Source organism: Blastococcus sp. SYSU D00820 (assembly GCF_054050695.1).
Genome location: NZ_JBJGZW010000001.1, coordinates 454136 through 510366, shown reverse-complemented (window position 1 = coordinate 510366; position 56231 = coordinate 454136). Strand labels below are relative to the sequence as shown.

The 56231-nt window shown below is 74.8% G+C and carries 51 protein-coding genes and 4 tRNA genes (2 of these 55 running past the window's edge); 25 read left to right on the top strand and 30 right to left on the bottom strand.

All coding sequences use genetic code 11. The features are described from left to right. On the bottom strand, window positions 1-430 hold the 5' portion of the coding sequence (locus ACI79R_RS02420; RefSeq protein ID WP_456571980.1) for a hemerythrin domain-containing protein. It extends 278 nt beyond the left edge of the window; 430 of the gene's 708 nt are visible here — the first part of the coding sequence; it begins with the start codon at window positions 428-430; the stop codon falls past the left edge of the window. Window positions 431-579: 149 nt separating this feature from the next. On the opposite strand from ACI79R_RS02420, the gene ACI79R_RS02415 reads away from it, so the two are divergent. From ACI79R_RS02415 to phaZ, 3 genes are all read left to right on the top strand, one after another. Then, a complete protein-coding gene (locus ACI79R_RS02415; RefSeq protein WP_456571979.1) occupies window positions 580-1758 on the top strand; it encodes an acyl-CoA dehydrogenase family protein in 1179 nt (392 codons plus the stop codon). 95 nt (window positions 1759-1853) lie between these two features. Further along, window positions 1854-3602, top strand: a complete 1749-nt coding sequence (locus tag ACI79R_RS02410) for a PHA/PHB synthase family protein (RefSeq protein WP_456571978.1) — start codon at window positions 1854-1856, stop codon at window positions 3600-3602. Beyond that, window positions 3599-4429 (top strand): poly(3-hydroxyalkanoate) depolymerase, encoded by an 831-nt coding sequence (gene phaZ, locus ACI79R_RS02405; protein WP_456571977.1) that lies wholly within the window; start codon window positions 3599-3601, stop codon window positions 4427-4429. Before ACI79R_RS02410 ends, phaZ begins: the two co-directional genes overlap by 4 nt. Window positions 4430-4438: 9 nt before the next feature. On the opposite strand, the gene ACI79R_RS02400 is transcribed toward phaZ, so the two are convergent. From ACI79R_RS02400 to ACI79R_RS02390, 3 genes are all read right to left on the bottom strand, one after another. Next, the gene (locus ACI79R_RS02400; RefSeq protein WP_456571976.1) at window positions 4439-5851 is read right to left on the bottom strand and encodes a neutral zinc metallopeptidase; all 1413 of its coding nucleotides are present in this window, start codon (window positions 5849-5851) and stop codon (window positions 4439-4441) included. Window positions 5852-5962: 111 nt separating this feature from the next. Then, window positions 5963-8632 carry a putative bifunctional diguanylate cyclase/phosphodiesterase gene (locus ACI79R_RS02395; RefSeq protein ID WP_456571975.1) on the bottom strand — a complete coding sequence of 890 codons (2670 nt, stop codon included), beginning with the start codon at window positions 8630-8632 and terminating at the stop codon, window positions 5963-5965. 75 nt (window positions 8633-8707) lie between these two features. Beyond that, the gene (locus ACI79R_RS02390) at window positions 8708-9577 is read right to left on the bottom strand and encodes a hypothetical protein (RefSeq protein WP_456571974.1); all 870 of its coding nucleotides are present in this window, start codon (window positions 9575-9577) and stop codon (window positions 8708-8710) included. A 458-nt stretch (window positions 9578-10035) separates the two neighbouring features. On the opposite strand from ACI79R_RS02390, the gene ACI79R_RS02385 reads away from it, so the two are divergent. Beyond that, window positions 10036-12402: an ATP-binding cassette domain-containing protein gene (locus ACI79R_RS02385; RefSeq protein ID WP_456571973.1), complete on the top strand. Its 2367-nt coding sequence runs from the start codon at window positions 10036-10038 to the stop codon at window positions 12400-12402. 15 nt (window positions 12403-12417) lie between these two features. On the opposite strand, the gene ACI79R_RS02380 is transcribed toward ACI79R_RS02385, so the two are convergent. Further along, on the bottom strand, window positions 12418-13317 hold the full coding sequence (locus ACI79R_RS02380; RefSeq protein WP_456571972.1) for a dioxygenase family protein: 900 nt from the start codon (window positions 13315-13317) through the stop codon (window positions 12418-12420). Between the two features lie 189 nt (window positions 13318-13506). On the opposite strand from ACI79R_RS02380, the gene ACI79R_RS02375 reads away from it, so the two are divergent. Genes ACI79R_RS02375 through ACI79R_RS02365 form a run of 3 tightly spaced genes read left to right on the top strand, consistent with a single transcriptional unit; the run spans window position 13507 to window position 15057 of the window. Beyond that, window positions 13507-14052, top strand: a complete 546-nt coding sequence (locus tag ACI79R_RS02375) for a MarR family winged helix-turn-helix transcriptional regulator (RefSeq protein ID WP_456571971.1) — start codon at window positions 13507-13509, stop codon at window positions 14050-14052. Then, the gene (locus tag ACI79R_RS02370) at window positions 14033-14875 is read left to right on the top strand and encodes an MBL fold metallo-hydrolase (protein ID WP_456571970.1); all 843 of its coding nucleotides are present in this window, start codon (window positions 14033-14035) and stop codon (window positions 14873-14875) included. The genes ACI79R_RS02375 and ACI79R_RS02370 overlap by 20 nt, the downstream gene beginning before the upstream one ends. Beyond that, window positions 14872-15057, top strand: coding sequence for a VOC family protein (locus tag ACI79R_RS02365; protein WP_456571969.1), 186 nt, complete (start codon window positions 14872-14874; stop codon window positions 15055-15057). Before ACI79R_RS02370 ends, ACI79R_RS02365 begins: the two co-directional genes overlap by 4 nt. Before the next feature lie 7 nt (window positions 15058-15064). Here ACI79R_RS02365 and ACI79R_RS02360 read toward each other — a convergent pair. The 4 genes from ACI79R_RS02360 to ACI79R_RS02345 form a co-directional block, all read right to left on the bottom strand. Further along, window positions 15065-15137: transfer RNA gene (locus ACI79R_RS02360), tRNA-Lys, on the bottom strand. A 58-nt stretch (window positions 15138-15195) separates the two neighbouring features. After that, window positions 15196-15867, bottom strand: coding sequence for an enoyl-CoA hydratase-related protein (locus ACI79R_RS02355; protein WP_456571968.1), 672 nt, complete (start codon window positions 15865-15867; stop codon window positions 15196-15198). A 7-nt stretch (window positions 15868-15874) separates the two neighbouring features. Further along, entirely contained in the window at window positions 15875-16330 is a 456-nt protein-coding gene (locus ACI79R_RS02350) for a MarR family winged helix-turn-helix transcriptional regulator (RefSeq protein ID WP_456571967.1), read from the bottom strand. Between the two features lie 220 nt (window positions 16331-16550). Then, the gene (locus ACI79R_RS02345) at window positions 16551-17432 is read right to left on the bottom strand and encodes a Rieske 2Fe-2S domain-containing protein (RefSeq protein WP_456571966.1); all 882 of its coding nucleotides are present in this window, start codon (window positions 17430-17432) and stop codon (window positions 16551-16553) included. Between the two features lie 178 nt (window positions 17433-17610). On the opposite strand from ACI79R_RS02345, the gene ACI79R_RS02340 reads away from it, so the two are divergent. The 3 genes from ACI79R_RS02340 to ACI79R_RS02330 are packed head-to-tail and all read left to right on the top strand — an operon-like array spanning window position 17611 to window position 20084. Beyond that, entirely contained in the window at window positions 17611-18087 is a 477-nt protein-coding gene (locus ACI79R_RS02340; protein ID WP_456571965.1) for a GtrA family protein, read from the top strand. A 45-nt stretch (window positions 18088-18132) separates the two neighbouring features. Next, window positions 18133-19731, top strand: a complete 1599-nt coding sequence (locus ACI79R_RS02335) for a metallophosphoesterase family protein (protein WP_456571964.1) — start codon at window positions 18133-18135, stop codon at window positions 19729-19731. A gap of 23 nt (window positions 19732-19754) precedes the next feature. Continuing rightward, window positions 19755-20084: a hypothetical protein gene (locus ACI79R_RS02330; RefSeq protein ID WP_456571963.1), complete on the top strand. Its 330-nt coding sequence runs from the start codon at window positions 19755-19757 to the stop codon at window positions 20082-20084. A 7-nt stretch (window positions 20085-20091) separates the two neighbouring features. Here the strand turns inward: ACI79R_RS02330 and ACI79R_RS02325 are convergent, their stop codons facing one another. Further along, entirely contained in the window at window positions 20092-20757 is a 666-nt protein-coding gene (locus ACI79R_RS02325; protein ID WP_456571962.1) for an AMIN-like domain-containing (lipo)protein, read from the bottom strand. A 63-nt stretch (window positions 20758-20820) separates the two neighbouring features. Beyond that, the gene (locus tag ACI79R_RS02320) at window positions 20821-22266 is read right to left on the bottom strand and encodes a DUF222 domain-containing protein (RefSeq protein ID WP_456571961.1); all 1446 of its coding nucleotides are present in this window, start codon (window positions 22264-22266) and stop codon (window positions 20821-20823) included. Between the two features lie 256 nt (window positions 22267-22522). Here ACI79R_RS02320 and ACI79R_RS02315 point away from each other — a divergent pair. The 3 genes from ACI79R_RS02315 (at window position 22523) to ACI79R_RS02305 (ending at window position 22790) form a co-directional block, all read left to right on the top strand. After that, a tRNA-Glu gene (locus ACI79R_RS02315) sits at window positions 22523-22595 on the top strand. 24 nt (window positions 22596-22619) lie between these two features. After that, window positions 22620-22693, top strand: a tRNA-Asp gene (locus tag ACI79R_RS02310). 23 nt (window positions 22694-22716) lie between these two features. Then, window positions 22717-22790, top strand: a tRNA-Phe gene (locus ACI79R_RS02305). A 50-nt stretch (window positions 22791-22840) separates the two neighbouring features. Here ACI79R_RS02305 and ACI79R_RS02300 read toward each other — a convergent pair. Next, complete coding sequence (locus ACI79R_RS02300) at window positions 22841-23845, bottom strand: hypothetical protein (RefSeq protein ID WP_456571960.1); 1005 nt, start codon at window positions 23843-23845, stop codon at window positions 22841-22843. A 148-nt stretch (window positions 23846-23993) separates the two neighbouring features. Then, window positions 23994-24665 (bottom strand): phosphodiesterase, encoded by a 672-nt coding sequence (locus tag ACI79R_RS02295; RefSeq protein ID WP_456571959.1) that lies wholly within the window; start codon window positions 24663-24665, stop codon window positions 23994-23996. A 185-nt stretch (window positions 24666-24850) separates the two neighbouring features. Here ACI79R_RS02295 and ACI79R_RS02290 point away from each other — a divergent pair, with 185 nt between their 5' ends. Then, on the top strand, window positions 24851-25048 hold the full coding sequence (locus ACI79R_RS02290) for a hypothetical protein (RefSeq protein ID WP_456571958.1): 198 nt from the start codon (window positions 24851-24853) through the stop codon (window positions 25046-25048). 70 nt (window positions 25049-25118) lie between these two features. Here ACI79R_RS02290 and mftG read toward each other — a convergent pair whose 3' ends face one another. From mftG to ACI79R_RS02275, 3 genes are read right to left on the bottom strand one after another with little or no spacing between them, the layout of a single operon-like run. Beyond that, window positions 25119-26621: a mycofactocin dehydrogenase MftG gene (gene mftG, locus ACI79R_RS02285; RefSeq protein WP_456571957.1), complete on the bottom strand. Its 1503-nt coding sequence runs from the start codon at window positions 26619-26621 to the stop codon at window positions 25119-25121. Next, complete coding sequence (locus ACI79R_RS02280) at window positions 26614-27930, bottom strand: class I adenylate-forming enzyme family protein (protein ID WP_456571956.1); 1317 nt, start codon at window positions 27928-27930, stop codon at window positions 26614-26616. The genes mftG and ACI79R_RS02280 overlap by 8 nt, the downstream gene beginning before the upstream one ends. Next, window positions 27927-28796 (bottom strand): MBL fold metallo-hydrolase, encoded by an 870-nt coding sequence (locus tag ACI79R_RS02275; RefSeq protein WP_456571955.1) that lies wholly within the window; start codon window positions 28794-28796, stop codon window positions 27927-27929. The genes ACI79R_RS02280 and ACI79R_RS02275 overlap by 4 nt, the downstream gene beginning before the upstream one ends. A 59-nt stretch (window positions 28797-28855) precedes the next feature. Between ACI79R_RS02275 and ACI79R_RS02270 the strand changes: the two genes are divergently transcribed. Further along, on the top strand, window positions 28856-29389 hold the full coding sequence (locus ACI79R_RS02270) for a hypothetical protein (protein WP_456571954.1): 534 nt from the start codon (window positions 28856-28858) through the stop codon (window positions 29387-29389). Window positions 29390-29458: 69 nt separating this feature from the next. Here ACI79R_RS02270 and ACI79R_RS02265 read toward each other — a convergent pair whose 3' ends face one another. Then, on the bottom strand, window positions 29459-30796 hold the full coding sequence (locus ACI79R_RS02265; protein ID WP_456571953.1) for a M23 family metallopeptidase: 1338 nt from the start codon (window positions 30794-30796) through the stop codon (window positions 29459-29461). Window positions 30797-31011: 215 nt separating this feature from the next. On the opposite strand from ACI79R_RS02265, the gene ACI79R_RS02260 reads away from it, so the two are divergent. Together ACI79R_RS02260 and ACI79R_RS02255 are read left to right on the top strand one after the other, a co-directional pair. Next, window positions 31012-32076: a Glu/Leu/Phe/Val family dehydrogenase gene (locus ACI79R_RS02260; protein WP_456571952.1), complete on the top strand. Its 1065-nt coding sequence runs from the start codon at window positions 31012-31014 to the stop codon at window positions 32074-32076. 195 nt (window positions 32077-32271) lie between these two features. Next, the gene (locus tag ACI79R_RS02255; RefSeq protein ID WP_456571951.1) at window positions 32272-32496 is read left to right on the top strand and encodes a DUF3073 domain-containing protein; all 225 of its coding nucleotides are present in this window, start codon (window positions 32272-32274) and stop codon (window positions 32494-32496) included. A 100-nt stretch (window positions 32497-32596) separates the two neighbouring features. Here ACI79R_RS02255 and purM read toward each other — a convergent pair whose 3' ends face one another. The 4 genes from purM to ACI79R_RS02235 form a co-directional block, all read right to left on the bottom strand. Then, window positions 32597-33685 carry a phosphoribosylformylglycinamidine cyclo-ligase gene (gene purM / locus ACI79R_RS02250; RefSeq protein WP_456571950.1) on the bottom strand — a complete coding sequence of 363 codons (1089 nt, stop codon included), beginning with the start codon at window positions 33683-33685 and terminating at the stop codon, window positions 32597-32599. Continuing rightward, the gene (gene purF / locus ACI79R_RS02245; RefSeq protein WP_456571949.1) at window positions 33682-35262 is read right to left on the bottom strand and encodes an amidophosphoribosyltransferase; all 1581 of its coding nucleotides are present in this window, start codon (window positions 35260-35262) and stop codon (window positions 33682-33684) included. Before purF ends, purM begins: the two co-directional genes overlap by 4 nt. 119 nt (window positions 35263-35381) lie before the next feature. After that, window positions 35382-35990: an MBL fold metallo-hydrolase gene (locus ACI79R_RS02240; protein WP_456571948.1), complete on the bottom strand. Its 609-nt coding sequence runs from the start codon at window positions 35988-35990 to the stop codon at window positions 35382-35384. Further along, window positions 35987-37078: an S-(hydroxymethyl)mycothiol dehydrogenase gene (locus ACI79R_RS02235; RefSeq protein ID WP_456571947.1), complete on the bottom strand. Its 1092-nt coding sequence runs from the start codon at window positions 37076-37078 to the stop codon at window positions 35987-35989. The genes ACI79R_RS02240 and ACI79R_RS02235 overlap by 4 nt, the downstream gene beginning before the upstream one ends. A gap of 179 nt (window positions 37079-37257) precedes the next feature. Here ACI79R_RS02235 and ACI79R_RS02230 point away from each other — a divergent pair, with 179 nt between their 5' ends. Beyond that, window positions 37258-38679, top strand: a complete 1422-nt coding sequence (locus ACI79R_RS02230) for an OFA family MFS transporter (RefSeq protein ID WP_456571946.1) — start codon at window positions 37258-37260, stop codon at window positions 38677-38679. Continuing rightward, entirely contained in the window at window positions 38676-38822 is a 147-nt protein-coding gene (locus tag ACI79R_RS02225) for an MFS transporter small subunit (RefSeq protein WP_456571945.1), read from the top strand. The genes ACI79R_RS02230 and ACI79R_RS02225 overlap by 4 nt, the downstream gene beginning before the upstream one ends. Here ACI79R_RS02225 and ACI79R_RS02220 read toward each other — a convergent pair. The 4 genes from ACI79R_RS02220 to purS all read right to left on the bottom strand — a co-directional run bounded on the left by ACI79R_RS02220 (window position 38812) and on the right by purS (window position 42558). Then, on the bottom strand, window positions 38812-39198 hold the full coding sequence (locus ACI79R_RS02220) for a sterol carrier family protein (RefSeq protein WP_456571944.1): 387 nt from the start codon (window positions 39196-39198) through the stop codon (window positions 38812-38814). The two genes, ACI79R_RS02225 and ACI79R_RS02220, sit on opposite strands and share 11 nt — an antisense overlap. Further along, window positions 39198-41558 (bottom strand): phosphoribosylformylglycinamidine synthase subunit PurL, encoded by a 2361-nt coding sequence (gene purL, locus ACI79R_RS02215; RefSeq protein WP_456571943.1) that lies wholly within the window; start codon window positions 41556-41558, stop codon window positions 39198-39200. The genes ACI79R_RS02220 and purL overlap by 1 nt, the downstream gene beginning before the upstream one ends. 77 nt (window positions 41559-41635) lie before the next feature. Further along, window positions 41636-42307: a phosphoribosylformylglycinamidine synthase subunit PurQ gene (purQ, locus tag ACI79R_RS02210; RefSeq protein WP_456571942.1), complete on the bottom strand. Its 672-nt coding sequence runs from the start codon at window positions 42305-42307 to the stop codon at window positions 41636-41638. 11 nt (window positions 42308-42318) lie between these two features. Next, window positions 42319-42558, bottom strand: a complete 240-nt coding sequence (gene purS / locus ACI79R_RS02205) for a phosphoribosylformylglycinamidine synthase subunit PurS (RefSeq protein WP_456571941.1) — start codon at window positions 42556-42558, stop codon at window positions 42319-42321. Between the two features lie 77 nt (window positions 42559-42635). Between purS and ACI79R_RS02200 the strand changes: the two genes are divergently transcribed. Beyond that, window positions 42636-45266 (top strand): Ig-like domain-containing protein, encoded by a 2631-nt coding sequence (locus ACI79R_RS02200; protein ID WP_456571940.1) that lies wholly within the window; start codon window positions 42636-42638, stop codon window positions 45264-45266. A gap of 17 nt (window positions 45267-45283) precedes the next feature. On the opposite strand, the gene ACI79R_RS02195 is transcribed toward ACI79R_RS02200, so the two are convergent. Both ACI79R_RS02195 and purB read right to left on the bottom strand, forming a co-directional pair. Then, window positions 45284-46150: a phosphoribosylaminoimidazolesuccinocarboxamide synthase gene (locus ACI79R_RS02195; RefSeq protein ID WP_456571939.1), complete on the bottom strand. Its 867-nt coding sequence runs from the start codon at window positions 46148-46150 to the stop codon at window positions 45284-45286. After that, window positions 46147-47454, bottom strand: a complete 1308-nt coding sequence (gene purB / locus ACI79R_RS02190) for an adenylosuccinate lyase (protein WP_456571938.1) — start codon at window positions 47452-47454, stop codon at window positions 46147-46149. The genes ACI79R_RS02195 and purB overlap by 4 nt, the downstream gene beginning before the upstream one ends. Window positions 47455-47558: 104 nt before the next feature. Between purB and ACI79R_RS02185 the strand changes: the two genes are divergently transcribed. After that, entirely contained in the window at window positions 47559-48950 is a 1392-nt protein-coding gene (locus ACI79R_RS02185) for an AI-2E family transporter (RefSeq protein WP_456571937.1), read from the top strand. Window positions 48951-48956: 6 nt separating this feature from the next. On the opposite strand, the gene purD is transcribed toward ACI79R_RS02185, so the two are convergent. Then, window positions 48957-50219, bottom strand: coding sequence for a phosphoribosylamine--glycine ligase (gene purD, locus ACI79R_RS02180; protein WP_456571936.1), 1263 nt, complete (start codon window positions 50217-50219; stop codon window positions 48957-48959). Between the two features lie 15 nt (window positions 50220-50234). Then, on the bottom strand, window positions 50235-51257 hold the full coding sequence (rsgA, locus tag ACI79R_RS02175) for a ribosome small subunit-dependent GTPase A (RefSeq protein ID WP_456571935.1): 1023 nt from the start codon (window positions 51255-51257) through the stop codon (window positions 50235-50237). 167 nt (window positions 51258-51424) lie between these two features. On the opposite strand from rsgA, the gene ACI79R_RS02170 reads away from it, so the two are divergent. Further along, window positions 51425-52396 (top strand): glycerophosphodiester phosphodiesterase family protein, encoded by a 972-nt coding sequence (locus tag ACI79R_RS02170; protein ID WP_456571934.1) that lies wholly within the window; start codon window positions 51425-51427, stop codon window positions 52394-52396. A gap of 78 nt (window positions 52397-52474) precedes the next feature. Here ACI79R_RS02170 and ACI79R_RS02165 read toward each other — a convergent pair whose 3' ends face one another. Continuing rightward, window positions 52475-53764 (bottom strand): adenylosuccinate synthase, encoded by a 1290-nt coding sequence (locus tag ACI79R_RS02165; RefSeq protein WP_456571933.1) that lies wholly within the window; start codon window positions 53762-53764, stop codon window positions 52475-52477. Between the two features lie 67 nt (window positions 53765-53831). Here ACI79R_RS02165 and ACI79R_RS02160 point away from each other — a divergent pair, with 67 nt between their 5' ends. From ACI79R_RS02160 to ACI79R_RS02150, 3 genes are all read left to right on the top strand, one after another. Then, on the top strand, window positions 53832-54458 hold the full coding sequence (locus ACI79R_RS02160; RefSeq protein ID WP_456571932.1) for a hypothetical protein: 627 nt from the start codon (window positions 53832-53834) through the stop codon (window positions 54456-54458). A 137-nt stretch (window positions 54459-54595) separates the two neighbouring features. Further along, window positions 54596-55651, top strand: a complete 1056-nt coding sequence (locus ACI79R_RS02155; RefSeq protein ID WP_456571931.1) for an ABC transporter permease — start codon at window positions 54596-54598, stop codon at window positions 55649-55651. Beyond that, on the top strand, window positions 55648-56231 hold the 5' portion of the coding sequence (locus ACI79R_RS02150; protein ID WP_456571930.1) for an ATP-binding cassette domain-containing protein. Its footprint extends 262 nt past the window's final position; only the first 584 of its 846 coding nucleotides appear in the window; the start codon lies at window positions 55648-55650; its stop codon lies off the right edge, out of view. Before ACI79R_RS02155 ends, ACI79R_RS02150 begins: the two co-directional genes overlap by 4 nt.

The following is a 56231-nucleotide window of genomic DNA, read 5'->3' as shown; positions in this document are numbered from 1 at the left end:
GCTCGTGCGGGTCCAGTCGCTCCTGCAGCCGGGGCAGCAGCACGTCCTCCTCGTCGCGGACGTCCTCGCGGAGCACCTCGACCAGGCGGGCCAGCCGCTCCGGCCGGCGGGGGTCGTCCAGCCCGCCCTCCTCGAGGGCGCTGACCAGCTCGTTGACCTCCTGGTGCTCCTCCTCCACCCGCAGGGTCAGGGCGTCGCCGTCGGGCAGCACCCGGCGGATGGCCGGCCACAGCACGGCCTCCTCGGCGAAGGCGTGGCTGAACACCAGCCGGTCGATGCGGGTGAGCACCTCCTCCTGGGCGCGGCCGGTGGCGCCGTCGAGCTCGTGCAGGAGCCGGTCGAGCTCGATGTGGTCGCGGCGCTGGCGGGCGAGGACGCTGCCGGCGCCGCCGAGCTCCTCCACGGTCTGGTCGGCGATGGATCGGGGCACGGGGTACCTCTCTGGTGCAAGGGGGCAGCGCGCACTGCTGGACGCTGCCCTCCCCGTGCCCGCGCGCGGGGCCGGTCATGCGCGGCGCCGGTTGGCCCGGTGCGGCCCGGGTAGGGGCAGCGGGACCCCGACCCGCCTGGAGGCCGCCCGTGGACGCCCCGCCCGTCACCTCCGACTTCTACGAGCTCGAGGCGCTCCTCGACGAGGAGGACCGCGAGCGCCTGCACCGGGTGCGCGCCTTCATGGACGAGCAGGTGGAGCCGGTCATCAACGAGTACTGGACGCGGGGGGAGTTCCCCCGGCACCTGGTGCCCGGCCTCGCCGAGCTCGGCGTCGCGGGCGCCCAGTACTCGGGGTACGGCTCCCCGGGCCGGTCGGCCCTGTTCGACGGCATGGTGGCCATGGAGTTCTCGCGGGGCGACCCGTCGATCGCCACGTTCATGGGCGTCCACGGCGGGCTGGCCATGGGCACCCTGCACCTGTGCGCCTCCGAGGAGCAGAAGGAGCGCTGGCTGCCCGCGATGGCCCGCATGGAGCTGCTCGGCGCCTTCGGCCTCACCGAGCCCGAGCACGGCTCCGACGTCGCCCGCGGCCTGCAGACCACCGCCCGGCGGGACGGCGACGAGTGGGTCCTGACCGGGCAGAAGAAGTGGATCGGCAACGGCAGCTTCGCCGACCTGGTGGTCGTCTGGGCCCGCGACGAGGAGACCGACCGGGTGCTCGGGTTCGTCGTCGAGAAGGACAGCCCCGGCTACAGCGCGGTCGACCTCCAGGACAAGATCGCCCTGCGGGCGGTGCAGAACGCCCTAATCACGCTGGACGGCGTCCGCGTGCCCGAGGCCAACCGGCTCCAGGGGGCCAACAGCTTCCGCGACACCGCGAACGTGCTGCGCGCGACCCGGGTCAGCGTCGCCTGGTCGGCGGTGGGCTGCTCGCGCGGCGCCTACGAGCACGCGCTGCGCTACGCGCAGGGGCGCACCCAGTTCGGCAAGCCCATCACCGGCTTCCAGCTCGTGCAGGACCTGCTGTTCCGCATGCTCGGCAACATCACCGCTTCGGCGACGCTGTGCGCGCGGGCCTCGCAGCTGCAGGACTGCGGCATGCTGCGCGACGAGCACGCCTCGATGGCCAAGGCCTACAGCACCATGCGGATGCGCGAGACGGTCGGCTGGGCCCGCGAGCTCATGGGCGGCAACGGCATCCTGCTGGAGAACCACGTGGGCCGGTTCGTCGCCGACGCCGAGGCCATCTACTCCTACGAGGGCACCCGCGAGGTCAACAGCCTCATCGTCGGCCGGGCGGTGACCGGGGAGAGCGCCCTGGTCTGAGCACCCGCCGGGTGGCACCCCGGCACCTGTGGTTGAGTGGTCCGCGTCACAGGAGGCAGGTCACAGAACGGCGCCGTACCGCTGGGAGGCCGGGCATGTCGAGCCCCACCACCGCGCCCACCGCGAACCGCACCCGCTCACCCGCGACGGGGCCGGACGAGGCACCGGAGGCCGCCGCCGAGGCCGTCACCGGGCTGGACATGGTGCTGGTGGACGGCGCCCGCGGACCGCTGCGGCGCCTGGTGCCCCCCGCGCGGACGACGGCGCGGTTCGGCGCGGCGCTGGCCCGGCACCCCGACGCGGTGGCCCGCCGGGCCGGCACGCTGGTGCGCGACCTCGCCCGGATCACCGTGGGGCGGTCGGACATCGAGGCCTCGCCCAAGGACAAGCGCTTCGCCGACCCGGCCTGGCGCGGCAACCCCCTGCTGCACCGGGCCATGCAGGCGCACATCGCCGCCGCGCGGGCCGCCGTCGGCCTGGTCGACGACGCCGACCTCGACTGGCGGGACGACGAGCGCGTCCGGTTCACCCTGACCAACCTCGTCGACGCGCTGGCACCGAGCAACCTGCCGCCGCTGAACCCGCTGGCCTGGAAGGCGGTCATCGACACCGGCGGGCGCAACGCGGTGGAGGGCGTGCGCCGGCTGGTCGGCGACCTCACCTCTCCGCCGCGGGTGCCCTCCATGGTCGAGCCCGACGCCTTCACCGTCGGGGAGGACCTCGCCGTCACGCCCGGCGCGGTGGTGCTGCGGACGCCGGTGTTCGAGCTGATCCAGTACCGGCCGTCGACGCCGCGGGTGCGGCAGGTGCCGCTGGTGATCGTGCCGCCGACGATCAACAAGTACTACGTCACCGATCTCGCCCCCGGCCGCAGCATCGTCGAGCACTACGTCGCCGCCGGCCAGCAGGTGTTCATGATCAGCTGGCGGAACCCGACCGCCGAGCACGCCGACTGGGGGCTGGACACCTACGGCCAGGCCGTCCTCGACGCGATGGACGCCGCCGAGCGGATCACCGGCAGCGACCGGACCGCGCTCCAGGCGTTCTGCTCCGGCGGGATCATCACCGCGATGCTGCTGGCCCACCTGGCGGCCACCGGCGGGCTGCAGCGGATCGCCGCAGCCAGCTTCGCGGTCACCGTCCTGGACTGGTCGCGGGCCGGCACGGTGGGCGCGCTGATGGACGAGGAGGCCGTCCGCGAGGCGACGGAGAAGTCGCGCGAGCAGGGCTACCTCGACGGCGCGATGCTGGCCGAGGTCTTCGCCTGGCTGCGCCCCAACGACCTGGTGTGGAACTACTGGGTCAACAACTACCTGCAGGGCAAGCCGCCGCCGGCCTTCGACATCCTCTACTGGAACGCCGACACCACGCGGATGACCGCCGGGCTGCACCGCGACTTCATCGACATCGCGGTGCGCAACGCGCTGACCCGGCCGGGGGCGTCGACCATGCTCGGCACGCCGGTGGACCTCTCGGCGGTCGACGTCGACACCTACGTCACCGCCGGCATCGCCGACCACCTGTGCCCGTGGCAGGCCTGCTACCGGACCACCCAGCTGCTCGGCGGGCGCAGCCGGTTCGTGCTCTCCACGAACGGCCACATCGCCTCGCTGGTCAACCCGCCGGGCAATCCGAAGTCGACCTACCAGATCGCCCCGGAGACCCCGGCCGACCCCGACCGCTGGCTGGCCTCCGCCGAGAAGGTCAAGGGCTCGTGGTGGCCGGACTTCACGGCGTGGCTGGGCGAGCGGTGCGGGGACGAGATGCCCGCGCCGGAGACGCTGGGCTCGGCCGACCTGCCCGTCCTGGGCGACGCGCCGGGCACCTACGTGTTCGAGAAGTGACCGCCACCCGGCCCGGCAGCGGCGAGGACGTCCGCACCGTCAGCGCGGCGGGGCGGTCGCTGCGGGTGTCGGTGCGCGCCGGTGACGACGGCGTGCCGCCTCTGCTGTTGATGAACGGGATCGGGGCCAGTCTCGAGGTGCTGCAGCCCCTCGTCGACGCGCTGGACCCCCGGCGCACGGTGATCCGCTTCGACGTGCCGGGCGTGGGCGGCTCACCCCGCCCCGTGGTCCCCTACGTGCTCGGCACGCTCACCCCGGTGGTCGCCGGGATGCTGTCGCGCCTGGGCTACGACCGGCCGGTCGACGTCCTCGGGCTGTCGTGGGGCGGTGGGCTGGCCCAGCACTTCGCCGTCCAGCACCGCCGGCGGTGCCGGCGGCTCGTGCTCGCCGCGACCGGCACCGGCAGCCTCATGGTGCCCGCCGCCCCGCGGGTGCTCGGCCGGATGCTCACCCCCCGGCGGCACCGCGACCCGGAGTACGCCCGGCGGATCGCCGGTGACATCTACGGCGGCACGATGCGCAGCGACCCCGACCGGGCCGCGCGGGTGCTCCACGCCGCCGCCCGGGTGGGCCCGCGGCGCGGCTACTACTACCAGCTGGCCGCCGGCACCGGCTGGAGCAGCCTGCCGTTCCTGCGGCTGATCCGGCAGCCCACGCTGATCGTCGCGGGGGACGACGACCCGATCGTGCCGGTGGTCAACGCGCGGATGATGGCCCGGCTGCTGCCCGACGCCCGGCTGCACGTCTACCGCGGCGGGCACCTGGCGCTGCTGACCGAGGCGGCCGAGCTGGCGCCGGTGGTCGAGCGCTTCCTCGACGAGGACTGACCGCCGGCGTCACAGGCCGCAGGCGCGGCCGCCCTGGACGAAGCCCTGCCGGAAGGCGTCGACCAGCTCGAAGCCGCTGAACCCGGCGGAGTCGTCGATGACGTCGTCCTCGGTCGCGTACTGGAGCAGGACGACGGCGGCCTCGTCGACGTCACCGGGCGAGAGCTCGATGCCGGCCTCGGCGACCGCGTCGACCTCGCCGAGGTAGAGCTCGCGGGCCATCCACCCGCTGGCGCAGATGGCACTGGAGAAGGCCTCGGCGCCCTCGGTCGACAGCCCCAGCTGGTCGCGGATCGCCAGCGCGTAGGGCACCGCCACCAGCTCGAAGACCGCGTAGTCGCCGACCGCGTCGTAGGCGGGCTCCAGCAGGTCCTCGCCGTCGAACCGGACCGTGCCGTCGTCGGGGCAGTAGGCGATGTCGAGCTCGTCGCCCTCGCCGGTGCACACCGAGCCCGAGCCCTCGCCCTCCTCGATGTCCGGGAAGGTCGGCATCCCCGACAGCGGCGGCGTGCTGGGGAAGCCGGTGGTGAACGCCTGCTCCCAGAAGGCGGCGAGGTCGTGGTCGACGTCCTCGATCGTCTGGTCGTAGGGCAGGTTGCCGCCGGTCTCCTCGTCCTCGGACCGCGGCTCGAACGGCTCCAGGGTGTAGAGCCGGCTCTCGTCGAAGGCCGCGCAGGCCTGCGGGCCGTCGGCGTAGCCCTCCTGGAAGGCCGAGAGCTGGTCGAACAGCGAGCCGTGCGCGCTCGGGTCGTCGGGGTCGCTGCCGGCCGGGTCGCCGAAGTAGAGGTAGCCGAGCAGGTAGGGGTCCAGCTCGGGGGCGCGCACGGTGAAGTGGTCGGAGTTGCCGTCCACGACCCACTTCGTCCAGGCGCCGGCGAAGCACTCGGCCTGGGTCTCGGCGACGATCGAGGGGTCGTCGAGGTCCGCGTGGCCCTGCACGGCGTGGCCCATCTCGTGCGCCATGATCTCGGCGATCACGAACGGCCCGTAGTCGGCGGCCAGCCCCTCCATCCACGCGCGGTCGTAGAAGATCCGGTCGTCGCCGTAGCAGTAGAAGGCGTTGCCTTCCAGCTCCTCCAGCGAGTCGAAGCAGGGGCTGTCGGGCAGGTCGGCCTCGTCGGTCTCGTCCGGGTCGATCGACCAGAACCCGCCCTCGACCTCGCCGAACTCCTCGCCGTAGACGCCCGGGTAGGTCTGCACCCAGTAGTCGAGGACGTCGGCGAGGGCGTTGCGGGCGATCCGATCGGTCTCGTTGCCCTCCTCGGCGAGGTCGACCCGCAGGTCGGCGTCCGTGGCGTCCATCCGCAGCCCGCCCGCGGGGGTCGCGATGCCGTCGACCTGGCCGGTGCACCCGGTCAGGACGGCGGCGGCCGCGAGGGCGGCCGCCAGCCCGGTCGAACGGGTGCGGGGACGGAACGGCACGGGCGCCACCTCGGGTCGGGCGGACGGCGACCGCCGGTCCGGCTCGGGGCCAGAAGGTGCCCGGCCGGGCGGGCCCGCGTCAACAGGGTGCGCGCGCGTGTCGCGCACGGGTCAGCCGACCGGCAGCACCGGGGCCCCGCGCAGCAGGGCGCCGGCGTCGGCGGCCGGCAGCGGCCGGTGCAGCAGGTAGCCCTGGGCGTGGTCGCAGGCGTCGTCGCGCAGCCGGGCCAGCTGGTCGGGTTCCTCCACGCCCTCGGCGACCACCGTCAGCCCGAAGGTGTGCGCCGCCCGGATCATCAGCGCGACCAGCTCGCGGTGCCCGGCATCGTCGGAGGCGACGAAGCTGCGGTCGATCTTGAGCGTGTCGACCGGCATGTGCCGCAGCTGGCCGATCGAGGTGTAGCCGGTGCCGAAGTCGTCGATCGCGATGCCGACGCCCATCTCGCGCAGCGCGGCCAGGTGCCCGATCGCCAGCGGATCGGTGACCAGAACGGTCTCGGTGACCTCCACGACCAGCAGCCGGGACGGCAGGCCGGCGGCGGCCAGCGCGTCGGCGACGTCGGCCACGACCCGGCGGTCGGCGAGGTGCCGGCCGGAGATGTTGACCGCCATCGTCGGCTCGGGCTCGTCGGTGGCGGCCGGCTCGGTGGCCCGCCACTCGGCCAGCTGCCGGGTGGCCTCGCCGAGCACCCAGCGGTCCAGGTCGCAGATGAGCCCGGACCCCTCGGCCACGGGGATGAACTGGTCGGGCGGAACCATCCCGACCCCGGGCCGGTCCCAGCGGATCAGCGCCTCGTAGCCCATCAGCCGGTCGGTGCCGACGTCCATCACCGGCTGGTAGTGCAGGTGCATCTCGCCGTTGGTGAGGGCGGCGGCGATCGCGGCCTCCAGCTCGGCTCGGGAGTCCAGCTGGGCCCGCAGGGTCTCGTCGAAGATCTCCGCCCGGCCGCGGCCGTGGGCCTTGGCCCGGTAGGCGGCGGTGTCGGCCTCGGCGAAGAGCAGGTCGGCGTCGGTGCCGCCGTCCCGCGAGACGGCGACGCCGATGCTGGCGCCCACCCGGACGCCGGCGTCCTCGACGGCCACGGGAGCGCTGATCGCGGTGATCAGCCGCTCGGCGAGGCCCATCAGGTCGTGCTCGTCCTGCACCTGCTCCACGAGGACGACGAACTCGTCGCCGCCCAGCCGGCAGACGACGTCGCCCGGCCGGACCGAGGCGGTCATGCGCGCCGCGACGGTGCGCAGCACCTCGTCGCCGGCGGCGTGGCCGTGCCCGTCGTTGACCGCCTTGAAGCCGTCGAGGTCGATGAACAGCAGGCCGGTCATCTCGCCCGAGCGGGCCCCGCGGTGCAGTGCGGAGGTGACGAGCGTGAGCGCCTGGGCGCGGTTGGGCAGCTCGGTGAGCGGATCGTGCGTGGCCTGGTGGGCGAGGGCGAACTGCAGCTCCTCGCGCTGGCGCACCGAGGTGACGATCTGCTTCACCGAGGCGTGCACGACCTCGCCCAGCGGCCCGGGCAGCGGCTGGTCCAGCAGCGCGTCGTCCAGGTCGCCGCGGGCGACGGCCGCGGCCTGGTCCTGGATGCGGCGCAGGCTGGCCACGGCCGACTCCAGCGCGGTGGACACCGTCTGCACCTCCCGCGGCCCGGCGACCTCGACGGCCACGAGGGACCCCTCGCTCACCCGGCGGGCCTGGTCGGCCAGCTGGCGCAGCGAGCGGGCGACCCGGCGGCCGAGCAGGACCGCCACGAGGAGGGCGACCAGCAGCAGCCCGGCGCAGGTCAGGAGCATCCGCTCCAGGACGTCCTGGGCGTGGGCGCGGTCGGCCGAGGTGAGTGCCTGGGCACTGCCGACCGCCCGCTCGACCAGCGCGTTCAGCTGGGAGTCCCGCGCCGGCGCCTGGGTGAGCAGCGGGATCAGGTCCGGTACCGCCAGCGGGGCCAGGGAGCCGTCGGCCTGCGCGGTGTAGAGCGCGTCCAGCGAGACGGTCAGCGGATCGGTGCGGGTGACCTGCCAGGCGGCGATCAGCTCCGCCTGGGAGAGGTCGGCCATCTGCCGCTGCGCGTCCTGGTAGGCGAGGAAGGCCGACTCCCCGGCCAGTCGCGAGCCCGCGGCGAGCTCGCCGGCGTCGAGCTGCCCGGCGAGGAACAGGGGGAACAGCCGGCTCGCGGTCTGCGACAGCTGGGAGACGATCTCCACGTCGCGGGTGGCCCGCAGGGTGGCCGCCGGCACCTCCTGGGAGCTCGCCGCGGCGGCCGCCTGGCGCTGGGCGTGCATGAGGGTGTTGGAGATGTCGAGGTAGTCGAAGTAGAGGTCCTCGACCGGCACGTTCCCGCCGTCGACGGCGGCGCGCAGGTCGGCCAGCCGGGCGGTCGCGCGCTCGGCGGCCTCGGCCCCGACCGAGCCCGCGGGCACGGCGGCGAGCGCCGCGTCGGTCGCCGCGCGGGACTCCTCCGCCGCGGCGACCAGCTCGTCGTACATGGTGGCCACCAGCAGCGGGGGGATGCCGAGCTGCGCGGCGGCCACCGGGTCCTGCACGAGCAGCTGGCACATCGCGGGCACGATCTCGTGCTCGACGCCGTTGCGGGCGGCGTCCAGCTGCGCCATCGCCCGCACCGCCTCCTCGGCGTCCGCGGCACTGGCGGCCTCCGCCTGCTGGGAGCGGACGATGACGCCGGTCAGCACCACCACTCCCGCCAGCGGGATGAGGACGAGCGCGAGCAGGTGGAGCGACAGCGGGACGCCGCGGGTCGGCGTGCGACGGGACCACCGGGCCGAGAGGTGCATGGGACGGAGATCGGCCGCAGCCGCGGGCACCTGAGCGCGGCTGCGGCCGGTTCCTCCCGTGGAGTGACGTGCGCCTCAGCGCGGCGCCGCGGTCACGATCGCGCAGCCGGTGGCGCCGAACGGCTCCACGGCGAAGCCCATGTCGGCCAGCACGCCGGCGACCGCGCCGGTCATCGACCGCTGCACCGCCGCGTGCACCTCGGCGCCGCGCACCAGCTGCCGGGTCATCCGGTCGTGCTGCTGCCAGCTGACCAGGACGCCGCGCAGCTGGGGGTCGGGGGTGAGGCAGACGCCCCCACCGGTGCCGGCGACGGTGTCCTCCCGGCCGGCGCAGTCGTGCAGGGTGAGCCCCGCCTCGACCAGCGCGGCCGCGACCTCGACCACGAGGGTGGTGAGCGCGTCGTCGTCGGTGAGCAGGTCGTCCCAGTCCTCGCCCAGCCGGTCGAGCTGGTCGCCGAGCGCGGACAGCCAGGCCCGCTCCTGCGGCGTCTGCCGGCGCACCCAGGTGCCGTCGCCCCGCTGCACGCCGTAGACCGGCTGCGCGTCGACGCCCGAGGCCAGCGCGGCCCACTCGGCCTCGACCCGGTCGGCGTAGGGGCCCGCGACGATGGCCACGGCCGTCTCGTCGAGCAGCCACCAGGCGTGCTCGCCCGGGCTCGGATCGCCGGAGCGCTTGCCGGCGGGGTGGGTGGCCAGGCCCACGGCCGACCCCTGCGGCCGCCGCTCGGCCTGCGGGGCGGCGGAGCCGCCCGCCGCGCGCGGCGCTCCGGAGGGCACGGCGGCCGCACCGGCCGCGGCGGGGACGGCCGCCGCGGCCGGCTGCTGCGCCGCCGGCACGCGGTTGCGCTCGAACTCGTAGCGCGCGGTGGACCGCCTGCCGAGGGCGATCACCAGACAGGCCGTGGCGAGGAAGCCCAGGAGGGCGACGGCAGGCCAGAGGAGCATCACGCCACCTCCGCCCCACGCCGGTGGCGGACGGGGCGAGCGGCTGTCCCGGGGGGCGCGGGCGCGTTCACGCAGGGCTCTCCTGATGCGGTACCGCCGCGGCTGGGGAAGCGCCGCGGACAGGACGAAAGGTAGGGCGGCGGCACCCTGCGGCGACACGGTTTGCCGCGCCGCGGACCGGCCCGTCACCCATTCGTTGCGCAGGCCCCGTCCACCGGTCGATGACCCCCCTCACCAGGCGGTTCCTTGTCGACAAGACCCCGCTCCGCGAGCGTGCGGAGCGCCTTCCGGGCCCGCGGTCATCCCGTGGCGGGCGGCGCCGCGGCGTGTCGGATCGTCACCGGGGCGTGGCACGATCCGGCGCGTCAGGACGACCGGTCAGGAATCGAGAAGCGCCGGTCGGCGGGCCGCTCCTAGCGTGGTCCGGCGCCCGGAACCGCCCACCGAACGGAGCCCCGATGAGCACGGCACCCGCGACCCACCGCGCCGACAGCCACGACCTCATCCGGGTGGTGGGCGCGCGGGTGAACAACCTCCGCGACCTCAGCGTCGAGATCCCCAAGCGCCGGCTCACCGTGTTCACCGGCGTCTCCGGCTCGGGCAAGAGCTCGCTGGTGTTCGGCACGATCGCCGCGGAGTCGCAGCGGCTGATCAACGAGACCTACAGCGCCTTCGTGCAGGGCTTCATGCCGACGCTGGCCCGGCCCGAGGTCGACGTCCTCGAGGGCCTGACGACGGCGATCATCGTCGACCAGGAGCGGATGGGCGCCAACCCCCGCTCGACCGTCGGCACCGCCACCGACGCCAACGCGATGCTGCGCATCCTGTTCAGCCGGCTCGGCGAGCCCAACCTCGGCTCCCCCAACGCCTACTCGTTCAACCTGGCCTCGGTGCGGGCCAGCGGCGCCATCACCGTCGAGCGCGGCGACAAGACCAAGACCGAGAAGGCCACGTTCAACCGGCTCGGCGGCATGTGCCCGCGCTGCGAGGGCATGGGGTCGATCAACGACTTCGACCTCACCGCGCTCTACGACGACACCAAGAGCCTCGCCGAGGGCGCGCTCACCGTGCCCGGCTACAGCATGGACGGCTGGTACGGCCGGATCTTCAGCGGCGCCGGCCTGCCCATGGACAAGCCGATCGCGGAGTTCACCGAGAAAGAGCGGCACCAGCTCCTGTACGCCGAGCCCACCAAGATCAAGGTGGAGGGCATCAACCTCACCTACGAAGGCCTGATCCCGAAGATCCAGAAGTCGATGCTGGCCAAGGACGTCGAGGCGATGCAGCCGCACGTCCGCCGGTTCGTGGAGCGCGCGATCACCTTCACGACCTGCCCCGACTGCGGCGGCACGCGGCTGAGCCAGGAGGCGCTGGGCTCGAAGATCCGGGGCAAGAACATCGCCGACCTCTGCGCCATGCAGATCACCGACCTCGCGGCGTGGCTCCGGGAGCTCGACGAGCCGTCGGTGGCGCCGCTGGTGCGCGGGCTGCAGCACCTGCTCGACTCGTTCGCCCAGATCGGGCTGGGCTACCTCTCCCTCGACCGCCCGGCCGGCACGCTGTCGGGCGGCGAGGCCCAGCGCACCAAGATGATCCGGCACCTCGGCTCCTCGCTCACCGACGTCACGTACGTCTTCGACGAGCCCACCGTCGGGCTGCACCCGCACGACATCCAGCGGATGAACGACCTGCTCCTGCAGCTGCGGGACAAGGGCAACACGGTGCTCGTGGTCGAGCACAAGCCCGAGACGATCGCGATCGCCGACCACGTCATCGACCTGGGTCCCGGCGCCGGCACCAACGGCGGCCGGCTGTGCTTCCAGGGCACCGTCGACGGCCTGCGGGCCAGCGACACGGTCACCGGCCGGCACCTGGACGACCGGGCCGCGCTCAAGCCGTCGGTGCGGACGCCCTCCGGCGTGCTGGCCGTGCGCGGCGCGTCGGCGCACAACCTCCAGGACGTCGACGTCGACATCCCCCTCGGCGTGCTGGTGGTGCTCACCGGCGTCGCGGGCTCGGGCAAGAGCTCGCTGATCCAGGGCTCGGTGTCCGGCCGGGAGGGCGTGGTGACGGTCGACCAGAGCGCCATCAAGGGCTCGCGGCGCAGCAACCCGGCCACCTACACCGGGCTGCTCGAGCCGATCCGCAAGGCGTTCGCCAAGGCCAACGGCGTGAAGCCGGCGCTGTTCAGCTCCAACTCCGAGGGCGCCTGTCCCGCCTGCAACGGCGCGGGCGTCATCTACACCGACCTGGGGGTCATGGCCACGGTCGAGACGCCCTGCGAGGAGTGCGAGGGCAAGCGCTTCCAGGCCTCGGTGCTCGAGTACCGGCTGGGCGGCCGGGACATCAGCGAGGTGCTGGGGATGTCGGTGGCCGAGGCCGAGGAGTTCTTCGGCAGCGGCGAGGCGCGCACGCCGGCCGCGCACGCGATCCTCGCCCGGCTGGCCGACGTCGGGCTCGGCTACCTCACCCTCGGCCAGCCGCTCACGACGCTGTCCGGCGGCGAGCGCCAGCGGGTGAAGCTGGCCACGCAGATGGCGGAGAAGGGCGGGGTCTACGTGCTCGACGAGCCGACCACCGGCCTGCACCTCGCCGACGTCGAGAACCTGCTGGGGCTGCTCGACCGGCTGGTCGACTCGGGCAAGTCGGTGATCGTGATCGAGCACCACCAAGCGGTCATGGCGCACGCCGACTGGATCATCGACCTGGGCCCCGGCGCCGGCCACGACGGCGGCCGGATCGTGTTCGAGGGGCCGCCCGCCGACCTCGTCGCCGCCCGCTCGACGCTGACCGGGCAGCACCTCGCGGAGTACGTGGGCGCCTGATCCGCGCCACCCGGCTCAGGCGACCTGGAAGGACCGCCGGGAGAGCCCGACGCCGTAGCCGTCGATCGTCGTGCGCACCGGCGCCGAGGGGTCGGTGGCCGCGCCGAGGGTGACGAACAGCGGGGTGAAGTGCTCGACGGTCGGGTGCGCGTAGGGCATGCCCGGTGCGGCGGTGCGGAAGCGGGCGAGCTCGGCGACGTCGCCGCGGGCCAGGGCGTCGGCGGCCCAGGCGTCGAAGTCGGCCGACCAGCCGGGCACCCGGTTCTCGGTGAACATCTCGCGGGTCAGGAAGGGCAGGCCGTGGGTCATGTGCCCGGAGCCGACGACCAGCACCCCCTGCTCGCGCAGCGGGCGCAGCCGCGCGCCGAGCGCGAGCAACCGGTCGGGGTCCTCGGTGGGCAGGCTCAGCTGCAGCACCGGGACGTCGGCGGCCGGGTACATGATCTTCAGGGGCACCCAGGCGCCGTGGTCCAGCCCGCGGCGGGCGTGCTGGTGCGGCCGCTCGGCGGCGGGCAGCAGGGCGGTGACCTGCCGCGCCAGCTCGCCGGCGTCAGGGGTGTCGTACCGGAACGTGTAGTAGAGCGGGTCGAAGCCGCCGAAGTCGTAGACCAGCTCGCCGGGCCGGGCGGCGCTGAGCGACAGCGGCGCGGACTCCCAGTGCGCCGAGACCACGAGGACCGCCCGCGGCCTGGGCAGCGAGCGGGCCCAGTCGTGCAGCGGATCCAGCCAGCTCCGGTCCCCGAAGGGCAGCGGCCCGCCGCCGTGGGAGAGGTAGAGGCTGGGCAGGGGGCCGTCCTCCGGCGTCCAGGCGCGGTGCGGCTGCGCGGCCTCCCGGGCGGCGACCTCCCGCAGGTGGGCGGCGAATGGATGGGCGGCCGGGATACGGGCGTCGGCGACGGCGGTCGTCGTGGTCATCGGAGCTCCTCGGGGCGGGCGGGGGTCGGTCGAGGACGGCGCAGCCGCCGGTCCACGGGACTGCTCACGGGCGGCCGGCGCCGATCATGCTCACGTGGGCCATGCCGATCCTCCCCGTTGGTTGTCGGTTGAACTATCCTCTCGGGCAAGTGGGTTTCAGCGACAACCATTCCGGAGCACGCTGTGACGGTGGACACACCCTGGCTCGACCGGCGGCAGCTGCGCGCCTGGATCCGGCTGCGCGGCGTCCTGGAGCTGCTGCCCGGGGCACTGGACTCGCAGCTGCGGCGCGACGCGGGGCTCACCGAGTTCGACTACCAGGTGCTGGCCACGCTGTCGGAGTCCCCCGCCCGCACGCTGCGGATGACCGAGCTGGCCCGGCTGTCCAACGCCACGCTGCCGCGGCTGTCGAACGTGGTGCACCGCCTGGAGGACCGCGGGCTGGTGCGGCGCTCGCCCTGCCCGGGGGACCGGCGGGCGACCAACGCGCAGCTCACCGAGGCCGGCTGGGCCACGGTGCAGGAGGCGGCTCCGGGTCACGTCATGACCGTGCGGCACCTCGTCGTCGACGCGCTCACCGACGAGCAGCTCGACCAGCTCGCGGAGATCGGCGAGGCTCTCCTCGCGCGACTGGACCCGTCAGGGGCGATGGCCGCGACGTACAGGCGGTACGACGACGGGGCACCGGCGGACACCACGAGCGGAGGGAGTTCCCGTGCTGACGCAGGTGGCTGAGGGTGTACTGGTCCACCAGAGCGCGCTGCTCCGGAACAACGCCGTCGTCGTGCAGGGCCGGGCGGGCGTGTTGCTCGTCGACCCCGGCATCACCGACGACGAGATGACCTGCCTCGCGGACGACCTGTCCGCCGCGGGCGAGCAGGTGGCGGTCGGCTTCGCGACGCATCCGGACTGGGACCACGTGCTCTGGCATCCCGCGTTCGGCGAGGTGCCCCGTTACGGCACCGCCCGCTGCGCGGACGTCATGCGGGACCTGCGGTCGGAGGCCGACTGGCGGGCCCGCGCCGCCGAGGCGCTGCCTCCTGAGCTCGCCGGGGAGGTGCCGCTGGACCCGTTCGGCCTCGTGACCGGTCTGCCCGCCGGCACCGCGGAGATCCCGTGGAGCGGCCCCCGGGTGCGGATCATCGAGCACCCGGCGCACGCCCCGGGGCACGCGGCGCTCCTCGTCCCCGAGCGCCGGGTCCTCGTCGCCGGCGACATGCTGTCCGACGTCCTGATCCCGATGCTCGGCGATCCGGACCCCGAGGGTGGGGCCGACCCGATCGCCGACTACCTCGCCGGACTCGCGGTGCTCGAGGACCTGGCGGCCGACGTCGACGTCGTCGTCCCCGGCCACGGATCCGTCGGGGGCGCCGGACAGGTGCACGCCCGGATCGCGCTGGACCGGGCGTACGTGGAGGCGCTGCGGGACGGCCGCGCTCCCGACGACCCACGCATCGGCCCGTCGGCCGAGCCCGGCTGGGAGTGGGTCGCCGACATCCACGACTGGCAGGCCCGGAGCATCGCCCGCGTGGTCGATCCCTCGGAGGAGCCGGCATGACGGTCCAGCGGCTGGACCACGTCTGCGTCGTCGTCGACGACCTCGGGGAGGCCCTCGCCGGCCTGCGCGCCCACGGCGCGGAACCGGTCGTCGAGGTGGTGCAGTACGGGGACAGCCACCGGCGCTGCTACGTCCGCGGCCCCGGCGGGATCATCGTCGCGTCGGCCCAGCAGCTCGGCTGATCCCGGGTGGGCCCCGTGGGGATCGAACCCACAACCCGCGGATTAAAAGTCCGCTGCTCTGCCAGTTGAGCTAGAGGCCCGGGCGGCGCAGGCACCCGCAGCCCGCGACGAGGCTACCGCCGCGACCCGCGCGCCGGCTCAGCCGCGAGGAGCCGCCGGGTCGCGCAGCAGGTCGAGCGCCGGCGCGTACAGCCGCGCCTTGATGGTGCCCAGCGTCGGGCCTGCCTTGCCGGCGAGGGCGGCGGCCGTCTCCAGGGCGGTCGTGCGGACGTCGTCCTCCCCGACCGCACGGTCGACGATCGCGGCCGCCAGCGCGTCCGCCCCGCCGTACCGGCGCGCGGTGGTCATCGCCTCGTGCGCCACCTGCGGAGTCAGTCGCGACTGGATGAGCGCCGACATCCCGGGCGTGAACGGGATGTCGATGTCGGCCTCGGGCAGGCACCAGAAGCCCCGGTCCGCGCGCATGACGCGGAAGTCGTGCGCGAGGGAGAGCATCGCCCCGGCCGCGAAGGTGTGACCCTGCAGCGCCGCGACGGTGGGCACCGGCAGCGCGAGGAACCGCGCGAGCAGCTGGTGCACCCGGAACACGTAGTCCCGGTGCTCCTCGGGGTGCGCGAACAGCCACTCCAGGTCCAGGCCGTTGGAGAAGAACTTGCCGGTCGCCGCGGTGACCAGCGCCCGCGGCCCCTCGGCCCGCTCGACCTCGTCGAGGGCGGTCTCGACGGCGGTCAGCCAGTCGGGCGAGAAGCGGTTCTCGGTGTCGCCGAGGTCGAGGACGAAGACGTCGTCCGTGCGGTCGAGGGTCGGCATGACTGGGCTACCTCCGGGTCGGGGTCGGGGCGAGCGAGGACATCGTGGCGGCGAGCCACCGGCCGACGGTGTCGAGATCCGCGGGCGTGAAACCGTCGGTCAGCCGGGCGTTCAGCTCGTCGAGCACGGCGCGCGCGGTCCTGACGGCCTCGCGCCCGGCCTCGGTCAGCCCGACCCGTACCGCGCGCGCGTCCTGCGGCTCCGGCGTCTTCTCGACCAGGCCGGCCGCGGCCAGCCGGTTGACCAGGCCGCTGGTGCCGGCCGGGGACGCCGACAGCGCCGCCGCGAGCTCCCCGACGAGTGCCGGACCGGAGGCGGCGAGGTGGAACAGCACGCCGGCGCCGGCCGCGCCGATGCCGGTGCCGCCGGCCTGGGCATCGATCCACCGGCGGACGGAGCGCTCGGCCGCCATGAGCCCGAACACCAGCCGCGGCGCGCCCGTGGCCTCGCCGTCGTTTCGCATGCGAAACACCCTAGCCGACGGTCACACTGTGTCGTCGATCTCCCCGGTGTCGCCCGGTCAGGGGATGGCCGCTCCCGCCGACGGTCACGTAGCGTCAACATCGTTCCGCCGGGGGGTCCGCTCCCCGCGGACAGCGCCCCGCCGAGAGGCGGGCGCCCCGGTGCCCCGGCCCGGCCGCCCCGTTCCCCCCGGGGCGGCCGGGCCGGTCTCGTCCTCCGGTCTAGCGCTGGTGCCCGGGCAGCCGCGCGAGCACGCGGCCGGCCTCCATGCGCACCTCGAGCTTCTCCTGCGGGTTCGCGGCCGGCCCGCGCCGCGGCTCGCCGCTGTCGAGGTCGAACGCCGAGTCGTGCCAGGGGCACACCAGGCACGTCGAGCCACGCACCTCCTCGACCGTGCCCTCGTACAGCGGCCCGGACAGGTGCGAGCAGGCGCCGACGAAGGCGTCGACCCGCGTGCCCCGCCGGACGGCGACCAGCGGGACGGCGACGCCTGAGCCCGGCCCGGTGCGCAGCGCGGGCCGCCCCTCGGGCAGGTCGTCCAGCGGGCCGAGGTCGATCCAGTCGGTGCTCAGCGCGCGGGCAGCGGTCGCCGCGTGCGACGCCCCGGAGGACTGCGCGTAGGACATGTGGCCGCCGATGGCCGCCGAGCCGCCGGCGATGCCCAGCCCCGCGTAGGACAGCACCCGGCCCAGCGTGCCCCGGCCGCGGCGGCGGGCGGCCAGGGAGCCGACGTAGAGACCGAGCGCCACGGTGTTGGCCGCGGCGTGCAGGACGCCCAGCCGGCGCACGCCGCTGCCCTGCTCCGACCAGTCGGCCATCCCCGAGAGGCTCGCCGGCAGGGCTGCGGCCACGCCGGTTCCGATGAGGACGGTCGCCGCGGGCCGCATCGGCGGGATCGCGTCGAGCAGCCCCGCGGAGACCCAGCTGCCCACCGGCACCTGCACCAGTACCGGGTGCAGCGGATGGCCCAGCCAGGTGCCGTGCAGGAGGTCCTTCAGCGCGCCCGGCCGGAGCGCGCCCTGCACGGCCTTGCGGGCGGGGTCGGCCACCTTGTCGATCGCCGACACGTCCGCGATGCGGTCGAGGAAACCCATCAGGCTCATGGCCGCCCCCTACCCGCAGGCGGCGCCGGGCAAGCCGCCGGTGACGCTCGGTCGCCCGGGCGTCGACCCGGTGACCGGACACACAGGTACCTGCAGCTCACACCGGGAATAAAGCTCGCGTTCAGGAACCTGCCAGGAGCAGGCTGGACAAAGAGACCATGAACCCGAGGAGGACCCGGTGACCTGCCCGACGCTGCTCCGCCGCGATGCGGTCGGCGAGCACGTCGGTGACCTGGTGGCCCGGGTGCGCGCCGACGACACGCTGGGCCAGTTCGCCCGCTTCGTCCTGGTCGGCGGCACGACCAGCGCCCTGTACGGACTGCTGTTCATCACCCTCCACGGGCTGGGCGAGGTGCCGGCCAACCTGATCGGCGCCGCGCTCACCTCCGCACTGGCCAACGAGTGGCACCGCCGGCTGACCTTCCGCGCGGAGGGCCGGGTGCACTGGCTGACCGCCCAGTGGGAGGGCGGTGCGCTCGCCGTCACCGGCATGATCGCCACCAGCCTCGCGCTGAGCTGGCTGACCGCCACCACGGGCACCGACGACCCGGTCGTCCAGTTCGCACTGGTGGCCGCGGTGACCGTCACCATCGGCTGCCTGCGCTTCCTGGCGCTGCGCTGGGCCTTCCGCCCGCGCGCCGGCCAGCCCGGCTGACTTCCTCGGTCCCCTCCGGAGCCGCCGACTCCGTAACCTCGGCGCATGGGCACCCCGGACACCGCCGAGCCCCCCATCGAGACCCCGCCACGGCGCTCGTGGCGGCAGGACCGGCGGGTCCGCGGGCTGGGCCGCTGGACCCTCCGGGTGGTCGTCGCGGCCGCCGGCGCGCTGGTCGGCATCGTGCTGCTCGGCCGCACCGAGGCGCCGATCGGCCCGTTCGACGCGACGGTCGCGCTGCGGCCCTTCGGCGGCGGCGCCCAGCTGGAGATCCCGCCGCTGGGCGCACTCGACGTCGACGCCTACGACGGCCCGCTGTACCTCGAGATCCAGCTCAAGCGGCTCAACGAGGTGCGCGCCCAGGCCCTGGCCACGGATCCGGCGGCGCTGGACGGCGTCGTGGATCGGGTCAGCGCCGACCTCCAGGACGCCGTCGTCACCGTCGCCTGGCGGACGGCGGGGGCGGCGGTGCTCGGCGCCGCGGTCACCTCCCTGCTGGTGCTGCGCCGGCGGCGGGAGCCGCTCATCGCGCTCGGCACGTCCGCCGTCCTGGTGGCCGGGATCGGAGGCCTCGCGGGGCTGACCTGGCGGCCGGAGTCGCTGTCGTCGCCGACGTACACCGGGCTGCTGGTCAACGCCAACAGCCTGATCGGCAGCGCGCAGGACATCATGGCCCGCTTCGACGTCTACCGGGCCTCGCTCGAGGACATCGTCTCCAACGTCAGCACGCTGTACTCCGCGCTCTCTGCGCTGCCGGCCACCGACCGGACGTCGGACACCGTCGCGCTGCTGCACGTCTCCGACCTGCACCTGAACCCGGCCGGGTTCGACCTCATGGCGCAGGTGGTCGACCAGTTCGCCGTCGACGGGGTGCTGGACACCGGGGACATCACCGACTGGGGCAGCGAACCGGAGAACTCGCTGGTCGGCCGGGTGGGGCAGCTCGGCGTCCCCTACGTGTTCATCCGCGGCAACCATGACTCGGCGGTCACCGCCGCGCTGGTCGCCGGTCAGCCGAACGCCACCGTGCTCGACGACTCGGGCACCACGGTGGCCGGCATCGAGGTCGTCGGCACCCCGGATCCGCGCTTCACCCCCGACCAGGACGCCACCGGCGAGCCGCCCTCGCTGGAGGAGAGCGGCGAGGGGCTGGCCGAGTACGTCGCGGAACTGGAGGACCCACCGGCCGTCGCCATGGTGCACGACCCCGAGCAGGCCACCCCGCTGGACGGCGAGGTGCCGCTGGTGCTGGCCGGGCACACCCACGAGCGGGAGGTCTCCGAGCTCGACGGCGGAACGCTGCTCATGGTGCAGGGCTCCACCGGCGGCGCCGGGCTGCGCGGCCTCCAGGGCGACTATCCCGAGCCGCTGACCTGCACCGTCCTCTACTTCGACCGGGAGACCGGGGAGCTCACCGCCTACGACGACATCACCCTCGGCGGGCTCGGGGAGACCGAGGTGACCATCGTGCGCACGGTGGTCGAGCCGCCGGCGGAGGAGCCCGCCGACGGCGAGGACGGCGGCACCGGGAACGGGAACGGCACGCAGGACGGCGGCGACGGCGACCCGACCGCGCCGGCCACCTCGGAGGCTCCCGGCGGTGCTCCGACGTCCCCGACCGCGCCGGCGTCCCCGACCGGGTGACCCGGCCGTCCTAGGCTCGGCGCATGACGACGACGCGTACCGCCCGCCTGGCCGCCGCGCTGCTCGCCGGAGGCCTGACGCTGGTGCCGCTGAGCGCCTGCTCGATCACCTCGAACTCGTTCAACTGCAACACCAGCTCGTGCTCGGTGACGCTGAGCGGCGAGGGCTCCGAGGTGGAGATCCTCGGCCAGACGCTGTCGCTCGGCGGCATCGAGAACGGCCGCGCCACGCTGCGCGTGGGGAGCGCCACCGTCTCCTGCGGGCAGGGCGAGAGCGTCGCCGCAGGCCCGCTGTCCCTGGAGTGCACGTCGGTGACCGATGACTCCGTGGAGCTGCGCGCCTCGCTGAACTGAGCCGGCCTCAGCTGGGGTCGGCGACCTCGACGACGACGCGCGCCGGCCCCTCCAGCAGGTAGACCCGGAACGGCACCTCCGCGGTGGTGCCGATGAACGCGACCGTGGTGCCCTCGAACGTCGCGTCGAACGCCACCTCGGTGACCACCTGGGTGCCCTCCCCCGGCAGGGGGTCGGGGCCGCTGTACTCCTCGACGCCGGTGTCGAACGGGTAGCCGACCCCCGTCAGGGTCACCTGCAGGACCGCGTCGCCCTCCACCGCGACTGGCTCGCCGCTGCCCTGGGAGAGGGCCTCGTCCACGTACCGGACGTCCCAGCCGGGCGTGCCCTCGCCGTCGACCTCGAACACGACCCGGTCGAAGCCCTCGTGCCGGCCGGTGCGGATGTCGGTGACCGTGACGCGGGCCCCGTCGGAGGCCGCCTGCTCGTCGGCCGCGGTGTCCGCGGGGAACGGCGGCGCGTCGCTGCTGCCGTCCCCGCCGGTGTCGCCACCCGTGTCGCCGCCGGCGTCACCGCCCCCGCTGCTCTGCCCGCCCGACGCGGACGCCGAGGAGGAGGACGCCGACCCCGTGGCGGCCGCCGGGTCGCTGTCGTCGCTCCCGCACCCGGCCAGCAGCGTGGCGGCGGCGAGCAGGGCCGGAAGGGCGGCGGCAGAGCGACGGGTACGGCTCACCCCGCGAGCTTGGCACCCGGAGCCCCCGCTACCGCGGCAGACGGGACCGTGTCGCCGCGGCGGTCAGAACGGCGGCAGGTCGGGGACCGGCACCGCGTCGCGCTGCTGGCCGGGGAGGCCGGGTGGTGCGGGGCCGGGGTACCAGTCGGGGCCGGGTGGCCGGGTGGCGCGGGTGGTGCCGCTGGGTGTGGTGACGGTGAGTGCGCCGTCGGGGGTCATGGTGAAGCGCCAGCCTCGGGCGTGGGTCTTGAGCCGGTGATGCCGTCGGCACAGGCAGCACAGGTTGTCGCAGCTGGTCTGGCCGCCGGAGGCGTGCGGGATGACGTGGTCGAGGTCGGCCCAGCCGGCTCGGTGGTGGCAGCCGGGCATGCGGCAGTGCTGGTCGCGGGTACGCACGAACCGGTCGGTGGGGATCGGTGGCCGGTAGGCGTCGACCGGCTCGGGTCTGTCCAGGACCGGGCAGCCGCAGGGACCGTCGGGATGCTGAGCGCAGCCGCGGCGGGCCAGCCGCTCCAACGTGGCGCGGGTCAGGGTGGCGCGCAGTTCGCCGGTGCCGGGGTCGACCAGGCCGATGTCCAGGCTGCCGCCCTCGGGCGCCTGCAGGCCGCCGGGGCACAGGGCGTCGAGCTGCTCGAGCACCTGGCGCAGGTGGGCGGCGGTGACGGGCTGGCCGTCGACCGCACCGACCGAGCAGGCCTCGGCCGAGGCTTGGAGTGCCGGCAGGGGTGCGAGCACGGTGATGTGCGCGGTGACCGGCGGTCGGGTGTCGTCCCAGGGCCGGGTGATCAGGGCGTGCAGCGCCGCCACCCGCAGCACCCCGATGGGTCGGTCGTCCCCGTCGGCTTTCGCGGCGCGGGCCAGCTGGTCGACCGTCGCCCGCATGGCGGCGATCTGCTCGGCGGTGCCGGTGATCTCGTAGCGCGCCATGCCATCGGGCAGCGGACGCTGGACGGCGTTCGCTGCTCGCTTCGCCTGTTCACGGCGCCGGTCGGCGGCCTGCTGGTCCAGCCGCTGCAGCTCGCGCTGGACCGCCGCCCGCACCCCGCTGACCGACAGCTCCATCGCCGTCGGCAGCACCAGCGCCTCCACCGCCCGCACGACGTCCGGCGCGGTCTGGCCGGCCTTCTCGACCCCGAGTTCCTGGGCGATGACCCGGGCGCGGGGCCAGTCCAGCTCCCCGTCGGCCAGCGCCGCCCAGGTGGCGGTCAGCCGGTGGCGCAGGTCGAGGACGACCGCCAGCAGCTTGCTGGCCTCGGTCCGCGACACGTTCACGATCAGGGCGAGTTCGTCGGGGAAGAACTCGCTCACCGCACCCGGCGTCCGATGACCGGCCCACGTCGGTGAGGCAGCCCCGAGGGTGTTCGGTGCCGGGTCGTCGGTGACGGGCCGCCGCGCAGCCAGCTCAGCCACCAGCCCCACCTCGTAGCCGGCCAACCGCGACCGCAACTGCTGCACCCGCTCCAGCTCGACAGCCAGCTCGGCATCGGTGCGCGTCTCCGGCGGCAACACGTCGGACAACCGCGCCGGACGCTGCCCGGCCAGCAGCGGCGGCAGGCAGCACCCGCGCCACGGTCAACCCGACCCCGAACCCCTCGAACACGTGATCGATGATGCCCGACGGGTACGACAGGAACGCCCAGCTCAGCGGGCTGTGGACACCTGATCGACCTGTGGAGGACGGGCACCACCGACCCCACAGGGGGAGCCCCCGTCAAACCCCCTCGGGCGGCCATGTACAGTTCTCCCTGCCTCCGGCGAACACCGAGCCCCCATCGTCTAGCGGTCCAGGACGCCGCCCTTTCAAGGCGGTAGCACGGGTTCGAACCCCGTTGGGGGCACGCAGTACCAGCACCACACAGCAAGGCCCTGTAGCGCAGTTGGTTAGCGCGCCGCCCTGTCACGGCGGAGGTCGCGGGTTCGAGTCCCGTCAGGGTCGCTCTCCGGTGGAGACACCGGTCGGGGCAGGTAGCTCAGTCGGTACGAGCGCTCGCCTGAAAAGCGAGAGGTCGGCGGTTCGACCCCGCCCCTGCCCACACTCTTCCGCACCGTCCTCCGCAGCGCTCCGCGCCGCCGGACGGGCAGCTCACCCCCGGTCGGCCACGACCGAGGCGTACACCTGCGCGTGCACCTCCTGCACCGCCCGCCGCTGCTCCTCCCGCCACGCACGGTCGGCCGGCCGCGGCGCCGGCCGGGTCAGCGCGGCCGCGACCGCACCGTTGAGCGACACCGGGTCGAAGCCCCGCTCCTCGTCGTTGCCGTACGTGACGACGTCGGACCACTGGTCGGCGAACCAGCCGCAGCTGGGCGCCACCACGCGGGTGCCGACGTCCCGACACACCTCTAGCGTCCGCGAGTGCGTCCCGCACCGCTCCGGCAGCACCGCGACGTGCAGCTCCTGGAGCTGGGCGACCCAGTTCTCCTCGTCCCGGACGACGATCTCCAGCGCATTCCTGCCGGGCAGCCCGGCGAGGTCGGGCAGGCTCGCGCCCGGCTCCACGAACACCCGCAGCCGGCCGCCGCCGTTGACCGCGCCGTGCAGGGCGGCACGCACCATCCCCGCCGGGTCGGGCAGCGCGGGTCCGTCCGTCAGCGCCAGCCCAACCAGCCCCCGCTCCCCGCCCACGTCGGGCACCGGCGCCGCGATCGACGGGTGGGCCACCACGATCGCCGTCCGCCCGAAGCGCTCGGCGATCTCGTCGGCCGCGCCGTCGGTCAGCGTGAACACCACCTCGGCGGTGGCCAGCAGGGCCGCCAGGTGCGCGTCGTGCCGCCCGCGGGAGACCTGCTCGGGGTCGCGCAGCTGGTGCACGGTCGTCACCAGCGGCACGCCGGTCCGGCGGATCGCCTCGGTGAAGCAGACGATCTCGTCCTCGGGCAGGTGGCCGTACCCGGCGTGGAGGTGGACGACGTCCACCTCGGCGGCGTGCGCGGTCAGGTAGGCCGGGTCCAGCCAGGGGCTCTGCCCCGAGGCCGGACCGACCCGGACGACGTCGGGCGGCAGGACGGCGTCGACGTAGGGGTCACTGTGCGGCACCGTCGCCACGCGGATCCGGGGCTCCGGTGCCCAGGACGGTCGTGCGGACTCCACGCGGGGGTACTCCTCCTGCGGCCGAGCACTGCGACAGCAGGGGCGGTGCTCCTCGATGGCGATCTGGCGACTGGGAGCCGCTACCCCAAGCGTCTCCCGGAGTAACGCCTGGTGGACGGGGTGTGATCTTCGAGTCACCCGAAGGGGGTCAGCGCTGCCGCTCCTGCTGGGCGGTCGCGTACGCCGGCGCGCGGAACCGGGCCATCGGCCCGTCGGGCACCAGGCCCGGCGGCGGATGCCGGACGGCGTCGAAGTGCAGGTCCGGGTCCAGTTCCCCGACGGGGTCCCCGACCTCCAGCCGGCCGAACGCCCGCCAGCCGCCGGCGCCCACCGCGGCGGAGAGCTCGAACACCCGGCCCGGTGCCGTGCGCGCCAGCGGCTCCGGATCCGACGGCGCCAGCGGGCCGCCCTCGATCCGGGCGCCCAGCCGCACCGTCCCGGCCGCCGTCCGGTAGCCCATGATCGAGCAGTACGGCCCGCCGGCGTCCCGCCGGAACGCCGGCACCAGCCGGGTCAGCCGGCCCCGGCCGGTGCTGGACAGCAGCAGGTCCACGGGGCTGCCGCCGGTCGGGATCCGGACGGCGAGGCCGAGCAGGTCCGGCCACGGTTCGGGGAGGCCGACGCCGCGGCTGAACCGCACGGTGACCGCCTCCCGCGCGGGCTCGTCGAGCCACGGCACCCCCCACGACCCCCCGGTGCGCGCGAGGACGCCGTCCAGCACGACCCCGCGCGGGTGCATGGGCTTGCCCCGGCGCCGGCGGGCGAGCGCTCCGAGGGGGACGGCGACGGCGCGGCCGGCCGCGCGGGGGAGGTGACTCACCCGCCTCCCCTACCCACCGCACGGGCCGGGACCTACCGTGTTTCCGGAGCCACCCCGTTGCCCGCGCTGGGCGGCTCGGCAACCCCGTCAACTGGCACCACCTGCGCAATCCGCGGCCGATGTCCGTACGGATCTGCCCATCGCGATCGGGTGACACGGAGCGGTCCGCCACTTACGTTCAGTACATGTTGTCGACGCTCCTGGTCATCGGCGGGGTTCTCGTCGGGCTGCTCGTGCTGCTCGCCGTCATCGTCAGCCTGAGCGCCCGCCCGGCCGTCAAGCAGGGCCGCGCCCCGGGGTGGGTGGCCCAGACCGGGCGCCCGCACCCCGACGCGTGGTCGGAGCCGTCGACCAGCACCTCGGAGATCACCGCCATCCGCTGATCCCGCCCGGACCCGGCGTCCCGGCGGCTGCGGATCCCGCGCCGCCGGGACGACCCGGCAGCGCGGCCGGTCACTCCAGGACCAGGTCCGCCGCCCGCTCGCCGACCATCACCGCCGTGGCCGCCGTGCCCCGCGAGGGCACCGCCGGCAGCACCGAGGTGTCGGCCACCCGCAGCCCGGCCACCCCCCGCACCCGCAGTTCCTGGTCCACCACCGCCAGCGCGTCGCCGTCGGGACCCATCCGCGCGCTGCCGGACAGGTGCACCGCCGTGCCGAGGACGGCGGCCACCCACCCGTCCAGGGCACGGTCGTCGGCCACCACGTCGGGGGGCACGCCCACCCCGGCGACCAGCGGGGCGAACTCGCGCGAGCGCAGCAGGTCGCAGGCCAGCCGCACCCCCGCCCGCAGCCCCGCCCGGTCGGCCGCGCTGCGCAGGTACCGGTAGCGCAGCCGCGGCGCCGCTGCGGGGTCGGCCGACACCAGGTCCAGCCGGCCGCGCGCCTCCGGGCGCACCAGCGAGACGCCGAACGTGAGCCCCTCGTCGCCGTCCGGCGGCGTGCGGCTCGGCCACGGCGGCAGCACCGAGCCGAACGGCCGGAACCACGGCAGCACCTCGACGTCCTCGGTGTCCAGCACCTGCTGCAGCCCGAGGCCGGGCGCGGCCGGGAGGCCGGGCCGCGGCTGCCAGGGCACCTGCACCGTCGGGTGGTCCGACAGCCCCTCCCCCACGCCCGGGACGTCGGCGACGACGTCGATCCCGAGGGCGCGCAGGTCGTCGGCCGGGCCGATCCCCGACAGCAGGAGCAGGTGCGGCGAGCCGACCGCGCCGGCGGCCAGCACCACCTCCGCGGCGCGCACCTCGCCGGCGTCGGTCTCCACTCCCACCGCGCGGCCGGACTCGACCAACACGCGCCGCACCCGCACCCCGCCGCGCACGGTGAGCGCGGCCAGCCCGGCCCGCGGCGCCAGGTAGGCGATCGCCGTGCTGATCCGCACGCCGCCGGCGACGTTCATCGGCAGCGGGCCGCAGCCCGGCGGGCCGCCGGCGTTCTTGTCCGGCTCCTCGGGGACGCCGAGACCGGCCGCCGCGGCGGCGAAGGCCTCCGCCGGGCCGTAGCCGCCCGCCGGGCGCACGACCGGCACGGGACCGCGGTCGCCGTGCAGCGGCGAGCCCGGCAGGTCGCGGTCGGTCTCCAGCCGGCGGAACACCGGTAGCAGGTGCGTCCACGACCAGCGGTCGTTGCCCGCCGCCGCCCAGGCCGCGGCGTCGGCGGGCGTGGCGCGCACGAAGTAGGTGCCGTTGAGCGCGCTGGAGCCGCCGGTCACCCGGCCCCGCACCACCGGCACGGTCACGGTGTCGGTCAGCTCGGCGCGCAGCTGCCAGGTGGCGGGGTGACCGGGGACGGCGGCCATGGTGGTGGCGTCGCGCAGCTCGGGCGGCACGTCGCCGGGCGTCGGGTGGTGCGCGCCGGCCTCGAGCAGCAGTACCCGCCGGCCGGCGTCGGCCAGCCGGGCGGCCAGCGCGCAGCCCGCCGAGCCGGCGCCGACGACGACGACGTCCCAGTCAGGCACCGCCCAGCCCCAGCACCTCCGGCAGGTCGAGCCGGCGGACCTTGCCGGTGGAGGTGCGCGGCAGCTCCCCGACCGGGTGCAGGCTCTTCGGGCGCTTGGCCGGGGCGAGCCGCTCGCGGGCCCAGGCGGCGAGGTCGGCGGGGTCGGCGTCGCCCACGTAGGCGGCCACCACCCGCTGCCCCCACTGCTCGTCGGGGACGCCGACCACCGCGCTCTCCACCACGCCGGGATGGCCGTCGAGGACCGCCTCGACCTCGGCCGGGTAGACGTTCACCCCGCCGGAGATCACGAGGTCCTCCCGCCGGCCGTCGAGCCAGACCACGCCGTCCGCGTCGACCCGGCCCAGGTCGCCGACGGTCACCCGGTCGTCGCGCCAGGCGGCCGCGGTCTTCTCCGGCGCGCGCCAGTACTCGAACCGGCCCCACCGCGGCACCCGGCACCACAGCTGCCCGCGCTCGTCGGTCGTGAGCTCCCGGCCGGGCCGCGCCCGGCCGACGCTGCCGGGATGGGCCAGCCAGTCCTCCGGCGAGCAGACGGTGAACTGCGCCTCCGTGGAGCCGTAGAACTCCCAGACGCTGCCCTCGGGCAGCGCCTCGAGGACTGCGCGCTTGAGCGGCTCGGGGCAGGGTGCGCCGGCGTGCACCAGCCGGCGGAACGACGACCAGTCCACGCCGCCGTGCGCGAGCAGCCGCTGCAGGTGCGTGGGCACGCAGAACGCCGTCGTCGGCGCCTCGGTCGAGACGACCTCTGCCGCGCGGGCCACGTCGAACGGCCCGGGCAGCAGGACCGAGCCACCGGCCAGCAGCGTGTGGACGGCGAAGCGCAGCGGCGCCGAGTGGTGCAGCGGGGAGAGCACCAGGTGCCGGTCGGCGGGCCCGAAGCCCCAGAGGTCGATCTCCTCGGCGGCGAGCGCGCGGGCGTCGTCCTCGGCGAGCACGCCGGACCAGACGCCCTTGCGCCGGCCGGTCGTGCCGGACGTGTAGTGCATCGGCCGGGCCAGCGGGACGTCGGCCAGCTCGGCCTCGGCGTCCCCGGTGAGCAGGCGGTCGGGTGCGGCGCCGACGTCGAGCCGCGGCTCGGCGTCCTCGGCCAGCGCCGCCCGCTCGGCCGCCGGCAGGGCGGGGTCCAGCACCACGGGGACGACGCCGGTGCGGAGCGCTCCCAGCACGACGGCCAGCAGCGCCGGCGACGCGCCCGCCGACACCAGCAGCCGGTCGCCCGCGGTGAGCCCGGCCGCGGCCAGCGCGGCCGCCGTGCGGCGCTGGTCGCGCTCGCTGTCGGCGGCCCGGACGACCGGGACGGCGGTCATGCCAGGCGCACCCGGTCCCCGTCCGCGGATACCACCCGCTGCTCGGCGGTCAGCTTGGCCAGCGTCGCCCGCGTCGACTGCGCGGCCGCACCCCACAGCGTCCGCGGCACCGCCGCGTACACGGTGGCGACCAGCTCGTCGACGGTCATCGGCCCCTCCGCCAGCGCCTCGAGCAGCTGCCACTCGCGGAAGGCGCGGTGGTCGAGGTAGTAGCGCAGGACGGCGCCCGGATCCTCGGTGAGCTCGGGCCCGTGCCCGCAGTACAGCGCGCTGGGGCCGAGGTCGTACACCCGGCGCAGCGACTCCAGGTAGGCGAGCACGTCGCCCTCGGGGTGGGTGACCACCGAGGTGCCGCGGCCCAGCACGTGGTCGCCGACGAGCACCGCGCCGGACTCCACCCGGAAGGCCAGGTGGTCACCGCAGTGCCCCGGCGTGGGGACGACGCCGATCGTCGTCCCGGCCCAGGACAGCTCGTCGCCCTCGCCGAGCACCCGCCCGCGCGGCCCGGCCACCCGCGCGTCGCCGGCGCCGACGGGGGCGGCGAAGTGCTCGCCCCACGGGATGGCGGCCTCGGCGTGGTCGATGTGGTGGTGGGTGACCAGCACGCCGACGCACCGGGCGTCGCGCGCGGCCAGGGCGGCCTCGACGGCGGCGAGGTGGGCCGGGTCGTCGGGCCCGGGGTCGACCAGCACGGCCTGCCCGCTGCCCGGCGCGCCGACCAGGTAGGTGTTGGTGCCGTCCAGCGCCATACCCGACGGGTTGGGTGCCAGCACCCGCGTCACGAGCGGCTCGAGGTCCGCCGTCCGCGGCATCGCGCCGAGGGCGGGGAGGTCCCACGTGGTGCGTGGGTCTACGGGGGCGTCCACGCCCGGCACGCTATCGGCGCGTCCCGCGGCGTGCGCGCGCGGCGGTTAGCCTCCGGGACATGCGCGCACTCCGACGCCTGGCCCGTCCCACCGTGGCCACCGCCGCCGCCGTCCTCCTCCTCGCCGGGTGCGGGAGCGGAGGCGACGACGAGGGCGCCTCCTCGTCGTCGTCCTCCTCGTCCTCCTCCTCGTCGAGCTCCGCGTCCAGCAGCGCGCCGTCCAGCAGCAGCGAGTCCGGCGGCTCGGGGAGCAGCGACCCTGCGGTCGCCCAGTTCTGCTCCCAGGCCGAGCAGTTCGCCGCCGCCGCCGGGCAGCTCGGGTCGACCACCGACCCGGCCCAGGTCGCGCCGCAGCTGCAGCAGGCCACCGTCGCCTTCGACGCCGTCCAGCCGCCGCAGGAGATCGCCGCCGACTGGGCCACCCTCGGCGACGCGCTGCGGAACTGGGCGACGGTCGCCAACTCCGTCGACCTGAGCACCCCGGAGGGGCTGCAGCAGTACCAGCAGGGCGGTGCCGACTTCCTCACCGCCTTCAACGGGCCGGCCGGCACCAACGTCAGCGACTTCGTCACCACCAACTGCCCCGGCGGCTGACGCCCTCACCGGACGCACGAACGGCCCGCCACCTGCGAGAGGTGGCGGGCCGTTCGTCGTCCCGGCGGCTCAGCAGCCGCTGATGCTGACCCCGCGGGCGCGCAGCCACGGCACGGGATCGACCTGTCCGCCGTACATCGCGCCGCTGGGGTGCACCTCGAAGTGCAGGTGCGGGCCGGTGGACTGGCCACGGTTGCCGACCTCGGCGATCTGCTCGCCGGCCACCACCCGCTCGCCGGCCCGCACGAAGTAGCGGTTGACGTGGCCGTAGACGGTCACCGCGCCGTCGTCGCCCAGGATGTAGACGGCGTAGCCGAAGCCGGTCGCCGTCCCGGCGCGCTTCACGACCCCGCTGGTGGCGGCGTAGACCGGGGTGCCGATCGGGGCGGCGATGTCGACGCCGCCGTGCAGCGCGCCCCAGCGCGTGCCGTAGCAGCTGGACGTGCGGCCGGAGGTCGGCTTGACGTAGGGCCCGTCGCCCCCGCCCCCGCTCCCGCTCGGGGCGGCGGCCGCGGCACCGCGTGCGGCGGCCGCAGCGGCGGCGGCCTCCTGCGCGGCGGCGGCAGCGGCCGCGGCGGCCGCGGCCTCCTCGGCGGCCTTCTGCTGCTGCCAGGCCGCGTAGGCGTCGCGCTGGCCCTGCAGCTCCAGCAGGTGGATCTGCGCGGCCTGCAGCTGCTGGTCGTAGGTGGCCTTCTGCGCCGCGACCTCGGCGTAGGCGGCCTGCTGGGCGGCGACCTGGCCGTCGGCGGCGGCCTTGGCCTCGGCCGCCTGGTGCTCGGCGGCGGCCATCTGGTCACGGGCGGCCCGGGCGGCGGAGTCGGCGTTGGCCTGCTGCACGCGGGCCAGCTCCAGTTCACCGAGGACGTCGACCTGGGTGTCGGCCACGTAGTCCAGCAGCGCCGCGCGCTGCACCAGCTCGGCCGGCCCCGAGGCGTCGAGCAGCGCCTGGGTGGTGGTGAGCGTGCTGCCGTTCATGTAGCTGTCGCGGGCGAAGGTGCCGATCCGCGCGATGGCGGCGTCGACGGCGGCCGCCGCCGCCTGCAGCTGCGCGGCCGTCTGGTCCGCGGCGGCCTGGGCCAGCAGCAGCGCCTCCTCGGCGGCCAGGTAGGCCGCACCGGCGGCCTCGGCCTGCACGGTCAGCCGCTCGAGCTCGGCCTCGGCGCCGGCGACCAGCGCGGCGATCCGGCCGACCTCGGCCGCGGCGGCGTCCTGGGCCGCCTGGGCGGCACTGATCTCGCCGTCGCTGGGGTTCACCGGCGGCGGGGGGACGGCGAGCGCGGGGCCGGCCGTCGTGACCAGCACCGCACCGGCGAGGAGCCCGACGAGCGCTGCCCGCAGGCCGCCCCGTCGCCGCGCGGGCGTCCGGGTCGGGCTCGTCCGGCGTCGGCCGGCGCGGACCTGCTGCATGACGGAGCTCCTCGGGACGGGCTGGTGCGGGGTGCCGGTGCAGCGTGGTCCGGTGACGTCGAGTCACACGAGCAACACGCGGAGCAGTGACCACTCCGTGATCACGAGGCGCCGGTTCCCCATCTGTCCCTCTCGTTCTCGTCACTCCTCGGGGGGATCTTGAGCGGTCCCGACGAGAAATCGGTCGGTGTGCCCGACGTCCTACGCTCGGCGTCGTGGACGTCTTCGGCTCCGGACACGAACAGGTCGTCTTCTGCTCCGACGAGGAGTCCGGGCTGCGGGCGGTGATCGCCGTCTACTCCACGGCGCTCGGGCCGGCACTGGGCGGCACCCGATTCCACCCCTACGCCAGCGAGGAGGCCGCGGTCGCCGACGCGCTCGCGCTCTCCCGGGCCATGGCCTACAAGAACAGCCTCGCCGGGCTGGACCTCGGCGGCGGCAAGGCGGTGATCATCGGCGATCCGCGGACCGACAAGACCGAGGCGCTGCTGCGCGCCTACGGCCGGTTCGTCGAGTCGCTCGGCGGCCGCTACCTGACCGCCTGCGACGTCGGCACGACCAACGCCGACCTCGACCTCGTCGCGCGCGAGACCCGGTTCGCCCACGGCCGCAGCGAGGCGCTCGGCGGCTGCGGTGACTCCTCGGTGCTCACCGCGTTCGGCGTCTTCCAGGGGATGCGGGCCGCCGCGCAGCACCGGTGGGGCAAGCCGTCGCTGGCCGGGCGCACCGTCGCCGTGGCCGGCGTCGGCAAGGTGGGCGGCTGGCTGGTCGACCGCCTCGTCGAGGACGGCGCCGACGTCCTCGTCACCGACGTCGACCCCGCCGCCGTCGACCGGGTGCTGGCCCGGCACCCGGGGGTCGAGGCCGTCGCCGACACCGCCACGCTGGTGCGCACCCCCGCCGACGTCTACGCCCCCTGCGCGCTCGGGGGCGCTCTCGACGAGGAGACCGTCGCCGTCCTCGGCGCCGAGATCGTCTGCGGCGGGGCCAACAACCAGCTGGCCACCGAGGGCATCGCCGACCAGCTGCTGCGCCGCGGCGTCCTGTACGCCCCCGACTACCTGGTGAACGCCGGGGGCGTCATCCAGGTCGAGGACGAGCGCCACGGGTTCTCCTTCCCGCGGGCGCAGGCCCGGGCGGCGACGATCTACGACGTGGCGCTGCGGGTCTTCCGCGCCGCCGACGACGAGGGCGTCTCCCCCGCGGTCGCCGCCGACCGGCTGGCCGAGGAGCGGATGCGCGCGGTGGGCCGGCTGGCCACCATCCGACTTCCCCGCTGACCGGCGCGGACGCCTCCGACGACCGCTCCGGGGGCCCCGGCGCCCCCGGACGGGGGACGGCGGGGTGGGGACCCGTGCCCGCCGTCGATCCGTGTCGTAAGCTCGTGCGAGACACAGTCACTCAGTCGGGGTCGCCACGCGGGCCGCTCAGCCCGGAGCTGGGCTCCCGTACTCCGTAACGAGGGGGTCGAGCCGATGGGGCGCGGCCGAGCGAAGGCCAAGCAGACACGCGTGGCCCGTGAGCTCAAGTACAGCTCACCGAACACGGACCTCTCCGCTCTTCAGCGCGAGCTGGCCGGTTCTCCGTCGACCTACACGCCGTCGCACGCGGCGGCGAAGGACGACGACGAGGACGACGACGACTACACCGACCGGTGGGCCGACGACGACGCGGACGACGACTGGGCTGCCAGCCGTTGAGCTAGGTCCCCCTACCCCACCGCCGGCCCGCCGGCGGTGGGGTAGGGGGCCTTGCCGTGCGCTGGAACGCGTGCCGGGGCCGACCGCCCGGGCACGCGTCTCAGCGGTAGGAGCCGACCAGCCGGGCCGCGGCAGCGCCGTGGCCCGTACCGCCGTCCGTGCGCTCCTGGACGGTGCCGGCCACCCAGGCGGGCACTCCGCGGGCGCTCAGCAGGTCGACGGCCTGCTGGGCCGCCTCGGGAGCGACGGCGGCGACCATCCCGACGCCGCAGTTGAACGCGCGCTCGGACTCCTCGCGCGGCACCCCGTGCTCCTCCAGCAGCGAGACCGCGGGAGGCAGCGCCCACGTGCCGCGGTCCAGCACCGCCTCGAGCCCGTCGGGGACGACGCGGGCGGTGTTGCCCGCGAGCCCGCCGCCGGTGATGTGCGCGAGGGCGTGCACGCCGTCGGTGCCCAGCGCCCCGACCAGCGCCAGGCAGTCCAGCGCGTAGATGCGGGTCGGCTCGAGCAGCTCCTCGCCCAGGGGCCGGCCGAGGCCGGCCGGGGTGGCGGCGAGGTCGAGCCCCGCCGCGGCGACCACCCGGCGGACCAGGGAGTAGCCGTTGGAGTGGAAGCCCGAGGAGGCCATCGCCACGACGGCGTCGCCGGCGCGGACCCGCTCGGGGCCCAGCACCGCGTCGGCCTCCACGACGCCCACCGCGGTCGCGGCCAGGTCGTAGTCGTCGGGAGCCATCAGGTCGCCGTGCTCGGCGGTCTCCCCGCCCACGAGCGCCGCGCCGGCCAGCGTGCAGCCGGCCGCGATGCCGGTGACGATCGCGGCGATCCGCTCGGGGACCACCCGCCCGCAGGCCACGTAGTCCTGCAGGAACAGCGGCTCGGCGCCGCAGGCGACCAGGTCGTCGACGACCATCGCCACCAGGTCGATGCCGACGGTGTCGTGCCGGTCCAGCGCGCGGGCCAGGGCGATCTTGGTGCCCACGCCGTCGGTGGAGGAGGCCAGCAGCGGCCTGCGGTAGCGGGTGGTGTCCAGCGCGAACAGCCCGGCGAAGCCGCCGAGCCCGCCGACGACCTCGGGCCGGTTGGTGCGCTCGACCGCGGAGCGCATCAGCGTGACCGCGCGCTCCCCGGCGTCGATGTCGACGCCGCTGCCGGCGTAGGTGAACCGCTCCCCCGGGGTGCCGGCGCTCACGGCCGGGTCAGCGCGTCGTCGGCGCCACCGGGCACCGTCGCGCTGCCGGCCTGCTGACCGGTCCAGCCGGTGACCGAGCGCTGCTCGTCGGCGCGCGCCGGGTCCAGCCGGGGCATGGCGGTGCGGCCGATGCCCTCCAGCACGTGCTTGCCCAGCACCTCCGACTCGCCCAGGGCGATCGGGTACTGACCGGTGAAGCACGCGGTGCACAGCCGGTTGACCGGCTGCTCGGTGGCGGCGATCAGTCCCTGCTCGGAGACGTAGCCCAGCGAGTCGGCGTTGATCGAGGCGCGCACGCCGTCGATGTCCAGCCCGTTGGCGATCAGCTCGGCCCGGCTGGCGAAGTCGATGCCGTAGAAGCACGGCCACTTCACCGGCGGCGAGGAGATGCGCACGTGCACCTCGAGCGCGCCGGCCTCGCGCAGCATCCGGATCAGCGCCCGCTGGGTGTTGCCGCGCACGATCGAGTCGTCGACGACGACCAGCCGCTTGCCGCGGATCACGTCCTTGAGCGGGTTGAGCTTCAGCCGGATGCCCAGCTGCCGGATCGTCTGGCTGGGCTGGATGAAGGTGCGGCCCACGTAGCTGTTCTTGACCAGCCCCAGGCCGTAGGGGATGCCACTGGCCTCGGCGTACCCGACGGCGGCCGGGGTGCCCGACTCCGGCACCGGGATGACCAGGTCGGCGTCGGCCGGGTGCTCCCTGGCCAGTCGCCGGCCGATCTCGACGCGGGCGGCGTGCACGCCGCGGCCGCCGATCGTGGTGTCGGGGCGGGCGAGGTAGACGTACTCGAACACGCAGCCCTTGGGCTCGGCGGCCGCGAAGTGCTGGCTGCGCAGGCCGTCGTCGTCGATGGCGATCAGCTCACCGGGCTCGACCTCGCGGACGACGGAGGCGCCCACGATGTCGAGGGCGGCGGTCTCGCTGGCGACCACCCAGCCGCGCTCCAGCCGGCCGAGCACCAGCGGGCGCACGCCCTGCGGGTCGCGCGCGGCGTAGAGGGTGTTCTCGTCCATGAACGTGAGGCTGAAGGCGCCGCGCAGCTGCGGGAGCACCTCCATGGCCGCGGCCTCGACCGAGAGGTCCGGCCGGGCGGCGATCAGCGCGGTGACCAGGTCCGAGTCGGTGGTCGAGGTGAACGCGCCGCGCACCCCGGCGTCGGCGGCCTTGCTCGCCAGCTCGGCGGTGTTCACCAGGTTGCCGTTGTGGCACAGCGCCAGGCCGGTGCCCGCGTCGGTGGTGCGGAACGTCGGCTGGGCGTTCTCCCACGTCGAGGAGCCGGTGGTGGAGTACCGGGTGTGCCCGACGGCCAGGTGGCCGTGCAGGCTGCCGAGGGTCGCCTCGTCGAAGACCTGGCTGACCAGCCCGAGGTCCTTGTAGACGACGACCGAGGCACCGTCGGAGACCGCGATGCCCGCGGCCTCCTGACCCCGGTGCTGGAGTGCGTAGAGACCGAAGTACGTCAGCTTCGCGACCTCCTCCCCCGGCGCCCAGACGCCGAAGACGCCGCAGGCGTCCTGGGGTCCGGGCGAGTGGGGATCGAGGTCGTGCGTCAGCCGTCCATCACCGCGAGGCACTTCCCGAGGGTACCGGCGCGCGGCCGCCCTGCCGCGCCCGGCAGGGAACTCGCAGGTCGATCGCGTCACAACGACACCGGCCGGCACGTCCGTGGACGTGCCGGCCGGTGCGGCGGGGCTCAGGAGACGGTGCGCAGCTCCGCGGCGATGGTGGTGTCGTCGCCGTGCCCGGTGCGGACGACGGTGTCGCCGTGCAGCGTGAGCAGCTTCGAACGGATCGAGTTCAGGATCGTCGGCTTGTCGCTGAACGAGCGCCCGGTCGCGCCGGGACCGCCGCAGAACAGCGTGTCGCCGGTGAAGACGGTGTTCAGGTCCGCCGAGTGCAGGCAGGTGCTGCCCGGGGAGTGCCCGGGGGTGTGCAGCGCGGTGAGCGTCGCGCCGGCGATGCGGAACTCGGTGCCCTCGGCGAGCTCGCGGTCGGGCTGCGCGTCGGCGTGGACCATGTCCCAGAGCATCCGGTCGGCCGGGTGGAACCAGATCGGCGCGTCCACTGCCGCGCGCAGGTCGACCGCGGCGGTGATGTGGTCGTTGTGCCCGTGGGTGAGCACGATGCCGGCCACCTTCCGGCCGCCGATCGCCTCGACGATCGGCTCGGCGCGGTGCGGCGCGTCGATCACCAGCACCGACTCGTCGTCGCCGACCAGCCAGACGTTGTTGTCGACGTCGAAGTCCTGCCCGTCCAGGGAGAAGACGCCGGACACGACCGTCTTGTCGATCCGCGCGGTCACTTGTCGAACACCACGACCGACCGCAGCACGTCACCGTGGTGCATCTTCTCGAAGGCGGCGTCGACGTCGTCGATGCCGATCGTCTCGCTGACGAAGTCGTCGAGCGGGAAGCGGCCCTGCAGGTACAGGTCGACCAGCATCGGGAAGTCGCGGCTGGGCAGGCAGTCGCCGTACCAGGACGACTTCAGCGCACCGCCGCGGCCGAACACCTCGATCAGCGGCAGGGTGATCTGCATGTCCGGGGTCGGGACACCCACCAGCACGACCCGGCCGGCCAGGTCGCGGGCGTAGAACGCCTGCTCGAACACCTTGGGGTTGCCGACCGCGTCGATAGCCACGTCGACCCCGAAGCCACCCGTGAAGCCCTTGATGGCCTCGACGGCGTCGGTCTCCTTGGAGTTGACCGTGTGGGTGGCGCCGAACTTCCTGGCCCACTCCAGCTTCCGGTCGTCGATGTCGACGGCGACGATCGTGGACGCCCCGGCCAGCTTCGCGCCGGCGATCGCGGCGTCACCGACGCCACCGCAGCCGAACACCGCGACGCTCTCGCCGCGCCGGACGCCGCCGGTGTTGATCGCCGCGCCGACGCCGGCCATCACGCCGCAGCCGAGCAGGCCGGCGGCGGTGGCGGGGGCCTGCGGGTCGACCTTGGTGCACTGGCCGGAGTGGACCAGCGTCTTCTCCACGAACGCGCCGATGCCCAGGGCCGGGGACAGCTCGGTGCCGTCGGCCAGGGTCATCTTCTGCGCGGCGTTGTGGGTGTTGAAGCAGTACTGCAGCTCGCCCTTGAGACAGGCGCGGCACTGGCCGCAGACCGCGCGCCAGTTGAGGATCACGAAGTCGCCGACGGCGACGTTGGTGACGCCCTCACCGACGGCGGCGACCGTGCCGGCGGCCTCGTGGCCGAGCAGGAACGGGAAGTCGTCGTTGATGCCGCCCTCGCGGTAGTGCAGGTCGGTGTGGCAGACCCCGCACGCCTGGATGTCCACCACCGCCTCGCCCGGGCCGGGGTCGGGGACGAGGATCGTCTCGACGCTGACCGGGGCTCCCTTGCTGCGGGCGACGACGCCCTTCACCTCGTAGGCCATGCGCGGAGCCTAGGCCGACCCCCGGCCGCCGCTCGACGCGGCTTCCGTCGGATGAGAGACCACATCCGTGGCGTCCGATCGGGTCCCGCCCCACTGTTCGACAGGCGGGCCGCCGGACCCGGACGTAGCGTCTCCGGGGTGCGTGAGACAGGTCACGCACGCGTCCCTGCGGAGGTCCCGTGGCAGTGCCGAGCTTCCTGGCCCGCGAGCGCATCGTGGCGCGGCCGGGATTCAACCGCTGGCTCATCCCGCCGGCCGCGCTCGCCGTCCACCTGTGCATCGGGCAGGCCTACGCCACCAGCGTCTACAAGACGGCGCTGGTGGAGGACTTCCAGACGACGCAGACGGCGATTGGCATCGTCTTCTCGATCGCGATCGTGATGCTCGGCCTGTCGGCGGCGGTCTTCGGCACCTGGGTGGACCGCAACGGCCCCCGCGCGGCGATGTTCACCTCGGCCTGCTTCTGGGTGGCCGGCTTCCTCGTCGGCGGGCTCGGCATCGAGACCCGGCAGCTGTGGCTGCTCTACCTCGGATACGGCGTGCTGGGCGGCATCGGCCTGGGCATCGGCTACATCTCGCCGGTCTCCACGCTGATCAAGTGGTTCCCCGACCGGCCCGGGCTGGCCACCGGCATGGCGATCATGGGCTTCGGTGGCGGCGCGCTCATCGCCTCGCCGCTGTCCCGCCAGCTCATGGGCTACTACGACCCCGCCTACGACCCCGGGGTCGCCGGCTCGGTGCCCAACGGCGGCGCGGTGGCCGCGCTGTTCTTCACGCTGGCCGTCGTCTACCTCGTCTTCATGATGTTCGGCGCGTTCATCGTGCGGGTGCCGGCCGACGGCTGGCGCCCCGACGGCTGGGACCCGGCCTCGGTGAAGCAGAAGGCGCTGGTCACCACCGAGAGCGTGTCGGCGAACAACGCCGTGAAGACGCCGCAGTTCTGGCTGCTGTGGATCGTGCTGTTCTGCAACGTCACCGCGGGCATCGGGATCCTCGAGCAGGCCGCCCCGATGATCCAGGACTTCTTCCGCGACGGGGACGCCTCCACGGTCGCCGCCACCGCGGCCGCCGGGTTCGTCGGCGTCCTGTCGCTGTTCAACATGGCCGGCCGGTTCGCCTGGTCGACGACCTCGGACTTCATCGGCCGCAAGCCGATCTACATGGTCTACCTCGGTGTCGGGCTGCTGCTCTACGTCGCGCTGGCCACCATCGGCAGCAGCGCCACCTGGCTGTTCGTGCTGCTGGCCGCCGTGATCATCAGCTTCTACGGCGGTGGGTTCGCCACGATCCCCGCCTACCTGCGCGACCTGTTCGGCACCTACCAGGTCGGGGCCATCCACGGCCGGCTGCTCACCGCGTGGTCGGCGGCCGGCGTGGCCGGCCCGCTGATCGTCAACAGCGTCCTGGACACCCAGGGCGAGCCCGGCTCGCTGGTGGCCGCCAACTACCGCCCGGCGCTGTTCATCATGGTCGGCCTGCTCGCCGTCGGGTTCCTCGCCAACCTGCTGGTCCGGCCGGTCGCCGCCAAGTGGCACGAGCCGAAGAAGACCGACGTCCCCACCGCCGCCGCCGGCGCCGGAGATCGGAGCCTGACCCGATGAGCTCGTCCGCCTCGTCCGACGGTCAGCGGCCCACGCACACGCCGATCGGGCTGATCGCCTTCGCCTGGACGCTGGTCGGCGTGCCGCTGGTCTACGGGCTGTACCAGACGGTCAAGACCGCGCTCACGCTGTTCACCGGCTGAGCGGCGACAGGGGGAGCAGCGCGCTCAGGTCGGCGCGGTTGCCGCTGGCGCTCACCCGCCCGGCGGCGACCGCCGCTTCCCAGGTCAGTGCCCCGGTGACCAGTGCCAGCCAGGTCGCGGCGTCGGTCTCCACCACGTTCGGCGGGGTGCCGCGGGTGTGCCGCGGGCCCGGCACGCACTGGACGGCGACGTGCGGGGGGATGCGCACCTCCACCGACCGGCCCGGCACCTGCTGGGCCAGCCAGCGCGCGCTGGTCCTCACCGCCGCACCGAGCACCGAGCGCGGCGGCTCCTCGGCCTCCCCGGCCAGCCAGGGGCGCACCTGGTCGACCGCGGCCCGCAGGTCCTCGGCCGGGATCGGTGCGCTCGCCGGCATCAGGAGGTGGGGACGGTGCCCGCCGGGACGCTGCCGACGGTGACCTCGGGAGCGCCGAACAGCGCCGGCAGGGTCGCCGTCCACGCCGCCCGCAGCTCGGCCAGCGGCAGGGACGGTCCGCCCTCGACGACGAGCGCGTCCCCGCCCGTCGTCCCCAGCTCGGTGACCGGGACGCCGGCCCACTCGGCCGTCGTCCGGACCGCCTCGGGGTCGGTCGTGGTCACCACGGCGCGGGCCGCGGACTCGCTGAACAGCGCGACGAAGGGGTCGACGTCCTCGGGGAAGCCACCCAGCGCGAGGGTCGCACCCACGCCGTAGCGCAGCGCCGACTCGGTGAGCGCCTGCGCCAGCCCGCCGTCGGCGAGGTCGTGCGCCGAGCCGACCAGGCCCTCGCGGGCGAGCGCGGCGAGCAGCTCGCCGAGCGCCTTCTCCGCCGCCAGGTCGACCTGCGGCGGGCGGCCGCCGAGGTGGCCGTGGACGACCGACGCCCACGCCGAGCCGCCGAGCTCCTCGCGGGTGGCGCCGAGCAGCAGCACCGTCTCGCCGGCCCGCCGCCAGCCGGTGGGCACCCGCGTGCGGACGTCGTCGTGCACGCCCAGCACGCCGATGACCGGCGTCGGGTTGATCGGCACGTCGCCGGTCTGGTTGTAGAGGCTGACGTTGCCGCCGGTGACCGGCAGGCCCAGCTCGCGGCAGGCGTCGGCCAGGCCGCGGACGGCCTCGGCGAACTGCCACATGACCGCCGGCTCCTCGGGGGAGCCGAAGTTCAGGCAGTTGGTGACCGCCAGCGGGGTGGCCCCGGAGACGGCGACGTTGCGGTAGGCCTCGGCCAGGTTGAGCTGGGCGCCGGTGTAGGGGTCCAGCCGGGCGAAGCGGGCGTTGCCGTCGAGGGCCAGCGCGATGCCGCGGTGGGTCTCCTCGTCGATGCGGACGACGCCGGCGTCCTCGGGCTGGGCGAGCACGGTGTTGCCGCGCACGTAGCGGTCGTACTGCTCGGTGACCCAGCTCTTGTCCGCGCCGTCCGGGCTGGCGACGACGGCCAGCCAGTGCGCCTGCAGCTCGGCCGGGGTGGTGGGCCGGGGCAGCGCGGCGGCGTCGTCGGCCTGGAGGTCGTCGAGATCGTCGGGCCGCTGCATCGGCCGGTCGTAGACCGGGCCCTCGTGGGCGACCGTGCGCGGCGGGACGTCGACGATCCGCTCGCCGTGCCAGTCGACGGTCAGGCGGTCGCCGTCGGTGACCTCACCGATGACGGCGGCGAGGACGTCCCACTTGCGGCAGACGGCGAGGAAGGCGTCGACCTTGTCCGGCTCGACGATCGCGCACATGCGCTCCTGCGACTCGCTCATAAGGATCTCGGCCGGCGTCAGCGTGCTGTCGCGCAGCGGAACGCGGTCGAGGTCGACGTGCATGCCGCCGGTGCCGGCGCTGGCCAGCTCGCTGGTGGCGCAGGACAGCCCGGCGCCGCCGAGGTCCTGGATGCCGGTGACGAGGTCGGCGGCGAAGAGCTCCAGGCACGCCTCGATCAGCAGCTTCTCGGTGAACGGGTCGCCGACCTGCACGCTCGGCCGCTTGGCCGGACCGGTCTCGTCGAAGGTCTCGCTGGCCAGCACGCTGACCCCGCCGATGCCGTCGCCGCCGGTGCGCGCGCCGAAGAGCACCACCTTGTTGCCGACGCCCTCGGCCTTGGCCAGGTGCACGTCCTCGTGCCGCATGACACCCACGCACAGCGCGTTGACCAGCGGGTTGCCGGCGTAGCACTCGTCGAACAGCAGCTCGCCGCCGATGTTGGGCAGGCCCAGGCAGTTGCCGTAGCCGCCGACGCCGGCCACCACGCCGGGCAGCACCCGGGCGGTGTCGGGGGCGTCGGCCCGGCCGAAGCGCAGCGAGTCCATGACCGCGATCGGGCGCGCGCCCATGGTGAGGATGTCGCGGACGATGCCGCCCACGCCGGTGGCCGCGCCCTGGTAGGGCTCGACGTAGCTCGGGTGGTTGTGCGACTCGACCTTGAAGGTGACCGCGTAGCCGTCGCCGACGTCGACCACGCCGGCGTTCTCGCCGATGCCGACCAGCAGCGCCTCGCTGCGCGGCAGGTCACCGAAGCGGCGCAGGTGCACCTTGGAGCTCTTGTAGGAGCAGTGCTCGCTCCACATGACCGAGTACATGGCCAGCTCCGCGGTGGTCGGCCGGCGGCCGAGGATGTCGCGGATGCGCAGGTACTCGTCGGACTTCAGGCCGAGCTCGGCGTAGGGCTGCTCGACGTCGGGGGTGCCGGCGGCCAGCTCGACGGTGTCGAGCCGGTGGCTCAGCGGGCCGGGGCCGGTGTCGAGGTCGGAGAGGCCCGCGGTGGCTGACTCGCTCACGCTCTGCCCCTGCGCGACTCCGGACTCGTTCCGCTCCTCGGTCGCCGGCGCTCCCTGCGATGCTCGCTCGTCCGTCGTCACGCTGCGACGACCGCCTTCAGGACGCTCGTGAAGAACCCGAGCCCGTCGACCGACGGGCCGGTGAGCTCCTCGACGGCGTGCTCCGGGTGCGGCATGAGCCCGACGACCCGGCCGTTCTCGCTGGTCACGCCGGCGATGTCGCGCATCGAGCCGTTCGGGTTGCCCTCGACGTAGCGGACGGCGACCCGCCCCTCGCCCTCCAGGCGGTCCAGCTCGGCCGGGGCGGCGACGTAGCGGCCCTCGCCGTTCTTCACCGGGACGACGATGCGCTGGCCCCCGGTGTAGTCCGACGTCCACGCGGTGTCGGCCCGCTCGACGCGCAGCGCCTGGTCGCGGTTGCGGAAGTGCAGGTGGGCGTTGCGGTGCAGCGCGCCCGGCAGCAGGCCGGCCTCGCAGAGCACCTGGAAGCCGTTGCAGATGCCGAGCACCGGCAGGCCCTGGCGGGCGCGCTCGACGACGTCCTGCATCAGGGGCGCGCGGGCGGCGATGGCACCGGCGCGCAGGTAGTCGCCGTAGGAGAAGCCACCGGGGAGGACGACCGCGTCGACGTCCTTCAGGTCGTGGTCGCCGTGCCAGAGGGCGACCGGCTCGCCGCCGGCGAGCCGGACCGCGCGCGCGGCGTCGACGTCGTCCAGGGAGCCCGGGAAGGTGATGACACCGATACGCACAGGGAGTTCTCTCAGTCGGTGGGGAGGTGCAGCTCGACGTCCTCGATGACGGGGTTGGCCAGCAGGTTCTCGGCGATCTCGCGCAGCTCCGCCTCGTCGGGCGTGCCCTCGACCTCGAGGACGAAGTGCTTGCCCTGCCGGACGCTGGTCACCCCGCCGTGACCCAGTCGGCCGAGTGCACCGAGCACCGCCTGCCCCTGGGGGTCGGAGATCTCCGGCTTGAGAACGACGTCGACGACCACCCGCGGCACGGCATCCAGGCTACAAGGCGGACGCACCGTGCCCGATCCGGGTCGAAAGGCCTGGCCGGACTGCCGATGAGGGGTGCGTGCGTTTCCTGTCCGCGGCGACCGCGGCCGCCGCCCTGGTGCTCCTCCTGCCTGCGCCGGCCTCGGCGGAGCCGGTGAACCAGGCGCCGGTCGCCGTGGACGACGCGGTGAGCATCACGACCACCCCGCAGTCCCACACGGTGTGGGCCCTGGGCAACGACAGCGACCCGGACGGCGACCGCCTGACCTACACCGCGGTGTCCCCGGCCACCCACGGCCGGGCCTACCTCGAGAGCGGCCAGCTGCGGTACCAGCCGCTCATCGGGGCCCTGCCCGGCACGGACTCCTTCACCTACACGGTGTCCGACGGCAACGGGAACACCGCCACGGCCACCGTGACGGTCACGTTGTGGAACGACCCGACCGTGCCGCAGGGCGTGACCGTCAGCAGTGCCGGCGAGGGAGCCGTGACGCTCACGTGGCGCACGGTGACGGACGCCGTGCAGTACCGCATCCACAGCGGTGGTGTCGTCGTCGGCACCACGACGGACGTCAGCTGGACCGCCACGGGGCTCGACGACAGCCAGATCTACTGGTTCAGCGTCACCGCGGTGAACAGCGGCGGCGCCGAGAGCGCCTGGTCCGACACCGTGGTCCGCCAGAACCGGCAGACGACGCCCTGGGCGCTCACCGTCGACCCCACGGACGACCCGACGTCCCTGGTCCTGGACTGGGCCGAGTCGACCTCAGGGACCTATGACGTGTACCGCGACGGGGCGCTGGTGGCGAGCACCTCGGCCAGCGAGTACACCGACACCGGACTCACCACCGGCCGGGAGTACAGCTACCAGGTCCGGCGCACCGCTGCGTCGTCGGCCATCGTGCTCTTCCTGCCCAGCACCCTGACGACTCCGGTCACGGGTGCCCCGGGCGTGGTCACCCCGATCGGCCGGCTCTTCCGCGACCTCGGTGGCCGCAGCGGCGTCCTCGGAGCGGTCACCGTGGCCGAGCGCGCCGTCCCCGGCGGCCGCCAGCAGGACCACGAGAACGGGCGAATCCTCCAGCGGGACGGCGACGATCCGTACTCCGTCGGCAACGACTTCGCGCGGGCCCTCGACGTGGCAGGCGGCCCGACCTTTCTCGGCTTCCCGCTGTCGGACCAGGAGTGCGGGCTGGTCCAGGGGGGCTGCGTCCAGTCGTTCGAGCACGGCAGCATCTGGCGCTCCGCGACGACCCGGGCCTTCGCCGTCCGGCCGGCCATCGAGGACGGCTGGGCGGCCACCGGAGGGGAGGAGGGCCCACTGGGCTATCCGGTCGCCGACCAGTTCACGGTGCCCGCTGGCGTCGGGCAGCAGTTCGAGGACGGCACGGTCTACTGGAGCGCCGCGACGGGCGCCCGCATCGTGAGCGGCGCCATCTACGGCGCGTATGCCGTCGCGTACGGCGCGTACGGCGTGCTGGGCCTGCCCACCACCGACACGTTCTGCGGGCTGCGCGGCGGCGGCTGCTGGCAGGGCTTCCAGGGCGGCACCATCCACTGGTCCCCCACCACCGGCGCCCACGCCACCAGCGGGCTGATCCGGGACACCTGGGCGGCCACCGGATGGGAGGAGGGCCCACTGGGCTATCCGGTTGCCGGCCAGTTCACGTCGCCAGGTGGTGGCGGGCAGTTGTTCGAGGACGGCGGCGTGTACTGGAGCGCCGCGACCGGGTCGCACGCGGTCACCGGCGCCGTCCACGACGTGTACTCCAGCCGGTCGAGCGTGCTCGGCTTCCCCACCACGGACCTTGTCTGCGGCCTCCGCGGCGATGGCTGCTGGCAGGGCTTCCGGGGCGCGACCGTCCACTGGTCGCCCGCTTCGGGGGCCCACGTCAGCTACGGCTGGATCCGCGACGCCTGGGCCCGCACCGGCTGGGAGAACGGCTTCCTCGGCTACCCGACGACCGACCCCGTCTGCGGGCTGCGCGACGGCGGCTGCTGGCAGGGCTTCCAGGGCGCGACCGTCCACTCGTCGTCCGCCACCGGCGCCCGCCTCTCCTACGGGTGGATCCGCGACGCCTGGGCCCGCACCGGCTGGGAGAACGGCTTCCTCGGCTACCTCACCACCGACCCCGTCTGCGGGCTGCGCGGCGGCGGCTGCTGGCAGGGCTTCCAGGGCGGCACCATCCACTCCTCCGCCGCCTCCGGCGCGCACGTCAGCTACGGCTGGATCCGCGACGCCTGGGCCCGCACCGGCTGGGAGAACGGTCCCCTCGGCTACCCGACGACCGACCCGATCTGCGGGCTGGCCCTCGGCGGCTGCTGGCAGGGCTTCCAGGGCGGCACCATCCACTCGTCGTCCGCCACCGGCGCGCACGTCAGCTACGGGTGGATCCGCGACGCCTGGGCCCGCACCGGCTGGGAGAACGGCTCACTCGGCTACCCCACCACCGACCCCGTCTGCGGGCTGCGCGGCGGCGGCTGCTGGCAGGGCTTCCAGGGCGGCACCATCCACTCGTCCCCCGCCACCGGCGCCCAGATCACCACGGGGTGGATCCGCGACGCCTGGGGCCGCACCGGCTGGGAGAACGGCCGCCTGGGCTACCCCACCGGCCCCAGGGTCTGCGATGCGCGCGGCGACTGTTCGCAGCCATTCCAGGGCGGCACCATCACGTCGCGCCTCGGCTTCCCCCAGGTGGTCTACCGCTGAGCGGACCGGCCGCCGGCTCAGCCGAACCGGCGGCCGGTCAGCTGCTCGTAGGCGGTGACGTACCGCTCGCGGGTCGCGGCGACGACGTCGTCCGGGAGCTCCGGGGGCGGGGAGACGCGGTCCCAGCCGGACTCGTGGGTGAGCCAGTCGCGCACGTACTGCTTGTCGAACGACGGCTGCGCCGCGCCCGGCGACCAGGTGATCGCCGGCCAGAACCGCGAGGAGTCGGGGGTGAGCACCTCGTCGCCGAGCACCAGCTGCCCCTCGGGCGAGAGCCCGAACTCGAACTTGGTGTCGGCCAGCACGATGCCGGCCTCGAGTGCGATCTCCGCGCCGCGGGAGTACAGCGCCAGCGTCAGCGCCCGGAGCTCCTCGGCGCGCGGGGCGCCGACCAGGGAGACGACGGTGGCGAAGTCGATCGCCTCGTCGTGCTCGCCGACCTCCGCCTTGGTGGACGGCGTGAACACCGGCTCCGGCAGCCGCGAGCCCTCGACCAGCCCGGCGGGCAGCGGCACGTCGCGGATCGCGCCGCTGCGCTGGTACTCCACCGTCCCGGAGCCCGACAGGTAGCCACGGGCGACGCACTCGACCGGCAGCATGTCCAGCCGCCGGACCAGCATCGCGCGGCCGGCCACCGCGTCGGGCACGTCGTCGGCCGACAGCAGGTGGTGGGTGGCGCCGAACGACTCCAGCACCGGGGTGAGCTGCTCGAACCACCACACCGACAGCTGGGTCAGCACCCGCCCCTTGTCGGGGATGGGCGTGGGCAGCACGTGGTCGTAGGCCGAGATGCGGTCGGAGGCGACCAGCAGCAGCCGACCGTCACCGGCGTCGTAGACCTCCCGGACCTTGCCGCGGGCGACCAGCGGGAGGTCCACGCTCACGACAGCGCCGCCAGCCGCTCGAACAGCGGGTCCAGCGAGGTCACGTAGCGCTCGGGCCGGCAGATCTCGTCCAGCCGTGCCTCGTCCAGCGTCACGCCCTGGGCGGCCGCCCGGGCGCGCAGCGTCTCGCGGAACGGCGTGCCGGCGTTCCAGGTCTCCATGGCCGCCGACTGCACCAGCGCGTAGGCGTCCTCCCGCGACAGCCCGCCCTCGACGACCTCGAGCAGCACCGAGGAGGTGTAGATCAGGCCGCCGGTGAGGTCGAGGTTGGCCCGCATGCGGTCGACGTCGACGACGAGGTTCTCGACCAGCCCGGTGGTCAGGTGCAGCAGGTAGTCGGTGGTGATCGCCGCGTCGGGCAGGCACACCCGCTCGGTCGAGGAGTGCGAGATGTCGCGCTCGTGCCAGAGCGGGATGCCCTCCATCACCGGGACGACGGCGGCGCGCACGACCCGCGCCAGCCCCGCGATCCGCTCCGAGCGGATGGGGTTCTTCTTGTGCGGCATCGCGCTCGAGCCCTTCTGGCCCGACCCGAACGCCTCCGACAGCTCCCGCACCTCGGTGCGCTGCCCGTGCCGCACCTCGAGGGCGATCGTCTCGCAGACCGTGGCGATGATCGCCAGCGCCGAGACCCACTCGCTGATCGAGTCGCGCAGCACGACCTGGGTGGAGGCGTCGGCCGGCCGCAGCCCCAGCGCCTCGGCGACGGCCACCTCGACCGAGGGGTCGATCAGCGAGTACGTGCCGACCGCCCCGGAGATGGCGACGACGCCGACGCGGTCGCGCGCGGCGCGCAGCCGGTCCCGCGAGCGGGCCATGGCGAAGGCGAGGTCGGCGACCCGGTGGCCCCAGACGTCGGGCTCGGCGTGCACGCCGTGCGTGCGGCCGACCTTGAGCGTGTGCCGGTGGGCCAGCCCGTGGTCGCGCAGGACAGCGACCGCGCGGTCCAGCCGGGCCAGCAGCAGGTCGGTGGCCTCGGTGAGCTGGACGGCCAGCGCGGTGTCCAGCAGGTCCGAGGAGGTCATGCCGTGGTGCACGTAGGCCGCTGCCGAGCGGGGCTCGGTGTTGTCGGCCCAGGCGCTGAGGAAGGCGATGACGTCGTGCTGCGTCGTCTCCTCGATCTCGGCGACCCGCGCCGCCGTGGGCGGCGGCGCGTTGCGCACCGGCTCGACGACGTCGGCGGGCACCCGCCCGGCCGCGGCGTGCGCCTCGAGCACGAGGGTCTCCACGCGGCACCAGAGCTCGTACTTGTGCTCGTCGCTCCAGACCCGCCCCATCTCCGGCAGCGTGTAGCGGTCGATCATGCGGGTATCGCCCGCTTCCGGTCAGCTCGTCGCACCACGGGGTCATCCTCCCGCAGGGCTACGGTGATCACCCACGCCCCCCTACCGCCCGCCGGAGGTACCGCATGCTGCGACGGGCCAGCCACCTGGTCGAGCGGGCGCGGGAGCGCATCCGCGCCGCGAGCGAGAACGACCCGCACGCGTGGCCGGAGCGCGACGACGACCGCGCCATCCTGGTGCGCGACGCCGAGGACGCCGCCTTCGACGACGACACCGGGGAGGACGGCCCCGCGCGGCCGCCGCTGGGCAGTCCCGAGCCCGGCGCCCCCGACCTCGACGGCATCGGCCCCGGCGGGGTCAGCGGGCCCCCGGCCAACGCCACGCCGCGCCGCCGCCGCACCGAGCCCAAGCCGTCCGGCGACGCCAGCGTGCCCAGCGGCCTGCGCACCGCCGCCTCCTGGTCGTGGCGGCTGATCGTCGTCCTCGTCGGCGCCTACGTCCTGCTCTACGCCGCCGCCTACGTGGCGGTGGTGATCGTGCCGGTCATCGTCGCCGTGCTGCTGGCCGCGCTGCTGCAGCCGGGCGCCGCCGCGCTGGTGCGGCACGGCTGGCCGCGCTCGCTGGCCGCCTTCGCGATGCTGCTGGTGGGCCTCGGCGTCGTCGCCGGGATCATCACGCTGGTCGTCGAGCGGTTCATCGACGGGTTCACCGACCTCGCCGCGCAGGTCAGCGAGGGCCTGGACCAGATCGAGTCGTTCGTCGTCCGCACGTTCCCGATCACCCGGGGCCAGCTCGAGGACGCCGTCGGCCAGCTGCAGGACCTCCTGGTCAGCAACCAGGACACGATCGCCACCGGCGCGATCACCACCGCCGCGACGGTCGGCGAGGTGTTCACCGGCATCGTCCTCGCGCTGTTCACGCTGTTCTTCTTCCTCAAGGACGGCCGGTCCATCTGGCTGTGGCTGGTCGGGCTGTTCCCCTCCGACGCCCGCGCGTACATGGACGAGGCCGCCCGGCGCGCCTGGCGGACGCTGATCTCCTACGTCCGCGCCACGGTCGCGGTCGCCCTGGTCGACGCGGTCGGCATCGGCATCGGGCTGGCGATCCTGCAGGTGCCGCTGGTCATCCCGCTGGCCGCGCTGGTCTTCCTCGGCGCGTTCATCCCGATCATCGGCTCGTTCCTCGCCGGCTCGGTCGCGGTGCTGGTGGCGCTGGTGTCGGTCGGCCCGATCAAGGCGCTGATCGCGCTGGCCGTCGTCGTCCTGGTCATGCAGCTGGAGGGGCACGTGCTCCAGCCGCTGCTGCTCGGCCGCGCCGTGCACGTGCACCCGCTGGCCGTCGTGCTGGCGATCGCCGCCGGGCTGCTGATCGCCGGCATCTTCGGCGCGCTGATCGCGGTGCCGGTGGTGGCCTGCGCCAACGTGGCCGGCACCTACCTCGCCCGGCGGCACGACGGGCCGCGCCCGCCCGAGCCGCGCCCCGAGCGGGCGAGGCCGGCGGTGGGCGTCAAGGGCTGAGGCGCCTCAGCCCCCGAGGACGATGCGGCCCTCGACCGCGGCCAGGGCGATGTCGGTGCGCCAGTGCGCCCCGGCCAGCCGCACCCCGGCGACCCGCTCGTAGGCGGTCTGCCGGGCCGCGGCCAGGTCCGCGCCGACGGCGGTCACCGCGAGCACCCGCCCGCCGGCGGAGCGGACCGTTCCGTCCGCCGCCAGCGCGGTGCCCGCGTGCAGCACGCCCTCCCCGTCGGCGCCGGTCACCTCGTCGCCGGTGCGCGGCGACTCCGGGTACCCCGGTGCCGCGACGACGACGGTGACCGCGGCGCCGTCCCGCCAGCGCAGCGGCGGGTGGTCGGCCAGCGTGCCGGTGGCCGCGGCGTGCAGCAGCCCGGCCAGCGGGGTCTCCAGCAACGGCAGCACCACCTGCGTCTCGGGGTCGCCGAAGCGGGCGTTGAACTCCACCACCCGGACGCCGCGCGAGGTGAGCGCCAGCCCGGCGTAGAGCAGGCCGGAGAACGGCTCCCTGCGGCGGGCCATCTCGTCGACCGTCGGCTGCAGCACCGTGGCCAGCACCTCGTCGACCAGGCCGGGCGGCGCCCACGGCAGCGGCGCGTACGCGCCCATGCCGCCGGTGTTGGGGCCGGCGTCGCCGTCGTCCCGGCGCTTGTGGTCCTGCGCGGGCACCAGCGGCAGCACCGTCGTCCCGTCGGTGACGGCGAACAGCGAGACCTCCGGGCCGTCGAGGTACTCCTCGACCAGCACCGCCCCGCCGGCCTCGAGCACCTGGCGGCCGTGCGCGACCGCGGCCTCGCGGTCGGAGGTGACGACGACGCCCTTGCCGGCGGCCAGGCCGTCGTCCTTCACCACGTACGGCCCCCCGCCCACCTCGTCGAGCGCGGTCTCCAGCTCCGCCGGGCCGCCGACCGGCCACGAGCGGGCGGTGGGCACGCCGGCGGCGGCCATGACGTGCTTGGCGAAGGACTTGCTGCCCTCGATCTGCGCCGCCTGGGCCGAGGGGCCGAAGCAGGCGATCCCGGCCTCGCGGACGGCGTCCGCGGCGCCGGCGACCAGCGGCACCTCCGGGCCCACGACGACGAGGTCGGCGCCCCACGAGGTGGCCAGCGCGGCGACCGCGACCGGGTCGGCGACGTCGACCGGGGCGGCCTCGGCCACCGACCGCGTGCCGGCGTTGCCCGGGGCGCAGGCCAGGGCGGTCACCGCGGGGTCGGACGTCAGAGCCACGCACAGGGCGTGCTCCCGGGCACCGGAGCCGATCACGAGCACGCGCACGGACGGCGACCCTACTCAGCGCACCCGGTTCGGCTGGGACCGGTAGGCCCGGTGGAGGGCCCGGACGCGGGCGTGCTCGGCGGCCCGCGCCCGGGCGTCGGTGCGCAGCGCCTGCCGGTGCACCTCGGCCTGCAGCTTGCGCCAGGCGGGAACGCGGGCCGGGTCGAGTTCCCCGGCCGCGACGGCCGCGGCGACCGCGCAACCGGGCTCCGTGCGGTGCTCGCAGTCGCGGAAGCGGCACCGCTGCGCGAGTTCGGTGACGTCGGCGTAGGCGGTGTCGACGCCGCTCTCGTCGTCGGTCAGCGCCAGCTCGCGCATGCCGGGGGTGTCGACGAGCAGGCCGCCGCCGGGCAGCAGGTGCAGCTCGCGGGCGGTGGTGGTGTGCCGGCCGCGGCCGTCGGCCGCCCGCACCGCGGCGGTGGCGACGACGGGTGCGCCGGTCAGCGCGTTCACCAGGCTGGACTTGCCCACGCCGGACGGGCCGACCATCGCCGCCGTCCGGCCCGGGCCCAGCACCGCGCGCAGCGCGGACAGCCCCTCCCCGGTCACCACGCTGACCGCGAGCACCTCCACGCCCGGTGCGGCCCCGGCCACCTCCGCCACGGCGCCCGGCACGTCGTCGCAGAGATCGGCCTTGGTGAGCACCACCACCGGCTGGGCTCCGCTGCTCCACGCCACCGCCAGGTAGCGCTCCAGCCGCCGGCTGCGGGCCGGCCCGGCGAGCGCGTCGACGACGAGGACGGTGTCGAGGTTGGCGGCGACCACCTGCGCGGCCGAGGTGCGCCCGGCCGCGGTGCGGGTGAACGCGCTGCTGCGCGGCAGGACGGCAACCGCGAGCTCTCCGCGCAGCGCCACCCAGTCGCCCACGGCCGGGCCGGTGCCCTCGTGCACGGCGGCCGCGGGGTGCACCCGCCGCTCGCCGTCGGCGGTGAGGACGGTCAGCCGGCCGCGGTCGACGCGGGCGACCCGGCCGGGCACGCAGCCCTCCGGCAGTTGCCCGGCCCGCGACCGCATCCAGCCGAGAAGCGCGAGTTCCATCACACCTGCATCATTCGCCGCAGGTCAGCAGGGTGTCCTCTCATTTGTGAGCAAGCAGCCGCGTGGCGTTTGCCCGTCGGCCACCCCGCTCGGGTGTTGTGGTAGCCATGCACGCGACCGTGTCGCAGGCAACTGGACCTGCGACCCGCCTTCCCCGTCCCGTCATCGTGGGGCACCGCGGTGCCCCGGCCTACCGGCCCGAGCACACGACCGCCAGCTTCGAGCTCGCGATCGACCTCGGTGCCGACCTGATCGAGCCCGACATCGTGGTGAGCAAGGACGGCGCGCTCGTCGTCCGCCACGAGAACGAGCTCTCCCGCACGACCGACATCGCGCAGCGGCCGGAATTCGCGCACCGCCGCACCACGCGCATGGTCGGCGGCAAGGAGCGCACCGGCTGGTTCGCCGAGGACCTCACCCTCGCCGAGATCCGCACCCTGCGGGCGGTGGAGCGGATGCCGGAGATGCGCCCGTTGAACACCGCCTACGACGGCCAGCTCGGCGTCCTCACGCTCGAGGAGGTCGTGGAGATCGCTCGCCGGCGCTCGACCGCCGGGCGGCGGATCCGCGTCCTCGCCGAGCTGAAGAAGCCGAGCTGGTCGGCGGCGCAGGGCCGGCCGATGACCGAGCTGGTCGCGGCAGAGCTGCGTCGGCTGGACGCGGTGTCCCCTGACGGGCCGGTCGTGGTGCAGTCCTTCGACGCCGCCGGGCTGCGGGCGCTGCGGGCCGAGCTGGGCCCGGACGGCCCGACGATGCTGCAGCTGGTCGATGACGGGGCCGAGGACGACGTGCTCGTGAGCAATTCCGGGCTGCGTGAGGTCTCCACCTACGCGCAGGGCATCGCGCCCAGCCGGCACCGGATCCTCCAGCGCGACGCCGACGGCGCGCTGGTCGCCGTGTCGGACCTGGTCGCCCGGGCGCACCGCGCCCAGCTGTCGGTGGTGCCCTGGACGCTGCGCGCGGAGAACGCCTTCCTCCCCCGCCACCTGCGCGTCGGCGAGGACCCGACCCAGCTCGGGGACGGCGCGGGCGAGGCGCGCATGCTGCTGGGCCTCGGCGTGGACGGGCTGATCACCGACCACCCCGACATCGCCGTCCGGGCCCGCGCCGAGCTGACCCACCTGCCCACGCTGGTCTGAGGCAGGACTCGCTCGTCCGGCCCCGTCCGGCGGCTCCCCCGGAGCCGTCGGGCGGGGCGGTCGGCCCGGGAGGTCCCGTCACCCGATCAGGTCGCGGATGACCACGTTCTCGTCGCGGCCCGGCCCCACGCCGATCACGCTGATCCGCGCGCCCGAGAGCTCCTCGAGCCGGCGCACGTAGGCCTGGGCGTTGGCCGGCAGCTCCTCGAAGGTCCGGCAGTGCCGGATGTCCTCGAACCAGCCCGGCATCTCCTCGTAGACCGGCTTCGCGTGGTGGAAGTCGGTCTGCGTCATCGGCATCTCGTCGTGCCGGACGCCGTCGACGTCGTAGGCCACGCAGATCGGCACCGTCTCCAGCCCGGAGAGGACGTCGAGCTTGGTGAGGAAGTAGTCGGTGATGCCGTTGACCCGGCTGGCGTACCGGGCGACGACGGCGTCGAACCAGCCGCAGCGGCGGTCGCGGCCGGTGGTCACGCCGACCTCGCCGCCCTGCTTGCGCAGGTACTCCCCGTTGGCGTCGAACAGCTCGGTCGGGAACGGCCCCGAGCCGACGCGGGTCGTGTAGGCCTTGAGGATGCCGACGACGCGCTCGATGCGCGTCGGGCCGACGCCGGCGCCGACGGCCGCGCCCCCGGCGGTCGGGTTGGACGACGTCACGAACGGATACGTGCCGTGGTCGACGTCGAGCAGCGTGCCCTGCGAGCCCTCCAGCAGCACCCACTCGCCGGCGTCGAGCGCCCGGCCCAGGAGCAGGCGGGTGTCGGCGATGCGGTGCTTGAGCGCCTCGGCGTAGCCCGCGTACTCCTCGACGACCTCGTCGACGTCGATGGCCTTGCGGTTGTAGACCTTGACCAGGACCTGGTTCTTCTCCTGGAGCGTGCCCTCGAGCTTCTGCCGGAGGATCGACAGGTCGAGCAGGTCGGCCACCCGGATGCCGGTGCGGGCGACCTTGTCGCCGTAGGCGGGGCCGATGCCGCGGCCGGTGGTGCCGATCTTCCGCTTGCCCAGGAAGCGCTCGGTGACCCGGTCCAGGGCGCGGTGGTGCGGCATGATCAGGTGCGCGTCGGCGGAGATGACCAGCTTCGAGGTGTCGACGCCGCGCTCCTCTAGCCCGGCGAGCTCGCCGATGAGCACCTGCGGGTCGATGACCACGCCGTTGCCGATCACCGGGGTGCAGCCGGGGGTGAGGATGCCCGACGGGATCAGGTGCAGCGCGTAGCGCTCCCCGTCCGGGGTGATGACGGTGTGCCCGGCGTTGTTCCCGCCCTGGTAGCGCACCACGTAGGGCACCCGGCCACCGAGCAGGTCGGTGGCCTTCCCCTTGCCCTCGTCGCCCCACTGGGCGCCGATCAGCACGACAGCCGGCATCGCTCGTTCAGATCCCCTCGACAGCAGCACCGGCGGAACCGGCTTGGCCAGGTGGCAGGGTATCCGCATGTCCCGCGTCGAGTTGGACCTGCGCGCCCTGGCGGCCGGCTCCGCCCCCGCCCGGGCCGACCTCGCCGAGGTGGCCGGCGCGTCGTCCCTGCTGGTCCGCGGACCGGTGCCCGCCCTCGCCGGCGCCCTGGCGGCCCTGCACGCGGCCGGCCGCACCGCCGAGGTGCCGGTCGCCTGGGAGCCGGCCGACGACCCGTCCTCGCGCGGCCTGGCGCACTCGCTCGGGCTGGGCTCCGGCAGCGAGCGGGAGCTGTCGCTGGTACGTGACGACCACGGCGGGGTCCTGCTGCACCACGGCCGGCTCGCCCCGGCCACCTCCGGCGACGCGCCCCGGCGGCGGCTGCTGCCCCGGCGGCTCGGCGCCCAGGCGCACCACGACGACGCCCGGGTCGCCGACGGGTTCATCGCGCTGATCGACGTCCGGCCCGACTGGACGGCCGTCGACCGGCTGACGGTGACGGTGTCGGAGCAGGTGATGCGCCGGCCGCGGCGCACCTCGGGGCGGGCGCTGCAGATCGCCTGCGACCCCGCGCAGGTCACCCGGGACGGCGTCCCCTACCCGCGGCCGGTCAGCCGCTGGACCTGGTACGCCGACGACCGCGTGCGGTGGCGGCTCACCCCCTAGCAGGAGGACCTCCTGCCCCCCACCGCTCGCCGGCTCGCGGCGGGACCCTGCAGGAGGCCGGGCGCCGGGCTGTCGTGGACACTGGGGACACATCCCCCCGAGGAGGCCCTCCTGCCGTCGTCCCCTCGCCCGTGCCGATGACCACCGACCGTCTGCCCGCCTTCGGTGCCCCGGCGCGCGCCGCGCGGCCCCGGCGGCTGCTCGCCCAGGCCCTCACCCGGCCGAGCACGGCGGCGTGGATCGCCCTGGCCGTGGTCGTCGCGTTCTTCGGCCTGCAGGCACCGGACCTGCTGCGGGCCGGCGGGCTGGCCAGCGTGCTGGAGAGCGCGGCGCTGCTCGGGATCGGTGCGCTGGCGGTGGCGCTGCTGCTGGTCGCCGGCCACTTCGACCTCTCCATCGGCATGGTGGGCATCGCCAGCGCCCTGGCGACCGGCCTGCTGGTCGCCGAGGCCGGATGGGGGCTGTGGCCGGCGCTGCTGGTCTCGCTGGGCGGCGCGCTGCTGGTCGGCGTCTTCAACGGCTGGCTGGTGGTGACCACCGGGCTGCCCAGCTTCCTCGTCACGCTGGCCACGTTCCTGGTGCTGCAGGGCGGGGCGCTGGCCGGCAGCCGCGCGCTGACGGGCAACACCGCCGTCCACGGGGTCTCGGGCGCCGAGGGGTGGGCGACGGCGGAGGACGTGTTCGGCTCGACGCTGACCGTCGGCGGCGCCTCCTTCCGCGTCTCGCTGCTGTGGTGGCTGGGGCTCACCGCGTGGGCCACCTGGGTGCTGTGGCGGACCCGCTTCGGCAACGCCGTCTTCGCCGTCGGCGGCGCCCGGCGGGCGGCGCGCGAGCTCGGCGTCCCGGTGCGGCGGACGACGATCGTGCTGTTCTGCTGCACCGCCGCGGCCGGCTGGCTGGTCGGCACGCTCGGGCTGGTCCGCGTCGACGGCGTGCAGGGCAGCGCGCCCCTCATGACCTCGGTCGAGTACATCGTCGCCGCGGTGATCGGCGGCTGCCTGCTGACCGGCGGCTACGGCTCGGCCATCGGCGCGGCGGTGGGCGCGCTGGTCTACGGCGTGGCCCGGGAGGGCGTGGGCCTGGCCGGCTGGGACCCGCGCTGGTTCCAGGCCTTCCTCGGGCTGCTGCTGCTCATCGCGCTGCTGGCCAACGGCGTCGTCCGCACCCGGCTGCGGGCGGTGCCCCGGTCGTGAGCACCGCCTGGACCCCCGAGGCCGGACCGGACGACGTCCCGGCGGCGCGGCCACCGGTGCTCGAGCTGCGCGGGGTCGGGGTGCACCACGGCAGCGTGCCGGCGCTGTCGCGGGTCAGCGTGGCACTGCAGCCCGGGCAGATCACCTGCGTGCTGGGCGAGAACGGCGCGGGGAAGTCCACGCTGGTCGCGGTGCTGTCGGGGCTGACCCGGCCCGGCGAGGGCGAGCTGCTCGTCGACGGCCGCCCGATGCGCTTCCGCTCGCCCCGCGCGGCCCGCACGGCCGGCATCGCGACCGTCTGGCAGGACCTCGCCGTCGCCCCCCTGCAGTCGGTGTGGCGGAACTTCTTCCTCGGGGCCGAACCCACGGTGGGCGTCTGGCCGCTGCGCCGGCTGGACGTCGAGCGCGCCCGGCGGGAGAGCGCCCGGGCGCTGTCCCGCGTCGGGGTGACCGGGGTGGACCCCGACCAGCCGGCGAGCACGCTGCGCGCCGGCGAGCGGCAGAGCCTGGCGATCGCCCGGGCCCTGCACTTCGGTGCCCGCGCGCTGGTCATCGACGAGCCCACGGCGCCGATGTCGAT

Excerpts from the sequence above, each read along its gene's own strand:
- ACI79R_RS02410 (WP_456571978.1), top strand. The coding sequence starts at position 1,854 with ATGTCGAGCCCCACCACCGCGCCCACCGCGAACCGCACCCGCTCACCC.
- ACI79R_RS02395 (WP_456571975.1), bottom strand. The coding sequence starts at position 8,632 with ATGCACCTCTCGGCCCGGTGGTCCCGTCGCACGCCGACCCGCGGCGTC.
- ACI79R_RS02390 (WP_456571974.1), bottom strand. The coding sequence starts at position 9,577 with ATGCTCCTCTGGCCTGCCGTCGCCCTCCTGGGCTTCCTCGCCACGGCC.
- ACI79R_RS02385 (WP_456571973.1), top strand. The coding sequence starts at position 10,036 with ATGAGCACGGCACCCGCGACCCACCGCGCCGACAGCCACGACCTCATC.
- ACI79R_RS02380 (WP_456571972.1), bottom strand. The coding sequence starts at position 13,317 with ATGACCACGACGACCGCCGTCGCCGACGCCCGTATCCCGGCCGCCCAT.
- ACI79R_RS02365 (WP_456571969.1), top strand. The coding sequence starts at position 14,872 with ATGACGGTCCAGCGGCTGGACCACGTCTGCGTCGTCGTCGACGACCTC.
- ACI79R_RS02355 (WP_456571968.1), bottom strand. The coding sequence starts at position 15,867 with ATGCCGACCCTCGACCGCACGGACGACGTCTTCGTCCTCGACCTCGGC.
- ACI79R_RS02350 (WP_456571967.1), bottom strand. The coding sequence starts at position 16,330 with ATGCGAAACGACGGCGAGGCCACGGGCGCGCCGCGGCTGGTGTTCGGG.
- ACI79R_RS02345 (WP_456571966.1), bottom strand. The coding sequence starts at position 17,432 with ATGAGCCTGATGGGTTTCCTCGACCGCATCGCGGACGTGTCGGCGATC.
- ACI79R_RS02335 (WP_456571964.1), top strand. The coding sequence starts at position 18,133 with ATGGGCACCCCGGACACCGCCGAGCCCCCCATCGAGACCCCGCCACGG.
- ACI79R_RS02330 (WP_456571963.1), top strand. The coding sequence starts at position 19,755 with ATGACGACGACGCGTACCGCCCGCCTGGCCGCCGCGCTGCTCGCCGGA.
- ACI79R_RS02290 (WP_456571958.1), top strand. The coding sequence starts at position 24,851 with ATGTTGTCGACGCTCCTGGTCATCGGCGGGGTTCTCGTCGGGCTGCTC.
- ACI79R_RS02280 (WP_456571956.1), bottom strand. The coding sequence starts at position 27,930 with ATGACCGCCGTCCCGGTCGTCCGGGCCGCCGACAGCGAGCGCGACCAG.
- ACI79R_RS02270 (WP_456571954.1), top strand. The coding sequence starts at position 28,856 with ATGCGCGCACTCCGACGCCTGGCCCGTCCCACCGTGGCCACCGCCGCC.
- ACI79R_RS02265 (WP_456571953.1), bottom strand. The coding sequence starts at position 30,796 with ATGCAGCAGGTCCGCGCCGGCCGACGCCGGACGAGCCCGACCCGGACG.
- ACI79R_RS02255 (WP_456571951.1), top strand. The coding sequence starts at position 32,272 with ATGGGGCGCGGCCGAGCGAAGGCCAAGCAGACACGCGTGGCCCGTGAG.
- ACI79R_RS02235 (WP_456571947.1), bottom strand. The coding sequence starts at position 37,078 with ATGGCCTACGAGGTGAAGGGCGTCGTCGCCCGCAGCAAGGGAGCCCCG.
- ACI79R_RS02225 (WP_456571945.1), top strand. The coding sequence starts at position 38,676 with ATGAGCTCGTCCGCCTCGTCCGACGGTCAGCGGCCCACGCACACGCCG.
- ACI79R_RS02220 (WP_456571944.1), bottom strand. The coding sequence starts at position 39,198 with ATGCCGGCGAGCGCACCGATCCCGGCCGAGGACCTGCGGGCCGCGGTC.
- purB (WP_456571938.1), bottom strand. The coding sequence starts at position 47,454 with ATGATCGACCGCTACACGCTGCCGGAGATGGGGCGGGTCTGGAGCGAC.
- ACI79R_RS02185 (WP_456571937.1), top strand. The coding sequence starts at position 47,559 with ATGCTGCGACGGGCCAGCCACCTGGTCGAGCGGGCGCGGGAGCGCATC.
- rsgA (WP_456571935.1), bottom strand. The coding sequence starts at position 51,257 with ATGGAACTCGCGCTTCTCGGCTGGATGCGGTCGCGGGCCGGGCAACTG.
- ACI79R_RS02165 (WP_456571933.1), bottom strand. The coding sequence starts at position 53,764 with ATGCCGGCTGTCGTGCTGATCGGCGCCCAGTGGGGCGACGAGGGCAAG.
- ACI79R_RS02160 (WP_456571932.1), top strand. The coding sequence starts at position 53,832 with ATGTCCCGCGTCGAGTTGGACCTGCGCGCCCTGGCGGCCGGCTCCGCC.
- ACI79R_RS02155 (WP_456571931.1), top strand. The coding sequence starts at position 54,596 with ATGACCACCGACCGTCTGCCCGCCTTCGGTGCCCCGGCGCGCGCCGCG.